48 protein-coding genes and 1 tRNA gene (1 of these 49 cut by a window edge) are annotated in these 57,671 nt (G+C 29.6%); 31 read left to right on the top strand and 18 right to left on the bottom strand.

The annotated features are described in order from the left end of the window. Together LPB03_RS11325 and brnQ are read left to right on the top strand one after the other, a co-directional pair. Positions 1-261 carry the 3' end of a serine hydrolase gene (locus tag LPB03_RS11325; RefSeq protein ID WP_065319721.1) on the top strand. The gene continues 1,290 nt to the left of window position 1, outside the view, so the window shows 261 of its 1,551 coding nt (coding positions 1,291-1,551); the start codon falls outside the window, past its left edge; the stop codon is at positions 259-261. A gap of 2 nt (positions 262-263) precedes the next feature. Beyond that, positions 264-1,541, top strand: coding sequence for a branched-chain amino acid transport system II carrier protein (gene brnQ / locus LPB03_RS11320; protein WP_065319720.1), 1,278 nt, complete (start codon positions 264-266; stop codon positions 1,539-1,541). Positions 1,542-1,654: 113 nt separating this feature from the next. Here brnQ and LPB03_RS11315 read toward each other — a convergent pair whose 3' ends face one another. After that, a complete protein-coding gene (locus LPB03_RS11315; RefSeq protein WP_065319719.1) occupies positions 1,655-2,242 on the bottom strand; it encodes a hypothetical protein in 588 nt (195 codons plus the stop codon). A 5-nt stretch (positions 2,243-2,247) separates the two neighbouring features. Beyond that, positions 2,248-2,811, bottom strand: a complete 564-nt coding sequence (locus tag LPB03_RS11310) for a YceI family protein (RefSeq protein WP_065319718.1) — start codon at positions 2,809-2,811, stop codon at positions 2,248-2,250. Positions 2,812-2,930: 119 nt separating this feature from the next. On the opposite strand from LPB03_RS11310, the gene LPB03_RS11305 reads away from it, so the two are divergent. Continuing rightward, positions 2,931-3,788 (top strand): winged helix-turn-helix domain-containing protein, encoded by an 858-nt coding sequence (locus LPB03_RS11305; RefSeq protein ID WP_065319717.1) that lies wholly within the window; start codon positions 2,931-2,933, stop codon positions 3,786-3,788. Positions 3,789-3,851: 63 nt separating this feature from the next. Here the strand turns inward: LPB03_RS11305 and LPB03_RS11300 are convergent, their stop codons facing one another. The 5 genes from LPB03_RS11300 to LPB03_RS11280 form a co-directional block, all read right to left on the bottom strand. Beyond that, positions 3,852-4,865 carry a transporter family protein gene (locus LPB03_RS11300; RefSeq protein WP_065319716.1) on the bottom strand — a complete coding sequence of 338 codons (1,014 nt, stop codon included), beginning with the start codon at positions 4,863-4,865 and terminating at the stop codon, positions 3,852-3,854. Then, positions 4,840-5,892: a cytochrome-c peroxidase gene (locus LPB03_RS11295; RefSeq protein ID WP_065319715.1), complete on the bottom strand. Its 1,053-nt coding sequence runs from the start codon at positions 5,890-5,892 to the stop codon at positions 4,840-4,842. The genes LPB03_RS11300 and LPB03_RS11295 overlap by 26 nt, the downstream gene beginning before the upstream one ends. A 50-nt stretch (positions 5,893-5,942) precedes the next feature. Then, entirely contained in the window at positions 5,943-6,722 is a 780-nt protein-coding gene (locus LPB03_RS11290) for an MbnP family protein (protein WP_065320122.1), read from the bottom strand. A gap of 159 nt (positions 6,723-6,881) precedes the next feature. Next, positions 6,882-7,205: a hypothetical protein gene (locus tag LPB03_RS11285; protein ID WP_065319714.1), complete on the bottom strand. Its 324-nt coding sequence runs from the start codon at positions 7,203-7,205 to the stop codon at positions 6,882-6,884. Between the two features lie 149 nt (positions 7,206-7,354). After that, positions 7,355-8,017: a hypothetical protein gene (locus tag LPB03_RS11280; RefSeq protein ID WP_065319713.1), complete on the bottom strand. Its 663-nt coding sequence runs from the start codon at positions 8,015-8,017 to the stop codon at positions 7,355-7,357. A 177-nt stretch (positions 8,018-8,194) separates the two neighbouring features. On the opposite strand from LPB03_RS11280, the gene LPB03_RS11275 reads away from it, so the two are divergent. Further along, positions 8,195-8,977 carry an alpha/beta fold hydrolase gene (locus LPB03_RS11275; protein ID WP_065319712.1) on the top strand — a complete coding sequence of 261 codons (783 nt, stop codon included), beginning with the start codon at positions 8,195-8,197 and terminating at the stop codon, positions 8,975-8,977. A 70-nt stretch (positions 8,978-9,047) separates the two neighbouring features. Then, positions 9,048-10,052 (top strand): sugar kinase, encoded by a 1,005-nt coding sequence (locus tag LPB03_RS11270; protein ID WP_065319711.1) that lies wholly within the window; start codon positions 9,048-9,050, stop codon positions 10,050-10,052. A gap of 51 nt (positions 10,053-10,103) precedes the next feature. Here the strand turns inward: LPB03_RS11270 and LPB03_RS11265 are convergent, their stop codons facing one another. Then, on the bottom strand, positions 10,104-11,396 hold the full coding sequence (locus LPB03_RS11265) for an aminopeptidase P family protein (protein WP_065319710.1): 1,293 nt from the start codon (positions 11,394-11,396) through the stop codon (positions 10,104-10,106). Between the two features lie 207 nt (positions 11,397-11,603). Between LPB03_RS11265 and LPB03_RS11260 the strand changes: the two genes are divergently transcribed. The 8 genes from LPB03_RS11260 to LPB03_RS11225 all read left to right on the top strand — a co-directional run bounded on the left by LPB03_RS11260 (position 11,604) and on the right by LPB03_RS11225 (position 18,460). Then, on the top strand, positions 11,604-12,662 hold the full coding sequence (locus LPB03_RS11260; protein ID WP_170324220.1) for a cytochrome-c peroxidase: 1,059 nt from the start codon (positions 11,604-11,606) through the stop codon (positions 12,660-12,662). Between the two features lie 105 nt (positions 12,663-12,767). Continuing rightward, positions 12,768-13,097 carry a HesB/IscA family protein gene (locus LPB03_RS11255; protein ID WP_065319708.1) on the top strand — a complete coding sequence of 110 codons (330 nt, stop codon included), beginning with the start codon at positions 12,768-12,770 and terminating at the stop codon, positions 13,095-13,097. Between the two features lie 37 nt (positions 13,098-13,134). After that, on the top strand, positions 13,135-13,527 hold the full coding sequence (locus LPB03_RS11250) for a four helix bundle protein (RefSeq protein WP_065319707.1): 393 nt from the start codon (positions 13,135-13,137) through the stop codon (positions 13,525-13,527). A 109-nt stretch (positions 13,528-13,636) separates the two neighbouring features. Beyond that, positions 13,637-15,082: a Fe-S cluster assembly protein SufB gene (sufB, locus tag LPB03_RS11245; RefSeq protein ID WP_065319706.1), complete on the top strand. Its 1,446-nt coding sequence runs from the start codon at positions 13,637-13,639 to the stop codon at positions 15,080-15,082. Between the two features lie 68 nt (positions 15,083-15,150). Further along, positions 15,151-15,990 (top strand): N-acyl homoserine lactonase family protein, encoded by an 840-nt coding sequence (locus LPB03_RS11240; RefSeq protein WP_065319705.1) that lies wholly within the window; start codon positions 15,151-15,153, stop codon positions 15,988-15,990. 32 nt (positions 15,991-16,022) lie between these two features. Further along, positions 16,023-16,772 carry a Fe-S cluster assembly ATPase SufC gene (gene sufC / locus LPB03_RS11235; protein ID WP_065319704.1) on the top strand — a complete coding sequence of 250 codons (750 nt, stop codon included), beginning with the start codon at positions 16,023-16,025 and terminating at the stop codon, positions 16,770-16,772. An 84-nt stretch (positions 16,773-16,856) separates the two neighbouring features. Continuing rightward, a complete protein-coding gene (gene sufD, locus LPB03_RS11230; protein WP_065319703.1) occupies positions 16,857-18,170 on the top strand; it encodes a Fe-S cluster assembly protein SufD in 1,314 nt (437 codons plus the stop codon). A gap of 86 nt (positions 18,171-18,256) precedes the next feature. Then, positions 18,257-18,460, top strand: a complete 204-nt coding sequence (locus tag LPB03_RS11225; protein WP_065319702.1) for a hypothetical protein — start codon at positions 18,257-18,259, stop codon at positions 18,458-18,460. A 49-nt stretch (positions 18,461-18,509) separates the two neighbouring features. On the opposite strand, the gene LPB03_RS11220 is transcribed toward LPB03_RS11225, so the two are convergent. Continuing rightward, entirely contained in the window at positions 18,510-19,748 is a 1,239-nt protein-coding gene (locus tag LPB03_RS11220; RefSeq protein ID WP_139058977.1) for a hypothetical protein, read from the bottom strand. Between the two features lie 185 nt (positions 19,749-19,933). Beyond that, complete coding sequence (locus LPB03_RS11215) at positions 19,934-21,259, bottom strand: serine hydrolase domain-containing protein (RefSeq protein ID WP_065319700.1); 1,326 nt, start codon at positions 21,257-21,259, stop codon at positions 19,934-19,936. Between the two features lie 98 nt (positions 21,260-21,357). Here LPB03_RS11215 and LPB03_RS11210 point away from each other — a divergent pair, with 98 nt between their 5' ends. Then, complete coding sequence (locus tag LPB03_RS11210; RefSeq protein WP_065319699.1) at positions 21,358-22,572, top strand: aminotransferase class V-fold PLP-dependent enzyme; 1,215 nt, start codon at positions 21,358-21,360, stop codon at positions 22,570-22,572. Positions 22,573-22,648: 76 nt separating this feature from the next. Here the strand turns inward: LPB03_RS11210 and LPB03_RS11205 are convergent, their stop codons facing one another. Further along, positions 22,649-24,187: an SGNH/GDSL hydrolase family protein gene (locus LPB03_RS11205; RefSeq protein WP_065319698.1), complete on the bottom strand. Its 1,539-nt coding sequence runs from the start codon at positions 24,185-24,187 to the stop codon at positions 22,649-22,651. A gap of 18 nt (positions 24,188-24,205) precedes the next feature. After that, entirely contained in the window at positions 24,206-26,959 is a 2,754-nt protein-coding gene (locus LPB03_RS11200; protein ID WP_065319697.1) for a TonB-dependent receptor, read from the bottom strand. A gap of 210 nt (positions 26,960-27,169) precedes the next feature. Between LPB03_RS11200 and LPB03_RS11195 the strand changes: the two genes are divergently transcribed. Both LPB03_RS11195 and serS read left to right on the top strand, forming a co-directional pair. After that, entirely contained in the window at positions 27,170-28,108 is a 939-nt protein-coding gene (locus tag LPB03_RS11195; protein WP_065319696.1) for a bifunctional riboflavin kinase/FAD synthetase, read from the top strand. A 212-nt stretch (positions 28,109-28,320) separates the two neighbouring features. After that, positions 28,321-29,592 carry a serine--tRNA ligase gene (gene serS / locus LPB03_RS11190; protein WP_065319695.1) on the top strand — a complete coding sequence of 424 codons (1,272 nt, stop codon included), beginning with the start codon at positions 28,321-28,323 and terminating at the stop codon, positions 29,590-29,592. Positions 29,593-29,710: 118 nt separating this feature from the next. On the opposite strand, the gene LPB03_RS16770 is transcribed toward serS, so the two are convergent. Beyond that, on the bottom strand, positions 29,711-29,854 hold the full coding sequence (locus LPB03_RS16770) for a hypothetical protein (protein ID WP_170324219.1): 144 nt from the start codon (positions 29,852-29,854) through the stop codon (positions 29,711-29,713). Between the two features lie 127 nt (positions 29,855-29,981). Here LPB03_RS16770 and LPB03_RS11185 point away from each other — a divergent pair, with 127 nt between their 5' ends. The 7 genes from LPB03_RS11185 (at position 29,982) to mgtE (ending at position 35,852) form a co-directional block, all read left to right on the top strand. Next, on the top strand, positions 29,982-31,799 hold the full coding sequence (locus tag LPB03_RS11185) for a tetratricopeptide repeat protein (RefSeq protein ID WP_065319694.1): 1,818 nt from the start codon (positions 29,982-29,984) through the stop codon (positions 31,797-31,799). A gap of 81 nt (positions 31,800-31,880) precedes the next feature. After that, positions 31,881-32,210 carry a DUF4286 family protein gene (locus tag LPB03_RS11180; RefSeq protein ID WP_065319693.1) on the top strand — a complete coding sequence of 110 codons (330 nt, stop codon included), beginning with the start codon at positions 31,881-31,883 and terminating at the stop codon, positions 32,208-32,210. 1 nt (position 32,211) lies between these two features. Beyond that, on the top strand, positions 32,212-32,391 hold the full coding sequence (locus LPB03_RS11175; RefSeq protein WP_065319692.1) for a hypothetical protein: 180 nt from the start codon (positions 32,212-32,214) through the stop codon (positions 32,389-32,391). Between the two features lie 2 nt (positions 32,392-32,393). Then, positions 32,394-32,993, top strand: coding sequence for a M23 family metallopeptidase (locus LPB03_RS11170; protein WP_065319691.1), 600 nt, complete (start codon positions 32,394-32,396; stop codon positions 32,991-32,993). A gap of 81 nt (positions 32,994-33,074) precedes the next feature. Then, on the top strand, positions 33,075-33,536 hold the full coding sequence (locus LPB03_RS11165) for a lipocalin family protein (RefSeq protein ID WP_065319690.1): 462 nt from the start codon (positions 33,075-33,077) through the stop codon (positions 33,534-33,536). Positions 33,537-33,706: 170 nt separating this feature from the next. Continuing rightward, positions 33,707-34,510 (top strand): 16S rRNA (adenine(1518)-N(6)/adenine(1519)-N(6))-dimethyltransferase RsmA, encoded by an 804-nt coding sequence (rsmA, locus tag LPB03_RS11160; RefSeq protein WP_065319689.1) that lies wholly within the window; start codon positions 33,707-33,709, stop codon positions 34,508-34,510. Beyond that, positions 34,500-35,852 (top strand): magnesium transporter, encoded by a 1,353-nt coding sequence (gene mgtE, locus LPB03_RS11155; protein ID WP_065319688.1) that lies wholly within the window; start codon positions 34,500-34,502, stop codon positions 35,850-35,852. The genes rsmA and mgtE overlap by 11 nt, the downstream gene beginning before the upstream one ends. Before the next feature lie 293 nt (positions 35,853-36,145). On the opposite strand, the gene LPB03_RS11150 is transcribed toward mgtE, so the two are convergent. Next, complete coding sequence (locus tag LPB03_RS11150) at positions 36,146-36,679, bottom strand: TrmH family RNA methyltransferase (protein WP_065319687.1); 534 nt, start codon at positions 36,677-36,679, stop codon at positions 36,146-36,148. Positions 36,680-36,802: 123 nt separating this feature from the next. On the opposite strand from LPB03_RS11150, the gene mutS reads away from it, so the two are divergent. Together mutS and LPB03_RS11140 are read left to right on the top strand one after the other, a co-directional pair. Further along, positions 36,803-39,382 carry a DNA mismatch repair protein MutS gene (gene mutS, locus LPB03_RS11145; RefSeq protein WP_170324232.1) on the top strand — a complete coding sequence of 860 codons (2,580 nt, stop codon included), beginning with the start codon at positions 36,803-36,805 and terminating at the stop codon, positions 39,380-39,382. Continuing rightward, positions 39,375-39,836, top strand: coding sequence for an RNA methyltransferase (locus tag LPB03_RS11140; protein ID WP_065319685.1), 462 nt, complete (start codon positions 39,375-39,377; stop codon positions 39,834-39,836). The genes mutS and LPB03_RS11140 overlap by 8 nt, the downstream gene beginning before the upstream one ends. A 159-nt stretch (positions 39,837-39,995) precedes the next feature. Here LPB03_RS11140 and LPB03_RS11135 read toward each other — a convergent pair. Both LPB03_RS11135 and LPB03_RS11130 read right to left on the bottom strand, forming a co-directional pair. Continuing rightward, positions 39,996-40,069, bottom strand: a tRNA-Ile gene (locus tag LPB03_RS11135). A gap of 62 nt (positions 40,070-40,131) precedes the next feature. After that, positions 40,132-41,103 carry a polyprenyl synthetase family protein gene (locus LPB03_RS11130; RefSeq protein WP_065319684.1) on the bottom strand — a complete coding sequence of 324 codons (972 nt, stop codon included), beginning with the start codon at positions 41,101-41,103 and terminating at the stop codon, positions 40,132-40,134. Between the two features lie 128 nt (positions 41,104-41,231). Between LPB03_RS11130 and LPB03_RS11125 the strand changes: the two genes are divergently transcribed. The 4 genes from LPB03_RS11125 to LPB03_RS11110 are packed head-to-tail and all read left to right on the top strand — an operon-like array spanning position 41,232 to position 47,983. Continuing rightward, positions 41,232-41,834: a TetR/AcrR family transcriptional regulator gene (locus LPB03_RS11125; protein WP_065319683.1), complete on the top strand. Its 603-nt coding sequence runs from the start codon at positions 41,232-41,234 to the stop codon at positions 41,832-41,834. A 3-nt stretch (positions 41,835-41,837) separates the two neighbouring features. Continuing rightward, positions 41,838-43,253: a TolC family protein gene (locus LPB03_RS11120; RefSeq protein WP_065319682.1), complete on the top strand. Its 1,416-nt coding sequence runs from the start codon at positions 41,838-41,840 to the stop codon at positions 43,251-43,253. A 9-nt stretch (positions 43,254-43,262) separates the two neighbouring features. Further along, positions 43,263-44,438, top strand: a complete 1,176-nt coding sequence (locus LPB03_RS11115) for an efflux RND transporter periplasmic adaptor subunit (protein ID WP_065319681.1) — start codon at positions 43,263-43,265, stop codon at positions 44,436-44,438. A 2-nt stretch (positions 44,439-44,440) separates the two neighbouring features. Further along, the gene (locus tag LPB03_RS11110; protein ID WP_065319680.1) at positions 44,441-47,983 is read left to right on the top strand and encodes an efflux RND transporter permease subunit; all 3,543 of its coding nucleotides are present in this window, start codon (positions 44,441-44,443) and stop codon (positions 47,981-47,983) included. 201 nt (positions 47,984-48,184) lie between these two features. Here the strand turns inward: LPB03_RS11110 and LPB03_RS11105 are convergent, their stop codons facing one another. Then, positions 48,185-48,586 (bottom strand): hypothetical protein, encoded by a 402-nt coding sequence (locus LPB03_RS11105; RefSeq protein ID WP_065319679.1) that lies wholly within the window; start codon positions 48,584-48,586, stop codon positions 48,185-48,187. 113 nt (positions 48,587-48,699) lie between these two features. Here LPB03_RS11105 and LPB03_RS11100 point away from each other — a divergent pair, with 113 nt between their 5' ends. Together LPB03_RS11100 and LPB03_RS11095 are read left to right on the top strand one after the other, a co-directional pair. Then, positions 48,700-51,732 carry a tetratricopeptide repeat protein gene (locus tag LPB03_RS11100; protein ID WP_065319678.1) on the top strand — a complete coding sequence of 1,011 codons (3,033 nt, stop codon included), beginning with the start codon at positions 48,700-48,702 and terminating at the stop codon, positions 51,730-51,732. Continuing rightward, a complete protein-coding gene (locus LPB03_RS11095) occupies positions 51,729-53,438 on the top strand; it encodes a DUF6531 domain-containing protein (RefSeq protein ID WP_139058976.1) in 1,710 nt (569 codons plus the stop codon). The genes LPB03_RS11100 and LPB03_RS11095 overlap by 4 nt, the downstream gene beginning before the upstream one ends. 10 nt (positions 53,439-53,448) lie before the next feature. Here the strand turns inward: LPB03_RS11095 and LPB03_RS11090 are convergent, their stop codons facing one another. Next, entirely contained in the window at positions 53,449-57,543 is a 4,095-nt protein-coding gene (locus LPB03_RS11090; RefSeq protein WP_139058975.1) for a caspase family protein, read from the bottom strand. Positions 57,544-57,671 lie beyond the last annotated feature (128 nt).

Here is a 57,671-nt window from a genome sequence, read left to right as displayed (position 1 = left end):
GGAGATATTGTAATTTCCTTTGATGAAAATAAGTACACTATAAAAAGCAAAAGATCTGCTGATATTATAGGCGAATTAGTACCTTATAACCAAACAACATTTGTTGCAAAATGGAACAACAGAAGTTTTGATGCAGACGTTTTTGTGAATTTTACCTTTGATGAAAAAGGAAATGCTACTGGCGCAGAAATGAAGTTTATTGCACCAATTACCGATTTCAGTTTCGATTTTGAACATTTAAACCTTAAAAAAATCAATTAATTTTGAATAAAACAAAAGAAATTTGGATTGCTGGTTTTGCACTATTTTCACTCTTTTTTGGAGCAGGAAATTTAATTCTACCTCCAACTTTGGGCTTAAAATCTGGGGAAGATTGGTGGATTGTTGTGTTGGGTTTTATCATTACAGCCATTGCAATTCCTATTTTGGCAATTTTTGCACATGCAAAATTACAAGGTACTTTGTATGATTTTGGTAAAAAAGTATCACCAATTTTTAGTACTACTTTTTGTTTTTTGATTTACATTATTGCAGTTGCAATTCCATCTCCAAGAACAGCTGCAGTTACTCATGAAATGGCAGTGCAACCTTTTTTCGATTCGCCACCAATTATAACAAGCATCATTTACTTTGTTTTGGTGTTTGTTTTTGCTGTAAATCGTTCTAGAATTATTGGGTTAATTGGTAAGTTTTTAACGCCAATTATTGTTGTTATTTTACTCATTATTATCGGAATTGCATTTTTTACATCACCAGGAAATGTACAACCATCAACCTTTAAAAACCCTTTTATTGATGGTATTTTAGAAGGTTATCAAACCTTTGATGCCATTGCAGGCGTTGTTGTTGGAGCCGTAATTATTATTTCTTTAGATTATAGTAGCCACACAACTTTTACGGCTAGGAGAGCTTTAATTAGAAAAGCTGGTTTTATTGCTGGTTTTGGTTTGCTGTTAATTTACGGAGGTTTAATTTTAAGCGGTTCCTTATTTTCATCAACATTTGTAGAAAATGCTTCAAGAATTGAAGTTTTATCAGGTTTAAGCACTCAAACATTAGGCAATTTAGGCACAACTTTTTTAAGTGTTTTAGTAGCTTTAGCATGTTTTACAACTGCTGTAGGTATTGTAACAGGAACTGCAGATTATATAAAAGGTATTTTTAACAATTCAAAACAAGCCTATTTAATTACTGCTGCAATTTGTGCTGTAATTGGCATTATTGTAGGTAGTTATAATGTTGGTTTTATTATTGATGTTGCTGTGCCTGCTTTAATGTTTGTGTATCCAATAACCATCGTTTTAATTTTACTGAATGTTGTGCCAGAAAAATTTACATCAAAATTAATTTTTAGAGGCGTTATTTTAGTAACATTTATATTTAGCATTCCAGACTTTTTGGTGTTTATACCTGGATTTAATAGTATGGCAACAACTTTAAAAGGTTTTATTCCTTTGGGAGAGTTTAGCTTAGGTTGGGTAATTCCTTCTTTTTTGGTTTTTGTTTTATTGAATTTATTTCCAAAACAAGCAAATACCTAAAAACTCTATTGAAAACTGGATTGATATAAAGACCGAATATTATCGATAAGAAAAAAAACCTCAGTTGCATTATCTTAAAATGTTGTTCGTTTGAAAAAAAATAAGTTATGATTTTATTTCTCACAAAAATCATCATTTAACTCAATTTCATCCAAAGTTTTCCAAACTTCGTGATTAAATTTTTTTGGCGAAAATTTGAAAAGAATTACAGTTTTTTGAGCTTCTTTACAAAAATTACTTTCAATTTTTACGTTTAAAACAAACCTTTTATTGGTAGCAAAATGATCGAAAGTAAAAACTTTTCCCTCAAAAAAAGTAGTGTGTTTATTCTTTTTTATTTTGGTAATTATCGCTGATGCTTTTTGATCTAAATTATGATTTTCTGTTACGTTGTTTAACCCATCAAAATATTTTTCCAAGTCAGATTTTAATTGCTTAGCAGTAATTTTTTTATCAAAATAAATGCTCCAAACATAGGTGTAAGACCAAAAAAATGTGTGTTCTGGAGTTCGCCAACCTTTTGGAGGAAAACGAACTTCTGCAACTCCCATATACTCTATGTTTTGTGCAAAACCAATAGGAAAAGGAAACACTTCTTTTCCCCAAGTGCTGTCTAATTTTATGAGGTTTTCTTTTTCTGTATTTTGCCCGAAAACAAAAACTGAACAAAATAATATGATCCTAAAAAGTAAGTTTTTCATCTACATTATAATTTTATCGAAACTTCAAAACCAATGGCATCAGAAATAGCACCGTCTTTAAATTTGCTTTCATAGTTTACATTCCATCTTTTTCTGTCAATTTTAAAACGAGTTTGTAGTTCTTTTTCTTGATAATTAAATTCAGCTCGAAAGTTAATCGGTTTTGTAATTCCTTTTAGCGTTAAATTAGCTTCTAATCTTGCATTTGTTTTATCAACATATTCTACTTTTGTAATTACTAATTTTCCCAAAGGATACTTTTTTACATCAAAAAAATCTTCGTTTTTTAAGTGATCTACTAAACCATCTTTTCCTTTTTGTTCTTCAATATCAGTATTTGTTATGGAATTCATGTCAATAATAAATTCACCACCAGTAATTACAGTATTTTGTTTGATGAAATACCCTTCTTTAAAATTGATAAAACCATTATGTCCTCCAAAATAAAACGTGTATTCGCCAATCCATTTTATGGTGCTTTTTTGAATGTTGATGTTTAGTTTTTCTTGTGATAAGGAAGTTAAACTCCATAAAATTGATACTGTAATTAGTAGAAATAATTTTTTCATAAATGTTATTTTAAAATTCGATGTAAATCTATTTCCATATCAAAAAAAAAGTGTCAAAAAAATGTAAAAGAAGTGTAAACAGTTGTAAAATTTGATGGATTTGTTGGTTATTTGCAACAATGACTACAAAGAATATTTTATTAATAACAATTGGTTTTATTTTTTTCTTCGGATGTAATTCGTCTGATACTGAAAACGATATTTTCGAAAAACGCGTAAAAATTGCTTTACGTGAAGTTGGGAATCAATTATTGCTCTCTCAAAAAGATTCGACTTCTTTAATTTTACCTGTTTTAAAAATTGATGAAAGTGAATATCAACTGTCGTTTGAAAAAGCGCTCTCTTTTGAGCCTACTAATTTGGTAACAACTGTTAAAAGTAGTTTTGAAAAGAGTAATTTTAACCAAAATTATTTGGTGGAAGTTTTAAATTGTAAAACGAAAGAAGTTGCTTACAGCTATGAAATAAAAAACGAAACTGAAAAAGATATTATTCCATGTGCAGGAAGATTTTTGCCAGAAAATTGTTATCAAATTCGTTTTAAATTTTTATCAAAAGCGACAAAATTATCTTTTATAAATTGGTTATTTTACCTAATAGTTCCGATTTTTTTAGTGTTTCTTTTTAGAATATTATCAACCAAAAAGAAAAAAGAAATTATTGAGGAACAAAGCACAGCAGAGCATACTAAATTTGGCAGTTTTCAGTTTTATCCAAATCAAAATAAATTAATAAAAGAAGCGCAAGAAATAAGTTTGTCTAAAAAAGAATGTGAGATTTTACAAATTTTTGTGGCGAATCCAAATCAAATTATCAAAAGAGAAGAATTGACCAAAAAAGTTTGGGAAGATCATGGTGTTTTTGTGGGTAGAAGTTTAGACACCTACATTTCTAAACTCCGTAAAAAACTAAAAGATGATGATTCTATAAAACTAACGAATATTCATGGTGTTGGTTATCGATTAGATTTAAAATAGAAAAACGAACAAAATTAATCGTTCGTTTTTCAGTTTAATAACTATCACTTTTAAAAAAAACTATTAATGCAAAGAAAAATTTAAATACAAACTAAAAGATTCCTGAGAAGTCACATCGCCACCAAACAAATTATGTGAAATTGGCAAGGTATAATTTGCTCCAATAATAAAATTCTTGGTGGAAATTTCAGTCCCTAAAGTTCCATTAAAAACAGTACCATCTGTATCTGAGATGGTTTCACCAAATTGCTTAATCTTTTCATATATATTTCCAGAAAGCCCTATAAAAGGCATTAAATTATAATTTTCTTTTGTTATAGAATAAAATAAATTTGATCCATAACTAAACTGATTTCCAAAACGATATTCGTTTTTATTTTCACCCTTTAAATAATAGGTTAAAGAGTTATTTAAACCGAATTTGTTTATGTTGTAAACATGAGAAATGCCCACTATAAAATCGGTACTTCCTGTACCAACTTGAAAACCTGGATTTACTCTGTCTGTTAAAACTTCTTCAAACTTTCCTGTTGGTAATTTTAAACCCAAACCAAACTCTAAAGTATGATTAGACTTTTCTTTTAAAGTTACATATTCAGCTTTCGTTTTATCTACTTTTTTAAATAATTTTAATTTATACCAACCCATAATTGTGGCATCTCCAAAACCGTTTGTGGTTTCTAATCTGTCTTCAAATTTTCGAGTTAAATCTTGATAAGGTAAAATGGCACTCACATAAAAACGTTCATTAATTGGTACTCTTCCCCAAAGTTGATACGTATTAAAACTCTCTTTTGTTGTTGGTGAATTTGCAAAAATACCATCTTTAGATTCAAAAGATGAGAACACATATCTTACTCCAACAAAACTTGCGTTATTTAAAGTTCCCAAACCGAAACTACCTCCACCAGTTGTACTGCTACAAACATCACAAAAAAAGAATTCGAAAGATGTTTCGTGATTATGATTTAGGCAAATATCTTCTTTCTCTTTAGAAAAGGTATTTAAAGAAACTACTATAAATGCGACTAAAAAAACTCTTTTTATAAGGCTAAAATTCTGCAAAACGTTTATCATTTAAAAATGTATTATCTGTTAATGTTTTTAAAAAGGCAATTAAATTTGTTTTTTCTTCTGCTGATAAATCAATGCCTAAACTTCCATCAGCTTTTCGTAAAGAAGCATCTACTACTCCTCCATTTTCAGTCATTCCATCTGTGTAAAAATCTAAAACCGCTTCTAAAGTTTTAAATCGTCCATCATGCATATAAGGAAAAGACATTTCTATATTTCGCAAACTTGGTACTCTAAATTTGTAAAAATCATCAGCAAAACCAGAAACACGTTTTCTACCTTCTTCTTCAGGAAATTTTGAGTTGTAAGGAATTCCGTTATTTCTATAGCTTTTATCTGTAAATAAAGCCCCTGAATGACAAGATGCACATTTGTTTTCAAAGGTTTTTAAACCCGCATTTTCTGATGCTGTAAATGTGATATTTTCTTCATTTCTAGTAACTTTATCATAGTTAGAATTGGCAGAAATCATAGTAACCATAAATTGAGAAAGTGCTTTTAGCATACGCTCAGAAGTTATTTCTTGATCTCCAAAAGCCTCTTCAAAAAGTTTGGCATATTTTACATCTGCATTTAACTTTGCTAACACTGATGGAATGGTTTCATTCATTTCAAAATCGCTAGTAATAGGAATTATGGGTTGCAAATCCAAATGAATTGCAGCCCCATCCCAAGTAAATTCTGTAAAATAGGCTAAATTTTGAATTGGTTGTGCGTTTCTAAAACCAACAGCACTATTTACACCATGACTAACTGTATGTCCATGATGTGTAAATGCCGATTTTTGTTCGTGACAAAATCCACAAGAAACAATATTACTAGAAGACAATTTTCCTTCATAAAATAGTTCTTTACCTAATGCAACACCTTCTTCTGTTAAAGGATTTTTAGATAAATCGTAAGCAATATCAGGAAAATTACTTGGGTTTATAAAGTTAATATTCGTGGGAATTTTCACGTATTCATCATCATTATTTGAACAACCAAATAATGCAAGCGTTCCTAAAAAAATGAAAAATATTTTTTTCATCATTTATAAAATAAAGCGTTGTTTATTGCTAAACAACGCTCAATTAAATGTTAGTTATGAACGTGATCTATGCTAAACATTCCGTTTACGTTCTCTGCAATTTGGGGCGATTTTACAGCATCAACATGAATCTGAGGAGCATCATCTAACATAAAATTTGTTGTTCCTGTTAAAATGTTTGCAACATTAGCAACCACATGAACTTCTGGTGTTAGCATCGTTCTAATACGTGCAGAATTCGTGAAATTTACAGTAACTTCTTTATAATTATCTAAAGCTGTTCCATGACTTCCCATATGAAAAGCGAATGCTGTAGGAGTTGCTGTATTATCTGAAGTATAATCGCCTTCAAAAACCACGAATTTGTAGCCAGCTTGCCAGCTCCACATCATTCCTGCATCTTGTGCTAATGTTAAAAAATCTCCTTGACCAGTGGCTCCAGTTAGGTATTTTTCTTGATCAACACCAATTCCAAAAGTCATTTTTGTATAATTTCCAGCAGGAATATTTTTAAGGTTTATAAATTGAGAACTTATAGTGCTTTCATCAACAATAAAATAAGATTCTTCTTTTGGATAGGTAAAAACGGCACCCTCTTCAGTCTCTAATTTAAAGTTGCTTACAATATATTTTACTGAAGAAATATTTATTTTTTCTGATAAATTTGAGGTGTAAGAAGTACTATTCAATATCAAATCTGAATCACCAAAAGCATTATCGAATTCAATTGATAAATTTCCTTCTCCAGAAATAATTTCTTCCTCTTCTGCAGAACAAGCAGTTAGTGTTGCTGCAATAAAAAAAGCAGCGATATATTTTGTTATTTTCATTTTGCCAAACATTTTGTTCACTTACTTTTTAAGTGAACTTATTTAAATAATAAGATGTGTTTTTTTGTTGATAAAAGCCATTCATCATTAAAAATGAAGGTCCATCAACAGTTATAAAACTGAAAGAATTTTTCAATTTTATACAATAATTACAAGTATTTAAATAATAAAATCTGGTGGTTGTTCTAAACGAGAAGTTATATTTCTTGGATGTAAAGAAGTTAGCATCCAATTATTTTCTTTAGCTATTTTAAATGCTAAAGTTTTTTCTATATCGTTATTTTTATATTGATGAAAAACAGGAAAAAAAGCTTCAGTAATGTGTAGAACTCCTTGCGTATCTTCTGTAGGAGTTTCTGATGGTGTAATCATTTTTGATAAATGACATTTACCATTACAAGCCATTTCTGGTTCGTCTTTATTAATACAATAGGTATCAATAATATAATCTATATTTAGTTGAAAATAGGCTAAATAACCCACAGAATATACTGGCCTTAAAGCAAAGACGAGTAAAAATAATATGGTTACTGTTTTTTTCAGCGTAAAAAATTTTCACAAAGATAAAATAGAAAAATCTTTTAACATTACTTTTTAACAGTTAAATAAAGGTGTTTAGCAAATACTTTAAACTACTTTTCAATGCTAATTTTTTTAATTTTTGATGATGAATTAATATTATCATTATCAAAAATAAATTTATAATTATGAACTATAACTGAATTTAAATTTTCAACTAATTTTAAATTTGGATATGCTTTTCTTACCTCTTCAAAATTATTACCAATTCCAATTCCCTCATTTGTTTTGTAATTAGGTGTTGTAATCTCAATTTTATCAATTTTAGATTTATCAGAAGAATTTGCGAACGCAAAACCAATAACTTTTGCATTTGCATCCATTATTTGATATCCTTTAAAAGTACTTTCATCTTTTTCTTGATTTTCTCTTTTAAATTTATCTGAATGATCCATAAAAGTATCACCAACTTTTATACCTTCAAAATGAACCGTTTTTGTGTCAGTTAATTTTATAGAGTTTTCAAGTTTATTATCAGTATTTGCAACATTTTTTATAGCAGATATTTCAACAGATTCTACAGGTTGTTTATTTTCCTTTTCTGTTTGATTATTAAGTTGATTGTCCTGTTTTATTTGCTTTGTAGAACTTTCTACTTTATCACTATTTTGCTCTTTTTCTTCTGTAGATGATTTTGTTTGACCTTGCGTTTTATTTTTACAAGAAATAAAAGAAATAAAACTAAATACAGCGATTGTTAAGATTAATTTTTTCATGGTTGATGATTTTTATGTATCAAAAGTAGCACAAAATACTCCTTAAAATTTTACATAATTTTTAAGATTTGTTATAAACTGATTCTAAATAATGCTAAGAATTACTCAAAATTATACCCACTAATTAAAAAGTAGTATTTTTACATCTGATTTTTAGAATTTTAAACACAACCATATTTGTTAAATTACTACTCTTATCCGCATAAAACTTCTGAAGAATGGGTAACTTTTGTACATGGTGCAGGAGGTAGTAGTTCTATTTGGTATAAGCAAATTAGAGATTTTAAGAAGCAATTTAACGTGCTAATTTTAGATTTGCGAGGTCATGGAAATAGCAAACCTAGTTTAAAAGACACCTTTAATTCTAAATACACATTCGATTCTATTACTGCAGATATTGTTGAGGTTATTGATTTTTTAAAAATTGAAAAATCTCATTTTATTGGTATTTCTTTAGGTACAATTTTAATAAGAAATTTAGCCGAAAAAAGACCAGAATTAGTACAAAGTATGATTATGGGTGGTGCCATTATTAAGATGAATTTTCGCTCTCAAGTTTTAATGAAAGTTGGCAATATTTTTAAATCTGTGGTGCCTTATATGCTCCTTTACAAATTATTTGCATTTATTATTATGCCAAATAAAAATCATAAGAAATCTAGATTGTTATTTGTAAACGAAGCTAAAAAATTATACCAAAAAGAGTTTATTCGTTGGTTTAAATTAACCTCGGAAATCAATCCACTTTTGCGTTTTTTTAGAACAAAAGATATTAAAATCCCAACATTGTATATTATGGGTGCAGAAGATCATTTGTTTTTGCCATCTATAAAAAATATCGTTTCTAAACACAAAACTTCCTCTTTAGTTGTGGTTGATAAATGTGGTCATGTTGTAAATGTCGAGCAACCAGCAGTTTTCAACAATCAAACAATTCAGTTTATTTCTGCGCTTGCTTAAAATTATTGGAATCATTTCATTGGTTTACCAGATTTTATCTTTTATATTTACCTTTTTTAAACGTTGATAAATGAATCAAATTATAACATTTGGCGAAGTTTTAATGAGAATTTCTCCTCAAGGAAACAGAAAGTTTGTACAATCGAATGCTGTTGAATTTTATTTTGGTGGCACAGAATTAAACGTAGGAATTTCTATTGCAAATTTTGGCGGAAATGTAAAGCATATTTCTTGTATTTCTGATGATTTTATTGGGGATACTGCAATTTCCTATTTAAATAAATTTGATTTAGATACTTCTGCAATTGTGCGTTCTCCAAGACCTTTGGGTGTTTATTTTTTAGAAGTTGGTGCTGTTATGAGAGCAAGTTCTATTTCTTATAATCGATCTCATTCTTCTTTTTCCGAAATTAAACCAGCAATGGTAAATTGGGAAAAATCTTTAGAAAATGGCAAATGGTTTCATTGGACAGGAATTACGCCAGCTTTAAATAAAGGAAGTCAAGAAACACTTTTAGAAGGTTTAAAATTAGCTAGAAAAAAAGGAATGCAAGTTTCTGCAGACCCAACATACAGAAGTGGATTGTGGAAATATGGTGAAAACGCAAAAGATGTTTTATCGGAATTGGTACATCATTCCACTATTTTTATTGGCGGAATTAATGAAATTAACGAACTTTTAGAAACGAACTTTTCGTATTCAAATGACGATTTTATTAAAGCAAGTAAACAATTAATAGAAAAATATCCATCCATAGAAAAAGTGTTCGATAAAATAAGAACTTCCATAAATTCTTCTTGGCATAAAATCAGAGCAAGAATGTGGAATGGTAAAGAATTTAAAGAAACCGAAGATTTAGATATTACACATATAATCGATAGAATTGGAACTGGAGATGCTTTTGCAGCTGGTTTAATTCATGGTTTGCAAAAGTTTGAAGATTTTAAAGCCATGCAATTTGCGTCTGCAGCTTGCGCTATAAAACATACGTATTTAGGTGATGTAAATTACGCCAACGAAAAAGATGTAATTACTATTTTAAATGGCGAAATTACTGGTAGATTAAATCGATAAAAACAAAAAAGCGAGCATAGAGCTCGCTTTTAAAATACTTTTTTTAAAGGATTAAGAATTCATCAAATCCTCAATTTCATCAGCTTCAATTGGTATATTTCCCATTAAATTAAAAGGTTCTCCTTGTTGTTGAATTACAACATCATCTTCTAAACGTATTCCAAAACCTTCCTCTGGAATATAAATACCAGGCTCTACAGTAAACACCATATTTGCTTGCATTGGTTCGTGTAAAAGACCATAATCATGTGTATCTAAACCAATATTATGCGAAGTTCCGTGCATAAAATATTTTTTATAAGCAGGCCAATTTTTATCTTCATTCTGCACATCAGCTTTGTCTAACAAACCTAATTTTAATAATTCAGAAGTCATCAAATCACCGACTTCTTTATGATATTCTTTCCAAATAGTTCCTGGAACTAATAATTTTGTTGCTTCTTTTTTTACGTGATTTACAGCATTATACACTTCTTTTTGTCTATCAGAATAACGACCAGAAACAGGAATTGTTCTGCTTAAATCACTTTTGTAATTTGCATATTCTGCAGCAATATCAAACAAAATTAAATCGCCATTTTTACACTGCTGATTATTCTCTACATAATGCAAAACGTTAGCGTTATTTCCACTTGCAATAATTGGTGTGTATGCAAAACCTTTAGATCTATTTCTTACAAATTCGTGTAGCAATTCAGCCTCAATTTCATATTCCCAAACATCTGGTTTTACAAAGTTTAAAATTCGTCTGAAACCTTTTTCTGTAATGTTGCAAGCCTGTTGCATTAAATCCAATTCAATTGGGTCTTTTACAGAACGTAAACGCTGTAAAATAGGATTGCTTTTTGCTACAGAATGTGCTGGAAATTTTGCCAATAACCATTTTGTAAAACGATCTTCGCGAGTTTCTGTTGCTACATTTGCTCTATAATGTTCGTTTGTGTTGATGTAAAAAGTATCTGCATATGTGCTCATTTCGAACAATACTTTTTCTAAGTCTTGTAGCCAATACACAGTTTTAATTCCACTTGTTTTAAAAGCAGCTTCTTTGGTTAATTTTTCACCTTCCCAAACAGCAATATGCTCATTTGTTTCCGTTAAAAATAAAACTTCTCTTAAAGCTGAATTTGGGCAATCAGGAAATAGCATCAAAATACTTTCTTCTTGATCTACACCAGATAAATAAAAAATATCTCTATGTTGTTCAAAAGGCATTGTACTATCTGCAGATATTGGATAAATATCGTTAGAATTAAAAATAGCGATACTTTTTGGCTGCATTGCTGCTGCAAAGTTTTTACGATTTTTTATGAATAAATTGGAGTCTATTTGATGATATTTCATTGGTAGTATTTTTAATGAAATACAAAGGTAGGAATAATAAAAGAGGATTTTTTGTCTTTTAAAAAGGTTTCTATTTATATCTACTGATAATGGATTTTATACAATTTCTTTTTAATTGAAAAACAACAACTATAAATTTAAAAACTTAAATTTGATGTGAAATTATGTACTTTTAAAAAACTTTATTAAGTTTCAAAAAGCTTAAAAATGACAAAAACATATATTTTTCTTCTCTCCTTTTTTCTGTTGATGAATTGCGCATCAAAAGAAGAAGAAATTTATACACCAATTCCATATCGTTTAGAAATTCCACAAATATTTGCAGACAAATTAATTGCGCCTATAATTCCTACAAATAACCCTTTAACTGAAGAAGGTGTGGCATTGGGTAAGAAACTTTTTTTTGATAAAATTCTTTCTGCTGATGAAACAAAATCTTGTGCAAGTTGCCACAATCCAAAAAGTGCTTTTTCAGACAACCAACAATTTAGTTTAGGAATTGATGGAGAGTTTGGTTTTAGAAACGCAATGCCCTTATTTAATTTAGCTTGGAATTTTGATGATCGTTTTAATTGGGATGGAAGTGCTTTTGGTTTAGAAAATCAAGCTTTTGAACCCGTTTCAAATCCTATTGAATTGCATGCAAATTGGAAAAATATTGCCAAAAAAATGCAGAATCATCCAGAATATCCAAATTTATTTTTACGAGCATTTGGCACAGCAACTATAGATTCCACTTTAATTACCAAAGCAATTACGCAGTTTGAAAGAACACTTATTTCTGGCAACTCAAAATTCGATCAATTTTTACTTGGAAACGAAACTTTAACACCTGAAGAAGAAAATGGTTTTAATGTTTTTATGGATGAAGCAAAAGGCGATTGCTTTCATTGTCATGGAAGTAACAACAATCCTCTTTGGACAGATAATCAATTTCATAACAATGGTTTGGATAGCAATTTTACAGATGTAGGATTGAGCAAAATTACTGGAGATCCTGCAGATAATGGAAAATTTAAATCGCCTTCTCTTAGAAATTTAGCATTTACAGCTCCTTACATGCATGATGGACGGTTTGCAACCTTAGAAGAAGTTATCAATCATTATTCAGAAGGCTTAAAACCATCTGCGACTATAGATCCTTTAATGAAAAAAATTGATAAAGGAGGCGTACATTTATCAACCAAAGATAAAACCGATTTAAAAGCTTTTTTATTATCACTAACCGACTTAGAATTTGTTAATAACACTGCCTTTCAAGAATAATCGATAAAACCAATAGTTACATTAATCTTGGTAATCAATTTAACAAAGTTTGTTCAAGTTATATCGTATCTTTGCAGACAATTTAGATTAAATCTATTTAAAATTATGATAAAAGTTTCAGACACAGCAAAGAAAAAAGTCATTGAATTAATGACTGACGATGGCTTTGACGCAGCTAAAGATTATGTTAGAGTGGGTGTAAAAAGTGGTGGTTGTTCAGGTTTATCTTACGATTTAACTTTTGATAAAGAAAGACAAGAAACCGATAAGATTTTTGAAGAAAATAACGTAAAACTTATTGTTGACAAAAAAAGCTTTTTATATTTAGTAGGTACCACTTTAGAATATTCTGGAGGTTTAAACGGAAAAGGTTTTGTTTTTAACAATCCAAACGCAAATAGAACTTGTGGTTGTGGAGAAAGCTTCTCTTTATAAAGAAGGGTTCAAGATTTAAAGTTTAAAATTCAAAGTTATGGCAACCGTTAAAATTTTTGAAGATTTAGAAATTTGGAAACTTTCTAGAATTCTTTGTAATGATATAAACATAGTTGCAAATAATACAGAATTAAAAAAAGATTATAGATTATACAATCAAATAGATGGTTCTTCTGGTTCAGTTATGGATAATATTGCAGAAGGATTTGAAAGAAATGGAAATAAAGAATTTATCCAATTTCTATCAATAGCAAAAGCATCTTGTGGAGAAACAAGATCTCAATTATACCGAGTTTTTGATAGAAATTATATAAATGAAAAAGATTTTAATAAATTAAAAAATCAAGCAATTGCTTTAAGTAAAATGATTGGTGGTTTTATTAGCTATTTACAAAAAAGCGATTTTAAAGGAAGTAAGTACAAAGATTAAATTTACATCTTTATATTATAAAAAAAATAAAAGATTCAAAAAACTCGAAAATTTTAAAGGTTTGAGTAAGAAATTTTGAATTTTAAACATTAAATTTTGAACCTGAAGTATGAAATACACAGAAGACGATTTAGAATTAGAATTAAAAACCAAAGAATATGCGTATGGTTTTTATACAGATATAGAAAGTGATACGTTTCCAATAGGTTTAAGTGAAGATGTTGTGAGAGCAATTTCTAAAAAGAAAAACGAGCCAGAATGGATGACAAACTGGCGTTTAGAAGCTTATAGAGTTTGGGAACAAATGGAAGAACCAGAATGGGCTAATGTACATTATGAAAAACCAAAATTTCAAGACATTGCCTATTATTCTGCTCCAAAAAAGAAACCAAAATTAAATTCTTTAGATGAAGTAGATCCTGAATTATTAGACACTTTTAAACGTTTAGGAATTTCTTTAGATGAACAAAAAAAATTAGCGAATGTTGCTGTAGATATTGTAATGGATTCTGTTTCTGTTGCAACTACTTTCAAAAAAACATTAGGTGAAAAGGGTATTATTTTTATGCCAATTTCAGAAGCTATTCAAGAGCATCCAGAATTGGTTAGAAAATATTTAGGAACTGTTGTACCAACAACAGACAATTTTTATGCGGCTTTAAATTCAGCTGTTTTTTCTGACGGATCTTTCTGTTACATTCCAAAAGGAGTTAAATGTCCAATGGAATTATCAACCTATTTTAGAATTAATGAAGGTGGAACAGGACAGTTTGAAAGAACTTTAGTTGTTGCAGATAAAGGAAGTTATGTTTCTTATTTAGAAGGTTGTACAGCTCCAAGTAGAGATGAAAATCAACTACATGCAGCAGTTGTAGAATTAATTGCCATGGATGATGCAGAAATTAAATATTCTACTGTACAAAACTGGTATCCAGGAAACAAAGAAGGAAAAGGTGGGGTTTACAATTTTGTAACCAAAAGAGGTTTGTGTGAAACCAATGCAAAAATTTCTTGGACTCAAGTAGAAACAGGTTCTGCTGTAACTTGGAAATATCCTTCTTGTATTTTAAAAGGAAATAATTCTGTAGGTGAGTTTTACTCAATTGCAGTTACTAATAATTTTCAGCAAGCTGATACAGGAACAAAAATGATTCATTTGGGAAAAAACACCAAATCAACCATTATTTCTAAAGGTATTTCTGCTGGTAATTCTCAAAACTCATATAGAGGTTTAGTGCAGATAAATAGCAGAGCAGAAAATGCGCGTAATTTCTCTCAATGTGATTCTTTGTTGATGGGTAATGCTTGTGGAGCACACACATTCCCTTACATCGAAGTTAAAAATAAAACGGCTCAAATAGAACATGAAGCAACCACTAGTAAAATTGGTGAAGAGCAATTGTTTTATTGTAACCAAAGAGGTATTGATACAGAAAAAGCAATCGCTTTAATTGTAAACGGATTTAGTAAAGAAGTTTTAAATAAATTACCAATGGAATTTGCTGTGGAAGCACAAAAATTATTGGAAATTTCTTTAGAGGGTTCTGTTGGATAGTAAAATTTGTATCCTTCAAGGTTAAAAAAAACCTTGCAAGTTGTAATCAAACACAAATTATTAAAATTATGAAAAAAATATTATTCATGTTTCTTGCAATTAGCATTGTTAGTTGTAAAAATGCCGAGAAAAAGGCTGAAGAAACTAAAAAACCAGAAGTAAAACTATATCAATTAGTTGGGGGTTCAATTTTGGTTAAAAAGTTAGAAGTTTTTTCTCAGGACACAACGTATACAGGTCAGCAAAAACAATTTACAGATGCTTATTATATTATTTCGCATCCAAAGGGAAATTTAATGTGGGATGCAGGTTTGCCAGAACAATTGGTAATGCCAGATCCTTTTGATGAGCCAAGTGGAGTGTATAGAATTCAAAGACCAGATTCTTTGGAAAATCAACTAAAATCGAAAGGTTTTCAAATTGAAGATTTTGAATATTTTGCAATGTCTCATTCGCATTTCGATCATACAGGACACGCAAATTATATGCAAGAAGCAACTTGGATTGTTCAAGAAAACGAATATAATTCTGTTGTTGGTGATTCTGCAGTAGCAAGAAATCCTGTTTTGGAAACGCTTAAAGAAGTAAAAAAACTAAATGGAGATCATGATGTTTTTGGAGATGGAACAGTGGTTATAAAATACATGCCTGGTCATACAGTTGGGCATCAAGCTTTGTATGTTGAGGTTTCAGGTTTAGAAAAACCAGTTTTATTAACTGGAGATTTATATCACTTTGAAGAAAACAGAACTAATAAAAGAGTGCCTTCTTTTAATTACGATGTAGAAGCAACTTTAAAAAGTATGGAGCAATTTGAAGCTTTTGCAAAAGAGAAAAATGCAGATGTTATTATACAGCATTCTCCAAAAGATTTTGAAAAATTAGAAAAATTATTAAACAGCTTATAGTTAAAAACTACAAGCAAATAGCTTAAAACACAATGTTAAAAATCAATAATTTATACGCCTCAATTGATGAAAAATCAATTTTAAAAGGATTAAATTTAGAAGTAAACGCTGGTGAAGTTCACGCAATTATGGGCCCAAATGGTGCTGGTAAAAGTACATTAGCAAATATTATTGCTGGTAAAGAAGATTACGAAGTTACTGATGGAGTTATCGAATTAAATGGAGAAGATATTAGCGAACTTGCTCCAGAAGAAAGAGCTCATAATGGTGTTTTCTTATCTTTTCAATATCCTGTAGAAATTCCTGGAGTTTCTGTTACAAACTTTATCAAAACAGCGATTAACGAAACTAGAAAAGCAAAAGGTTTAGAAGACATGCCTGCAAAAGATATGTTAAAAATGATTCGTGAAAAATCTGAATTGTTAGAAATAGATCGTAAATTTTTATCTCGTTCTTTAAACGAAGGTTTTTCTGGAGGAGAAAAGAAACGTAACGAAATTTTTCAAATGGCAATGTTAGAGCCAAAATTAGCGATTTTAGACGAAACTGATTCTGGTTTAGATATTGATGCTTTGCGTATTGTTGCAAATGGCGTTAACAAATTAAAATCTAAAGACAATGCTGTAATTGTAATTACACACTACCAACGTTTGTTAGATTATATTCTTCCAGATTTTGTACACGTTTTATACGATGGTAAAATTGTAAAAACTGGTGATGCTTCTTTAGCTTTAGAATTAGAGGCAAAAGGATATGATTGGATTAAGCAAGAATTGGTATAACCAATTCCTGTTCAAAATTCAAAATTTTTAGTTCAAGGTTAAAAAACTTTGAATTCAAAATTTTGAACTTTAAACTTAAAGAAAATGGAATTAAAAGATAAAATAGTAACCTCTTACGTAGCTTTTGAAGATAAAGTAGATACTAATTCTGCTATTCATGAAATTAGAACAGAAGCATTAGAGAATTTTGAAAAACTTGGTTTTCCTACAAAAAAATTAGAAGCTTGGAAATATACGAGCCTAAATAATGTATTGAAAAACGATTTCAGCCTTTTCCCAAACAGAGATGTTGCTGTAGAATTAGCGGATGTAAAAAAGTATTTTATTCATGATATAGACACCTACAATGTTGTTTTTATTGATGGTAAATACAGTTCTTTTTTATCAGAAACTACACACGATACTATTGATGTTTGCTTAATGTCTTCTGCATTATCGAAGCCAAAATACAAAGCTGTTATTGATAAATATTTCAATAAAATTGCCAAACAAGATAATTTAACTTCTTTAAATACGGCTTTTGCAAGTGAAGGTGCTTACATTCATATTCCAAAAAATGTGGAAGTTAAAAAACCAATTCAAATTATCAATTTTACAACAGGTTCTGAAGTTGCAGTAATGACTCAACCTCGTAATTTAATTGTGGTTGATGAAAATGCACATGTTCAAATTATAGAACGTCATCAAAGTTTAACTTCGAATGCAGTTTTATCGAATGTAGTTACAGAAATATTTTCTGCAAAAAGCTCTACTGTAGATGTTTATAAAATTCAGAATGATGATTTAAACGCTTCTATTGTTGATAATACCTATGTAGATCAAAAATCAAATAGTGTTGTTTCTGTGCATACTTTTTCTTTTGGAGGAAACATCACAAGAAATAATTTGAACTTTTATCAAAATGGAGAACATATAGATTCTATTTTAAAAGGGATTACAATTATTGAAGGAAAACAACATGTAGATCACCACACTTTAGTGCATCATATAGAGCCAAATTGTGAATCTCACCAAGATTACAAAGGTATTTTTGATGAGCGTTCTACAGGAGTTTTTAACGGAAAAGTAATTGTAAATAAAGAAGCTCAAAAAACAAATGCATATCAGCAAAACAACAATGTTTTAATTAGCGATAAAGCAACTATAAACGCAAAACCTCAGCTAGAAATTTTTGCAGATGATGTAAAATGTTCTCATGGTTGTACCATTGGTCAGTTAGATGATGATGCTTTGTTTTACATGCAACAACGTGGAATTCCTAAAAAAGAAGGAAAAGCTTTATTAATGTTTGCTTTTGCAAATACAGTATTAGAAAGTGTAAAAATTCCTGAAGTAAAAACAAGAATTACCAAGTTAATTGCCAATAAATTAGGTGTAAAAATTGGGTTCGATTTATAATTGATTGAGTTAACTTTTATTTCAATAGGATTAACTGTAACTGTTTTTAAATCATACATTTGTAACTCACATTAAACAACCAAATTATGAACAAAACAATCAAAACAGTATTACTAATTGTAGGTGTTATTTTATTAGCATATGGAGTTTATGTAATGGTAGTGCCAGAAACGCAAGTTTCTATTGGAGATTTAGATTTAATAGAAGCTCAAGATAACACAAACGCTTATATTACAATTGGTTTAGGAATTGCAGCAATTGCTTTAAGTTTAATTAAAGGAAAAAGCTAAAAATAGAAAATATTATAATTTTAAAAACCACTCTTTTTGAGTGGTTTTTTTAGTTTACTTCACCTACAAAAACCCAATAAAATTTTTCTTTTATTTGTTTTTGAAGTTCTTTTGATAAAGTATTATAATTTTGATGATATCCTTTTTCTGCATAATCATCTCTAAATTCATTGACAATATTCTTTGTCAGAGATAAAACTTCGAAGTATTCTTCAAATTTAGTAGAATCGTTATAAGAGAATATAAAAGGGGAAAAACCATCTTTTTTAAACTTCTTTATAATTGATGTTTTTAAATCTTCTTTTGAAAGTAAATTGTTTTGAAAGAAATATTTACCTTTTTTTGAAATTGAAATTTTTATCGCTTTTGATTTTAAATCTTCTGGTTTAAAATCATTTATAGTAAAGCCAAAAGTCTTGTTTCCTCTTATAAAAAAAGGATGTTCTTTATCTTTTACTGAATAATGAGTTCTGTAAGCTCCTTTATCCTTTAAATACTGCTGTATCTTCTTAACATTACTCATGCACAAATCTTTATCAATATAAAGAACATAAGTTATAAAAGGTTCAAGCCTTTTTGGAAATCTTTTTTTGAAAATATTAATTTTATCAGACAAAGACACTAATTCTGTAAATTGATTTTTATTATCTGTTTCTAGGATTAAACCATTTTTACCTTCTTTTAAATATAAATTAAAAAGCAAATATCTATCTTCAGTTAAATCTTGAGATTCCCCTGAAGTAACTCTGTCTATTTTATGCTTGTATAATATATTTTGTGACAATACAGATTTATTGATTGTAACATTATTTATAAATTCAATTTTTGAAATAATAAAAGTGATTAATAAAATAACAGATATAAATATTAAAAAAAACTTTGCTTTATTATCCATAGTAAACCATCTAATAGATAACCACATTTGTCCAATAAATACGATTATAATCAAATAGATTATATAATTCATTTCAGTAAATAAATCATCGTTTTTAAAACTTAAAGATAAAGTCCCAAACACAAAAGCAACTCTACAAAACGTATTTAATAAAAACCAATTGGTAACTCTTTGTGAGTTCAATATGTTTTTTCGCTTGTAATTATAGGGTTCTAAAAAGCCAATTGGAGTATTTACTAAAAATTCAAAAACGATAGAAAAAGAAAAATTAACAGCAATAAAAGCAATAAAAAAACTGTAAAGTTGATAATTAGCTTCTGTTAAAGTAACTAGTTCATATCCATTAAACATGGCATCAAATACCACTAAAGATTTACTAATTAATTTAAGCAAAGCATAGAAAATAACTGCAAAAAATAGTCCTAAAAAAAAACCAATAAATATTCTTCTTTTAGATATATCTAATGATAATTGCCTCTTTTGTATAAATATTTTCTTTAACAATTTGTTTTTAATTCAAGTAAATTATTTATCTATGAGATAAAGAAACAAATATTTTGTTACAATATCTTTAATAATTACCTTTTAATTGATGAAATAATTCCACTTAACAAAGCATCTACATCTGCATTTTTAGTTAACCCCATTCTAACCACAACCAAATCTTCATCTGGCAAAACAAAAACATTCTGACCTTGGTAACCACTAAAGAAATACATGTTTTCTGGCACATTTGGATACCTTTTCCCAGCATTTAACCAAATTTGTGCTCCATACCAACCATTAGAAGTTGGAGTGGGTTCTGTAGCGTAATTTATCCAATCTTTTGTAAACAGTTGTTCTCCATTCCAGTTTCCGTTATTTAAATACAACAACCCTAATTTTGCCCAATCTCTTGGAGTTGCCCATGCATAGGAAGAACCCACATAATTGCCAGCTAAATCTGTTTCTATGGTCATAGAATTCATCCCAATTTTATCGATTAAATCTGCGTACCAAAAATCTAAATATTCTTGATGCGTTTTAAATTGATTTCTTAAAATTCCTGATAATAAATTAGTCGTTCCAGAAGAATAATACCAGCTTTCATTCGGTTTTCCAGCTAAAGGTTTTCTAATTTGGCTTTTAGTCATATCTCTTTCTAAAAATAACATTTTTGTTACATCAGAAATTTCCTCATAATTTTCATCCCATTCCAAACCAGAATTCATTTGTAACAGATTATGAATGGTTATTTCGTTTCTCTCATCATTTTTCCATTCCTCAAAATTCGCTTTTTTAAAAACATCTATTTTCTGCTGATGTTCTAAAATCCCAAACAACGTACTTACAATACTTTTGGTCATAGACCAGCCTAAAATTTTAGAATTTTTATCAAAACCTTCAGCATATTTTTCTGCGATGATTTGGTTCTTATAAACAACAACTGCTGCCCTAGTTTGATTTACAGAATCAAATAAAATATCTAACGTTTCATTTATTTTTTGATAATCAATATTACTAAAAACAGTATCTTTTTGTGGGGCATTTCCATAAGGATAAGGGGTTTTATTATCAGCTAATACTCTTTTAGGAGTTAAGTAAGTTTTATTTAAATCTTCCTCGTCAATTGCCAAAACTGTTCCTAAACCTTCTCTATAAAATGCTTTTCTACTTAATAAACCAAACACGTTCGAAGATGCCCATTTTTCAGTTTCATCAACCTTACTTTCAACTAAATTTATGGGAGAAAAATTATTATCGGTTTTGGTAGTAAAATTTAAATCTCTATTTGCAACAAAAACAGATGAAGCAGCATTTTTAGCTGCATAACCTGCAATCATATTTAATTTTGGGTAATTATAAACAACAGTTATGGTAATTACTACCAATATTAAAAGTAAAATTCGTTTAAAAATCTTCATAAAAAGTAATTTTAATGATGTAAAAATAAGAAAATCATATTGAGAATTTAATAGGTTTCAACAATCAACCTTTATCTTTGTAACTTAAATTGATTTTTATGTTGAATATTGATAAAATTAGAGAAGACTTTCCCATTCTAAAAAGAACAGTTCACGGAAAACCTTTGGTATATTTTGATAATGCTGCCACTTCACAAACACCTCAAATTGTGATTGATACGATTGTTGATTATTACAGCAATTATAACTCAAATATTCACAGAGGAGTGCATACGTTAAGTCAAGAAGCAACTGATAAATATGAAGAAGCACGTATTAAAGTGCAAAAGCATATTAACGCAAAAGAAACGTACGAAATTATTTTAACTGCAGGAACTACACACAGTATTAACATTGTTGCTGCTGGTTTCGAATCACTTTTACATAAAGGTGATGAGTTAATTGTATCTGCTTTAGAACATCATTCAAACATTGTTCCTTGGCAAATGTTGTGCGAAAAAACAGGCGCTATTTTAAAGGTAATTCCTATGAACGATGAAGGTTCTTTAGATATGGAAACCTATCATCAACTTTTAAATGAGAATACAAAATTGGTTTTTTGCAACCACGTTTCTAATGCTTTAGGAACTGTAAACCCAATTGAAGAAATTATAGAAGCTGCTCATAAAGTTGGTGCTGCTGTTTTAATTGATGGTGCTCAAGCAACACCACACATTAAACCAGATGTACAACAATTAAATGCTGATTTTTATGTAGCTTCTGCTCATAAATTATGTGGTCCAACAGGTGTTGGCTTTTTATACGGAAAAAAAGAATGGTTAGAGAAATTACCTCCTTATCAAGGTGGAGGAGAAATGATTGCAACTGTGTCTTTCAAAAAAACAACCTATGCAGGTTTGCCTCACAAATTTGAAGCTGGAACTCCAAATATTTGTGGAGGAATTGCTTTTGGTGCTGCTTTAGATTATATGAACTCAGTAGGTTTTGATCATATAGCAGCGTATGAAGATGAACTTTTAAAATACGGAACAGAAGAACTATTAAAAATTGAGGGTTTAAAAATTTACGGAACATCAGCAAAAAAAACAGCTGTAATTTCTTTTAATATTGATGGGGTTCATCCTTATGATATGGGAGCAATATTAGATAAGTTAGGTATTGCTGTTAGAACTGGCCATCATTGTGCACAACCTATAATGGATTTTTATAAAATTCCAGGAACTGTTAGAGCTTCTTTTTCATTTTACAACACAAAAGAAGAAATAGATGTTCTAGTTGCTGGCGTTAAAAGAGCAAAAATGATGCTTTTATAAACTACCAAAATTTGGTCATAAAAAAAGGTTGAGAATTAATTCTCAACCTTTTTTGTTTTATTAAATTATAATTCTACTATCTTAAAGCAGGAGAATAATTTGTTGGATGGTCATCAGCTTTCGCTAAACCATTTGTAGCAGTTGTAAAGTTAGATCCAAATTTTGTATCCATAGCTGCCATAATTTTGTTAGCCATTAAAGCATAACCTCTACCTGTTAAATGCACACCATCTAAACTAATTAAACCCCCAGTTACTAAACTAGTTGTTAATGTATATTGATCAAATGCAATACCTGTTGCAGATTGCTCTAAAAGCCCTTTAAAATCTACCAAAGCAACATTTGGGTTTGCACTTGCAACAGCAGCAATAGTTGTGTTGTAAGCGTCAGTAGCTGTTTTAATAGCCAACTGCTCTTCAGGAGTAATTGCCCACTTATCTTCTAATGGATACGTAACACCTACAGTATTAAATGGTGCAGGTATACCAGGTTGTGCAGTTCCAATTGCACTAGATAATGGCAAAACAAACAAGTCTGCTGAAGTTGCATGTCTTGCTTGTCCATATAAACTTCCCATTAATTGTGCTTGAGCAGCAGGAACTCCAGCTTGCTGTAAAGCTCCTGAAATTTGTGCAGAAAAATCAACAAGATTTTCGTCTCTTAATAATAATTTATTAGAACTAGAAGCCTCTAATAAAGCAATTCTATCTGGCTGTCCTAAAGCTGTTAATATTTGAATTACTGGTCCTAATAATTGTGAATTTAGTTGAGCTGCAGTTCCTGAATCTAAAGGAACTGGATTGTAAGGAACAGTTATAAAGTGAGCTAAGTTAGTAATATAAGGTACATTTGCTATAACTCCTTTTGCTCCACCAGAAGTTAAAGCTGTAACCATATTACTAAAAACACTAGCAAATACATTTGGGTCTGTAATATCTGAAGAGCCATAAGTTGCTGGGTTAAGATTTCCAGTTTGATCTACTCCAGAACCACCAGAAAGTGCATATCCTAAAACATCATTTCCACCAATTTCTGATAAGGTAAAAAAGGTTGGGTTTTGAGCCATAGCATCTCCTAAAACTGTTGCAGTAGAACTTGAAGCCATTCTTGCAAAATAAGGATTAGCCAAACCTAAAGGAACTCCCTGCACATTACCATAACCTTCTGCAACAAAATGAAAACTTTTAGCTCCTGGTATACCAAAGTTATTCAAGTTTCCAGAAACAGAATTAGTTACTTCTGTTGTTGGAGTTGCTTGTAAAGAAGTTGGTCCAGCACCATTAAAATACAATCTTGGTCCTTGAATTACATTTCCTCCAAACAATAAACCTCCAATATTATCATTCATTAAAGGTTGAGAAAAATCTGTACCAAATTTTCCGGCTAAAATGTTTGGGAATGAATTTTCTTGTCCTTTTATAAACAAAGCATTATCTGTAAAACCTGCTGTAAAAGAAGCTCCAATAGAAACATAACTAGAAAAATCTAATCCGTTAGTGTTTAATTGTACTACTGGTGCTGCTTCTTCTAAAATTGGATCTAAATCGTTGTTAACATCACAAGAGATAACTCCTAGTGATAAAAGAAACAAACCTATATATTTATAATTTTTCATAAATTAATGTGTTTTATATTAGTTATTAATTGACCAAGAAAGGTAATATTGAGAACCTACAGCTCCAACTCCTGGTGCACTAAAGTATTCTTGCCCACCTAAATTTGCGCCACCTAATTTAAAAGTAGATTTCCAAGATGGTACAGTATAATTAATTTGTGCATCGAATACAGTTCTTGCATCTACAGTTGCATCTAAGAAAGTAGATTCCCATAAAAACTCATCTTGCCATCTTGCATTTATATTAAATCCAAAGTTTTCAAATAAGTCTGTTTTACCAAACTGAATTTTTACTTTATGTTCTGGTGTGTTAAAACCTGCCTCAAAGTCTGGATCTGATGCTTGGTCAAAATCAAACTTAGCATATGTATAATTTAAACCAATATCAAAACCATTAAAAATCTTTGTATTTAATCCTAACGAAGCTCCATAAGAATTTATATCTGCTGTAGTATTTGTATATACTTGAAAAGCTTTATAATCTCCATTTTGAAGCGCTATTAAAGCTAAAGGTACAGGAGATCCTCCTGGGCCAACAGGTACAGTTTCAGTTAATTCAACATCACCATAGAAAGGAACTAAAACATTTTTAGCAGAAATAAAGTCATTATATTGGTTATAATATGCACTAACATCTAAAGTAATTCTAGAATCTCCTGCATTAATTAATCCTCTATATCCTAATTCAAAAGCAGTTACCTCTTCTGGCTTTACTAAAGGAGCACTAGATGCTTCTGGAGCACCAGCTATAACAGAACTTGCTGCAAAAGAATTCTCATAAGCTAATCTACCAGACAACGTAGTTGTTGAGCTTCCTACAATTCCTTGACCAGCTGTACTTACATTTAATGGAGTACTTGTATATCTATCTAAGTTATCTGGAGCAGAACCTACTAAAATTGCAGAACCAGCATCTAAACCAATATATTGATCTTGTGTTGTTGGGTTTCTAAATCCTTTTTGAAAAGAGGCTCTAAAGTTATCATTCTTATTTTCTCCTCCTGCATACGCTAAAGAAACTCTTGGAGAAAAATTACCATCAAAATTTTGTGCTTTGTCATAACGTAAAGAAGCTGTTAATTTTAAACGATCATCTTCTAAAAATTTCTTTTGCATTTGAGTATAAACACCATATTCATCATAATCAATTGATCCATCATTATCAGTAAAAATACTTCCATTAGAATTTAAAGAATATCTTCTGTAAGAACCACCAACTTGAAATTCTGCCCACTCAATAACATCTTGAAAGTTATAATTTACATCTCCATGATATAGTTTTGTTTCATCTTGAAACCTTGAACCAGTTGCTAAGTTTGGATCAGCAGTAACTTCATTAAAAGCGGCTTTAAATTCAGGTGTTCCTGGAATTAAACGTCCTGTATCTGCAGCTGCTCTTGCTGCTTGATGAGAACCTGTTACTAAATAAGTTCCTGCATATTGTGTAAACCAGTCTTGGTCAGATTTCCATCTTCTGTTAATGTTGATAGCAGCAAAACGCGAATCATAAGAATTCCCAGCATCTTCAGTTGTTACATAACCTCTAACAAAAAAGTTTTTACCTCTAACTTCTAATTTTTGTTGTGCTAAATAGAAATCTCTAATATTGTATCTGTTTGCACCTTGATAAATAGTATTTCCTGTTCCAAATTTAGAATTAAAGATTACTTCTAATCGATCATCTCCAAAAGGTCTATAATGCAAAGCTGTATTTAATTTTACACTTTTTGCTTCATAATCTAACATTAAATCTTGCTCTTCATAACCAGTTCTACTAACTCTACCAACAGCACCACCTAAGTTTGTAGCAACCTCATCACCATAAATATTTAAACCATCAAAATCATTTAAAGATCTATCTCCAGGAGCATATTCTCCATTTCTAGTGTTTCTATGATCTGTAGCAAACCACTCAGTACCCTGTAAATAAGCCAATGTTGCTTTTGCTGCAAATTTTTCTGAAAAAGCATATGCCATTCTAATATTTACATCATACACATTATTTGTACCTGCTGCTTCTTGAGTAGTAACTCCTTGCTTGTAAGAAAAACTAATTCCTTGATCATTAAAAGGACTTCTACTGGTCATAAACATAATACCATTAAAAGCATTTGCACCATAAAGTGCAGAAGATGCTCCTGGTAATAATTCAACCGTGTTTACATCTAATTCAGACATTCCTAAAAGGTTACCAATTGCAAAGTTTAATGCTGGAGATGAATTGTCCATACCATCTACTAATTGCATAAAACGTGTGTTTGCAAATGTTGCAAAACCTCTAGTATTTACAGATTTAAATGTTAAACTGCTCGTATTTACATCTACACCTTTTAAGTTTTCTAAACCGTCATAAAATGAAGGAGAAGAAGTGTTTTTTATAGATCTAGCATCCATTCTTTCAATGGTTACTGGAGATTCCATAACACGTTCTGGTGTTCTAGATGCAGATACAACAATCTCATCTAAAGATGTTTCATTTTCTTCTAAAGTCACCTCTATTTTTTCATTTCTTTTAGTAATCTCAACTTCTTTCATTTGAAATCCTAACATAGATATTTCTAATGTAAAAGGTGGGTTGTCTGTAACTTTCAACTCAAAGTTTCCATCAAAATCTGTGGTTGTACCAACAGCTTTATTAGCAACTTTAATGTTTGCACCAGGAAGGGTTTCTCCTGTTTTAGCATCTTTAACAGTTCCTGTTATTGTAGTTTGCCCAACCATAGCAAGACTTCCGAAAGCTATAAATGCTACAAATAAAATCTTTTTTATCATAATGTGGATTGTTTGTTAATTGTTTGTTAACTATCGTGCAAAATACAAATTTTTTTGAGTTTCTGAATAAATCATTTAATTATTTATGATTTTAACAAATTATCCTACTAAAATTTATGATATACAGATATTAAAACATGTACTAGTTATCAATTTTGGCTTTGGTTTATTGTACATTTGTTGTTTAAAATCTATTAAATATTTAGTTTTTTGAAAATAGTAAAAGACATCACTAATTTCTCTTCAGAAACGCAAACATTTGTAACAATTGGCACTTTTGATGGTGTCCATTTTGGGCATCAACAAATTATTGAGAAATTGGTTTCTGAAGCAAAAAAAGCAGGTAAAAAATCAGTTGTGCTAACCTTTTTTCCTCACCCAAGAATGGTGTTGCAGAAAGATGCTTTTTTAGAGTTGATAAATACCATTGATGAACGAGCTGCCTTACTAGAAAAAACAGGGTTAGATTATTTGATTATTCATCCTTTTAGTAAAGAGTTTTCTAGAACAACAGCCTTGGAGTTTGTAAGAGAAATCTTAGTAAATCAACTAAATATATCAAAATTAATTATTGGTTACGACCATCATTTTGGTAAAAATAGAGAAGGAAATATTACACAACTTACAGAATATAGCCATTTGTACGATTTTAAAGTTGAAGAAATCCCTGCACAAGATATAGACAGTGTTTCTGTAAGTTCTACAAAAATTAGGCGTGCTTTACATGCTGGTAATCTAAAAACTGCCAATAATTATTTAGGATATAATTTTATGCTGAATGGCACTGTTGTAAATGGCAAAAAATTAGGGGGTAAAATTGGTTATCCAACAGCAAATATCGATGTTAAGGAAACATATAAGTTAATTCCAAAAACGGGCGTTTATGTTGTAAAAGCTACCGTTGATAAAAAAACGGTTTTTGGAATGATGAATATTGGCAACAGACCCACTGTTAATGGAAATCATCAAACAATTGAAGTGCATTTTTTTGATTTTAATGAGGATTTATACAATCAACATTTAACGATTGAATTGCTTTATTTTTTACGTGATGAGCATAAATTCGATTCTGTAGAGTTGTTAATTCATCAACTTAAAAAAGATGAAGAAACTGCTAGAGATTATATTGAAAATAATAAACCTTTATAATTCAAAATAACTTGCGTTTTGAATTAGCAATATGCGTTAAGGATTGAGCAATTGTTTGAGCTCTTTTTTGTTTTTCACAAAAAAAGCGAGTGTGAAAGCCTGACCTTTTGGGAACGCCCAACATTAAAAAATTTTACTTTTTTTTAATTCGTGAATTCGTGGCATTTAAAAACCACAAATTATATATTTGCATTCTTAAATTTTGATAAAAAATGTTACAAGTAAATTTTATTAGAGAAAATAAAGCAACTGTTTTAGAAGGTTTGGCAAAACGTAATTTTGCGAATGCTGAAACAATTATTGACCAAGTTTTAACTGCGGATGAAAATAGAAGAGCAACGCAACTTGAGTTAGATACTATTTTGGCTGAATCTAATAAAATATCCAAAGAAATTGGTGCTCTTTACAAAAGTGGACAAGCGCAAAAAGCGAACATTTTAAAAGAAAAAACTGGACAATTAAAAGAGAGTTCTAAAGAATTGTCAGAAAAATTAAATGTTTTTTCTGAGGAGTTAGATGCACTTTTATATCAAATACCAAATGTACCTCATCCTTCTGTAAAAGCAGGAAAATCTGAAGAAGATAATGAGAACATTTTTAGTGAAGGTACAATTCCTGATTTAGGCGAAAATGCGCTTCCTCACTGGGAATTAGCAAAAAAATACGATATTATAGATTTTGAGTTGGGAACTAAAATTGCTGGTGCTGGTTTTCCTGTTTATAAAGGAAAAGGTGCAAGATTACAACGTGCTTTAATCAATTATTTTTTAGATAAAAATATTGAAGCTGGTTATACAGAAGTGCAAGTGCCACATTTGGTAAACACAGAATCTGCAACTGCAACTGGGCAATTACCAGATAAAGATGGACAAATGTATCATGCTACTGTTGATGATTTATATTTGATTCCAACTGCAGAAGTACCAATTACCAATATGTTTCGTGGAAATTTAATGCAGGAAACTGAATTCCCAATTTGCGTAACAGGTTACACACCTTGTTTTAGACGTGAAGCAGGTAGTTATGGAGCTCACGTTCGTGGTTTAAACAGATTGCATCAATTTGATAAAGTAGAAATTGTAAGAATTGAGCATCCAGAAAATTCTTACCAAGCTTTAGATGGCATGGTTGAACATATTAAAAATATTTTAAGAGAATTAAAATTACCTTATAGAATTTTACGTTTGTGTGGTGGAGATACTGGTTTTACATCAGCATTAACATTTGATTTTGAATTGTTTTCTACAGCTCAAGATCGATGGTTGGAAATAAGTTCTGCATCTAATTTTGAAACGTTTCAAGCAAATAGGTTGAAACTTCGTTTTAAAAATAGTGAAGGAAAAAGCGAATTAGCGCACACACTTAATGGAAGTTCTTTAGCTTTGCCAAGGGTTTTGGCTGGTATTTTAGAAAACTATCAAACAGCAGATGGAATTAAAATTCCAGATGTTTTAGTGCCTTATTGTGGGTTTGATATGATTTAGTGGCTTTTTAGTGTGCAGTCGTCAGTTGGCAGTAATTTAGTCAGCGAATTTATGAAGAAAGTTTCTTACTCAAAAAATATTGATTGCTTAGTGAAGACTGAAATACTGCAAACTATTTCTAATTTGCAATTACAGCCACCATTAATCTTTTGTATTTATTCATTTCTAGAAGTGCATTTAAATACGCACTAATTTGGCCTTTTCTCATACACTCAATTGAACGTTGCTTTGCACTTTCGTATTTGTTAGTTAAATCGATCATAATAGTAGTTTTTGATTAGTTATTTTACAGTAAAGACAATTTCCATGCCAAAATGTTACAAGGAAATCATTTAAATAACATTGGTTTAATAAAATTTTAACATATTTCTTAATTATCTTTGATTCTTATGAAGAATCTTTTTTTAATAATTTTTCTGATCATCAGCAACTTTTCCTTTGGACAAGAGTTACAAATGGAAGATGACCAGAACACTTTTTTCTTGGCAGAAACTTATTACAGGCAAGGAGAATATGAAAAAGCTACTCAAATTTATAAAAAATTATACGATAAAAGTTCTTTTAACACTACTTATTTAACTCGCTTAATTTCTTGTTATCAAGAAACCGATAAATTTTCAATTGCAGAAAATTTGTTAAAAGAGCGCATTGAAAAAAATCCTACTCAAACATTTTTATATGTGTATCTAGGGTATAATTTCGAAAAACAGCAACGAAACGAACTTGCTAAAACCAACTACGAAAAAGCAATAAATTCTTTGAATGAAAATGCTAGTTATGCTGGTATAATTGGGCGCCTTTTTAAAAACTACAACTTATTAAACTATGCTATTTTAGCTTATGAAAAAGCGATGGAAACCAATGAAAATGCGGACTATAATTTCCAAATAGCACAGATTTATGGTGAGCAAGGTGAATACAAACAAATGTTTGAATCGTATATCAATTTGGTTGATAAAAACGAAAGTTACCTCAACTTAGTTCAAAGATTTGCAAGCAAATATATTACTGATGATCCAGAAAGTGACACCAATATTTTATTCAGAAAAACACTCTTAAGAAAAGCTGCAAGCAATCCAAAAAACGAGTGGAATATCCTTTTAAGTTGGTTGTTTGCGCAACAAAAAGATTATGGAAAAGCCTTAATTCAAGAAAAAGCTTTATATCAAAGAAATTCAGGTGATTTAGAAGAAATTTATGATTTGGGTAAAATTGCTTTCCAAAATAAAGATTACCAAGCTGCAAAAGACTGTTTTACTTTTATTGATGAAAAATCAGCATTAAAAGAAGAAAAAATTGATGCAAATTTATACTTAGCAAAAATAGCTATTGCCACTAAAAACCCAGAAACAGAAATCCTCTTTCAAAATTTATTTACGGAATTTGGCAAAAGTCAACAAACTATAGAACTGCAAGTTGAATATGCAGATTTTTTAACGTTTACCAAAAACGAACCTTTACAAGCCAGTAGTGTTTTAGAAGAAGCTTTAACCTTTGCACAATCTAAATTTGATGAAGGAAGAATTAAATTAAAATTAGGCGAAGTTTTAGTTTTTAGAGGACTATTTAACAAAGCATTAATTTATTTTTCGCAAATTCAAACGCAATTAAAAGGCTCAGAAATAGCACAACAAGCACGTTTCAAAGTAGCACAAACTAGTTATTTTAAAGGCGATTTTGAGTGGGCAAAAGCACAATTAAAAGTTTTAAAAGGCTCAACTACACAATTAATTGCCAATGATGCAGTCGATTTATTTTTAAGAATAACCGATAATGAACCTGTAGATTCCATTCCTTCTGGTTTAAAACAATTGGCAAAAGCAGAGTTGTTTGCGTATCAAAATAAAAACGAGGATGCTTTAGAGGAACTTTCTACACTGTTTTCATCCAAAGAAATTTTACCAAATGGCTTAGTTCCTGGAGAAGTTATTTATGATGATGTATTATTTTTACAGGCAAAGTTATACATAAAACAAGAAAAATACGATGAAGCGATTTTATGCTACGCAAAAATTGTTGCTGCAGATAATCAAGGTTTTTTAACAGATGATGTGTATTATGCAATGGCAGAGTTATATCATTATAACTTAAATGATTTTGAAAAAGCGAAAGAGTATTACCAAAAAATAATTTTTGAACATCCATCAAGTATTTATTTAGTGGATGCCAGAAAAAAGTATAGAAAATTAAGAGGAGATACTATTTAGTAAACAATTTTTTAGTATCAGTTTGCTGTAAAAACTGAAACAATTACACTTTTAAAAAAAATAAAAGATTAAACAGATTTTATGTACATATACAACGTAACAATTAATATCGATAATGCTGTTCATGATGAATGGTTAACTTGGATGGAAACTCATATTATAGAAGTTTTAAATACAGGAAAATTCATTTCTGCTAAATTCACACAAGTGTTGGTGGAAGAAGAAATGGGAGGTAAAACATATTCTGTGCAATACACAGCAAATACACAAGCAGATTTGCACGATTATTACAAAGAAGATGCTGATGATTTAAGAATAAAAAGCTTACAAAAATTCGGAGATAAAATGCTTGCTTTTAGAACTGAGTTAAAATTGGTGAAAGAGTTTTACCCAACTGAAAATAAAAATTAAAATGAAGAAATTTTTATATAGAAATAGAAATTTAGTGTTGGCCTTAGCACTCTTATTAATTATTTCTGGAGCATATACTGGGTATCTTTTTTACGGAACAGAACCACATGAAACAATTGGTGGTTTTCTTTGTGGAATAGGTTTTGGAATCCTGCTTATTTATTTTTCTATAAAGAATTAAAAATGATAAAAAAATATTGTTTTATCATTTTAATAACATTTGGTTGTGTAAAGAAAAATGAACGAGTTTCTATTGATAGAAATAGTAAAATAAAAAAAGTAATAACAAAAGATTCTCTTTTCATAAAACCAAAATATATTTCTTATAAATTTGATTTTCCTGTTGGAAAACCTAATGCAAAAGGATATTATAATGCTCAAAAATTTCAGAAAAATTATCATTTAGGTGATGATTGGAATTCTGTAAAAGGAGGTAATTCAGATTTAGGAGATACAATTTATGCTATTTCTAATGGCTATATTTCTTCCGCTAAAAATTATAATGGTGGTTGGGGAAATATCATCAGAATTATTCATTTTTTACCAAATGATAAAAAAGTAGAATCTTTATATGCACATTGTGATACTATTTTAGTAAAACCGAGAACTTGGGTAAAGAAAGGAGATCCAATTGGTACAATTGGTAATGTAAATGGAATATATTTTGCTCATTTACATTTAGAAATAAGAAATAAAATACACATGCCTATTGGAGCTGGTTATTCAAAAGATACAGTTGGTTATCTAGATCCAACAAAGTTTATCAATAATAATAGAAATTAAAATTCGCTTATCAATCATCTTTTATAGCATTTGAGGTATTAAAAATTTTCACATAATCGTTACTTTGTAAAAACGAAAAACATGAGAAATTTAATACTACTAATACTTACAGCAACATTTTTAAGCTGTGGAGCAAAAAAACTTGTTACATCCAAAGAAAAAAGATTTGAAGGAAACTGGTATCTAGAAAAAATAACCTACAATACAGACGCTAATTACAATGTAACGTTGTTTAATGATGCATCAAAATATTGTTTTGAAGGCAGTAGTTGGAAATTTTTAAGAGATAATAAATCAGGCAATTATGTAGTGAATAAAACCAATTGTGAAACCAAGGTTAGAGATTTTAAATACGAAATTGGTAATGAAGATACAGCAACTGGTTTTTACAATCTTGTTTTAACTCCAATTAATGGCAATATAAGCAAATCTTATAATTTATTCTTAAAAGATTTAGACATGTCTTCTATGAAATGGCAAGAAAGCAGAACCATAGATGGCATACAATTTACAATTGAAATGAGATTCAACAAGTTCGATTAATGTAAAGTTAAACAAGCTCGAAATTTGCAACAATTTTCAATTTAATGACATCGTATTTTAAGCCTTAAAAAAAAGTACTAACTAATCTTGTTTTTTTAATCTTGATGTCATTAGAAATGTAGCCATTTTTAACTGTACATTTGTGTAAAATGTAACAAAAAGTAAATTCTATGTCTGTAAAAGCAAAAAAACATTTAGGTCAACATTTTTTAACAGATGAAACTATTGCAAAAGATATTGCAGATGCTTTAACAGAAGTTGGTTATGATCAGGTGTTGGAAATTGGTCCTGGAATGGGTGTTTTAACAAAATACTTATTGCAGAAAAAACCAAAAATTACCGTTTTTGAATTAGACAGAGAATCTGTGGCGTATTTAAAAGACGTTTTTCCAATTGAAAACATCAACCTAAATACCACCAAAGAAAAATTTGAAATTATTGAAGGTGATTTTTTAAAGAAAGATATTCAAGAAATTTTTAATAAAGAACAAGTAGCTATTATTGGTAATTTCCCTTATAATATTTCTACGCAAATTGTTTTTAAAGCGATAGAAAACAGGGAATTCGTACCTGAATTTGCAGGCATGTTTCAAAAAGAAGTTGCTATGCGAATTGCAGAAAAAGAAGGTTCTAAAGTTTATGGAATTTTATCTGTTTTAACACAAGCTTTTTTTGATGTTGAGTATCTTTTTACAGTACCACCAACTGTTTTTAATCCACCACCAAAAGTAGATTCTGGAGTTATTAGATTCATCAGAAAAAAAGATTATTCACTTCCTGTAGATGAAAAACTATTTTTTAGAGTTGTAAAAACAGCTTTTAATCAACGTAGAAAAATGTTGCGTTCTAGTTTAAAATCTTTCAATCTTTCGGATTCTTTAAAAGAAGAACCTATCTTTGCGAAACGACCAGAACAATTATCAGTTCAGCAGTTTATTTCACTCACGCAAAAACTAGCAAATAATGCCATTTGAAATCACAGACGACTTTCTAGATAACCTTTCCGAACTTATTGCAAAAGACCATTCAAAAGAGATTACAGCTTTATTTGAAGACGTCCATTTTGCAGATATTGCAGAGGTTTTAGACGAGTTAGATTTCGATGAAGCTATTTATATCATTAAACTTTTAGATAGCGAAAAAACATCCGAAATTCTAACAGAATTAGAAGATGATATTCGTGAAAAAATTCTCGACAATTTATCCGCAAAAGAAATTGCAGACGAAATTGGTGAAATGGATTCTGATGATGCTGCAGATATTATTGGAGAACTTTCTATTGAACGCCAAAGACGTGTAATCAATGAATTAGAAGATGATGAATTAGCAGCAGACATTAAAGAATTATTATCTTATGATGATAATACTGCAGGTGCTTTAATGGCAAAAGAACTGGTAAAAGTGTATGAAACTTGGACAGTTGCAGGTTGCATGCGTAGAATTCGTGGGCAAGCAAAAGAAGTAACCAGAGTTCACTCAATTTACGTGGTAGATAAAGATGATAAACTGGTTGGACGTTTGTCTTTAAAAGATTTAATAATAGCAAAATCCGACCAAAAGATTGCAGATATTTCCAAAGATTCTGTAGATTCTGTAAATGTAAATGAAGATGATGAAGAAATTGCCAAAATTATGGCAAAATACGATTTGGAAGCCATTCCTGTTGTAGATGATAACAATGTTTTAGTAGGTAGAATTACTATTGATGATATTGTAGATGTTATTAGAGATGAGGCTGATAAAGATTACCAAATGGCAGCAGGTTTCTCTCAAGATGTAGAAGCAAATGATACCATTTGGGAATTGACAAAAGCACGTTTGCCTTGGTTAATTTTAGCTCTTTTTGGTGGTTTTGTTTCGGTTTCTGTATTGGGTAGTTTCGATGAAGCCATGTTGAAATACCCAGAACTTTTCTTTTTTACACCATTAATTGCAGCAATGGCTGGTAATGTTGGTGTACAGTCTTCTGCAATTATTGTACAAGGTTTGGCAAACGATAGTTTGCGAGGCTCACTTTTTAGAAGACTTTTAAAAGAAATTTTACAAGGTTTATTAAACGGATTTGTTTTAGCAGCTTTACTAATGTCTGCAGGCATGTTATTTCTTGGTTTTCCTTTAGATTTAGGAATTACAGTAGCTGCTTCTTTAGTTTCTGTAATTGTAATCGCGTCAATTATTGGTACTTTTATTCCAATTATTTTAGCAAAAAGAGGTGTAGATCCTGCATTGGCAACTGGCCCTTTTATAACCACAAGCAACGATATTTTAGGAATTTTAATCTACTTTTCTATAGCAAAATTAGTGTTAGGTTTTTAGTTTTTTTTGGAGCTATTTCCAGCTTTCAGCACTCGCTTTTTTTGCCTTTTTAAGGCAAAAAAGAGCTCAAACAAATGCTTCAATCTGGGCTAAACGTGCTTACTAACTTTGGTTTTTTTGTAAAGTTTTAGAATTTTAATTTAGAAATAGAAATACCCCTCAAAGGGTTTGAAACCCTTTGAGGGGTAAAATAATTTTTACATATAAATTTTCACAAATTTGATTTTTTTTTTAATAAGCACAAGCTTCAATCCTTGTTATATAGATGTTTTATTTTCTTGTAATTAAGAGATTTATAACCCTTTCAACTTCACAAACAAATCCCAAATAACAACACCAGTCGTTACAGAAATATTCAAAGAATGTTTGGTTCCCAATTGCGGAATTTCAATACAAAAATCGCTTGCATTTACCACATCTTGCTGTACACCTTTTACCTCATTTCCCATCACAATTGCATATTTTGTGTCTTTTTCTGGATAAAAAGTATCTAATTTGGTCGAATTTTCAGCTTGTTCAATAGCCAAAACCTTGACTTTTGAATTTTTTAAACTTTCAACTACTGAAAGCGTGCTTTCAGCATATTCCCATTCCACAGATTCAGTTGCACCCAAAGCAGTTTTATGAATGTCCTTATTTGGTGGAGTTGCACAAATGCCACACAAATAAATTTTCTCAATCAAAAAAGCATCCGAAGTTCTGAACACAGAACCAATATTATTTAAACTTCTAACATTATCTAAAACGATTATTAAAGGTGTTTTTTTTGTCGATTTAAATTCATCAACCGAAATTCTACCTAATTCGTTATTTTTTAATTTTCTCATATCTTGTGAATAAGTTCACTGCAAACTGCAACTGAATACTGCTTACTAATTTTTATCTTCGCAAAACTAATCGAAAAAATCCTAAACTTGGCAAAATCAAAAGTAAAAAAGGTAACTCCTTTAATGAAACAATACAATGCTATCAAGAAAAAATATCCTGATGCTATGTTACTTTTTCGTGTTGGAGATTTCTACGAAACTTTTGGAGAAGATGCCAAAAAAGCAGCTGGAGTTTTAGGAATTACATTAACGAAAAGAGGTGCAGGTTCTGATTCTGAAACTGCTTTGGCTGGTTTTCCTCATCATTCTTTAAACACCTATTTACCAAAGTTGGTAAAAGCTGGAATGCGTGTGGCAATTTGCGATCAGTTAGAAGATCCAAAAATGACCAAAACCATTGTAAAACGTGGTGTTACAGAATTAGTTACTCCTGGAGTTTCTTTGAACGACGAAGTTTTACAAAGCAAAACCAACAATTTTTTAGCAGCCGTTCATTTTGATAAAAAACAACTCGGAATTTCATTTCTAGATGTTTCCACAGGCGAATATTTAGTAGCGCAAGGAAATGCAGAATACATAGATAAATTGTTGCAAAATTTTTCGCCAAGCGAAGTTTTAGTTCAAAAACAACACAAACAACAATTTTTAGAGCTTTTTGAAAACAGATATTACACCTTTTATTTAGATGATTGGGTTTTTCAAAAGGAATATGCCAATGAAACTTTACACAATCATTTTGAAGTAAAAAGCTTAAAAGGTTTTGGAATTCACGAAGTAAAAAACGGAATTATTGCAGCTGGTGCAGTGTTGTATTATTTATCAGAAACACAACACAATCAGTTAAAACACATTCAATCGATTAGCAGAATCGCTGAAGATAATTATGTTTGGATGGACAGGTTTACGGTTAGAAATTTAGAGCTTTACAATCCTAATTCTGTAAATGCTGTAACACTCTTAGACATCATTGATAAAACCATTTCACCTATGGGTGGCCGTTTATTAAAACGTTGGTTGGCTTTGCCTTTAAAAAATATTGATGAAATAAAAAATCGACACGAATTGGTCAAATTTTTCATCAATTCAAATGATTTTTCGAAGACTGTAACCTATCAACTAAAACAAATATCCGACTTAGAAAGATTAATTTCTAAAGTTGCCACAGGCAAAGCCTCTCCAAGAGAAATTGTGTTGTTAAAAGATTCGTTAAAAGCAATTTTACCGATAAAAAGTGCCTCAGAAAAAAGCAACAATACAACAGTTCAAGAACTTGGGAAACAACTACATACTTGTGAGGTTTTAATTCAAAAAATTACAGAAACATTATTTGATGAAGCTCCTGTAAACATCAATAAAGGAAATGCAATTGCCAATAATGTGCATCAAGAATTAGATGATTTACGTGCAATTTCATCCTCAGGAAAACAGTATTTAGATGCTATGTTGGCTCGAGAAACTGAAGCTACAGGAATTACGAGTTTAAAAATTGCCTTTAATAACGTATTTGGCTATTATATTGAGGTTAGAAACACGCATAAAGACAAGGTTCCTCAAGAATGGATTCGAAAACAAACGTTGGTTTCTGCAGAAAGATATATTACTGAGGAGCTCAAAGAATACGAAACAAAAATTCTTGGAGCAGAAGAAAAAATAGCAAAAATAGAACAAGAAATTTTTTCTAAATTACTGCAATACATCATTCAATTTGTGGATGTTGTGCAAGAAAATGCACAAATTATTGCAAAAATTGACTGTCTTTTAGCATTTTCTGTGCTAGCGATTGATAACAATTATGTACGTCCAATTATGGATGAAGGCACTGATTTAGAAATTAAAAATGGACGACATCCAGTAATTGAAAAACAACTTCCAATAGATCAAACCTATATTGCAAACGATGTTGTTTTAAACAGAAATCAGCAACAAATTATTATGATTACTGGACCCAATATGTCTGGTAAATCAGCTATTTTAAGACAAACTGCACTCATTGTTTTATTAGCACAAATGGGCAGTTATGTGCCTGCTCAGAATGCAAAAATTGGGATTGTCGATAAGATTTTTACAAGAGTTGGTGCCAGTGATAATATTTCTATGGGCGAATCTACTTTTATGGTAGAAATGAATGAAACTGCATCTATCTTAAATAACGTTTCTGAGCGTAGTTTAATTTTATTAGATGAAATTGGTAGAGGAACCAGTACTTATGATGGAATTTCGATTGCTTGGGCAATTTCAGAGTTTCTGCACGAACATCCAACCAAAGCAAAAACATTATTTGCAACCCATTATCACGAATTGAATGAAATGACCTCAACTTTTGAACGTATTAAAAACTTTAATGTGTCTGTAAAAGAGTTGGAAGACAACATTATTTTTCTACGTAAGCTCGTTTCTGGTGGCTCAAATCATAGTTTTGGTATTCACGTAGCAAAATTAGCTGGAATGCCAAATATGGTGATTCATAGAGCTAATAAAATTCTAAAACAGTTAGAGAAAAACAACAAAAACGCAGAAGTTAAAGATGTTTTAAAACAATCGCAACATGAAGATATGCAACTCAGCTTTTTTCAATTAGATGACCCAATTTTAGAAAATATTCGTGAAGAAATATTAACGATTAATATTGATACATTAACTCCAATTGAAGCCTTGATGAAGCTGAATGAAATTAAAAGAATGTTGGTGAAAAAAAATGGTTAATAACTTAGAACAAGGTTTTTTTGGAATAGGAATTCAGAATGGAAAAACGCCTGAAAATTTAGGTGTTCTTTGGAGGTCTGCACAAAATATGGGTGCAAGTTTTATATTTACTATAGGTAATAGATATGCAAAACAAGCTTGTGATACACATAAAGCAACAGGAGCAATGCCTTATTTTCACTATGAAAACTTCGATGATTTCTTTAATAATTTACCAAAAGGTGCAATGTTAGTAGGTGTAGAGTTAGATGAAAAATCGGTTCAATTAGAAACTTTTAATCACCCAAAACGTTGTGTGTATTTACTAGGAGCAGAAGATCATGGTTTATCTAAATTAGCAATTGAAAAATCGCATCATTTAGTAAAATTCAAATCTGAATTAAGCTTAAATGTTTCTGTAGCTGGTAGTATTGTAATGTATGATAGACAATCAAAAATAAATTTTAACCTTTAATAAAGAGTTTTGTCTTTTTTAAAATCAAGTCTAAAAGTTGTGGAATAAAGATAAAAAGCAGAACTTTTCGAATTGGTTCAAAATAACATTAGAGTGAAGATAACAAAAAAGAAAAAAACCTTAAATATTTGAAAATCAAATATTTAAGGTTTTTAATTGTGGTCCCACATGGACTCGAACCATGGACCACCTGATTATGAGTCAGGTGCTCTAACCAACTGAGCTATAGGACCAATAAATTAGGGTGCAAATGTACTATTAATTTTAAATAATTTGCAAATAATTTTAAAGAATATTATACATCTCTTTTCATCAACCATAAACCAAAAGCTTTTAAATTTTCCTTGCTATCACTACTAATACTCATTTTAGAAAGTGTATCAAAAGCTTTTTGTGTATAGTTTTCTATTTCTTGTGTTACTAAATAAGGTATATCGTTCATCTTAAAAATCCTTGTAACTTCAGGAACTTTAAAAGAATTGTCTTTTAATTTCTGTCTGTAATAAAATGCAAGTTTTTGTTGATGTTCCTCACTAGCAACCTCTAAACATTTTAAATATAAATAGGTTTTTTTATTTTCCATAATATCGCCCCCAATTTGTTTCCCAAATGTTTCTGCGTTTCCAAAAGTATCTAAATAATCATCTTGTAATTGAAAAGCCAAACCAAGATTTAAACCAAAATCGTAAATTAAATCTGCATTTTCATCATCTGTTTCTGCAACAATTGCTCCCATTTTAAGGGCAGCAGCTACTAAAACTGATGTTTTTAAACGAATCATATTTATGTATGCATCAATAGTAACATCATTTCTGGTTTCAAAATCTACGTCTAATTGTTGTCCATCACAAACCTCTAAAGCTGTTTTGCTGAATAATTTTGCTAGTTTCTGAAAAACAATAGGTTCATAATTTTCAAAATATTTATAGGCTAAAATCAACATAGCATCTCCAGAAAGAATTCCTGTGCTAATATCCCATTTTTCATGCACAGTTGGTTTACCTCTTCTAATTGGTGCATCATCCATAATATCATCATGAACTAGGGTGAAATTATGAAAAACTTCAACGGCTAAAGCAGCTGGCAAAGCTTTTTTAGAATCAGCTCCAAAAATATCTGCAGCCATTAATGTTAAAATAGGGCGAATTCTTTTACCTCCTAATTTTAGGATATAATCTATAGGTTCGTACAAATTCTTTGGCTCTTGCACCCATTCTTTAGATTCTAAATACTGTAAAAATTCTTTTTGATAATGTAAAATGTCCAAATCTTTAATTTTTATGTAAAAATAATGTAAAGAAATTTGTCTTTTAATATGAAATGTTAAAAAATGATTAAAACTTTGGAAACTTTTTTTGTTTCTAAAGTTTCCTGTTGTACATTTGCAAAATAATTATGAAAGAAAAAATAGTAGAAAAATCAACTGAATTATTCTTAAACCTAGGTTTTAAGAGTGTAACCATGGATGAAATTGCTAGTGCTTTAGGAGTTTCAAAAAAAACTATTTATAAATATTTTAAAAATAAAACAGAACTTGTTGCTGCTGTAACAGATTATATGTTTTCTAATATTTGTAATGGTATAAATATGATTTGCGATTTAAATAAAAATCCTATTGACGAAATTTTTGACATCAAAAGATTTGTAATGTCTAATTTAAAAGACGAAAAATCTTCTCCTCAATATCAATTACAAAAATATTATCCTAAAATATATGCATCTATAAAAGGCAAACAATTTGATGTTATGCAAGATTGTGTAATAGAAAATCTAAACCATGGAATTGATCAAGGTTTTTATAGAAAAAATATTGAAGTTACTTTTATTTCTCGCATTTATTTTTCTGGAATGATGTCTATAAAAGACAAGGATCTTTTCCCTTTAAATGACTATTCTATGAATACTTTAATGAATCATTTTTTAGAATATCATTTAAGAGGTATTTGTACAGAAAAAGGAATCAAACAATTAGAAAATCAACTAGAAAACAACCAATAATAAATGAATAAGTATATTTACATAATTTGTTTTTTTGTGTTTACATTCTCTGTAAAAGCACAAGAAAAAACACTGCAACTTTCTTTAGATGAAGCTATAGCTTTCGCTTTAGAAAATAGTTATAATGCTAAAGCAGCAAAAAACGACATTAAATCTGCGAACGAAAAAGTTTGGGAAACAACCGCTATTGGTTTACCACAAATTAATGCAGCTGTAGATTATCAAAACTTTTTAAAACAACCTGTTTCCTTATTACCAGCTGCAGCTTTCGATAATACAAGCAGTACAGTATCTACTGTAGAAGATTATTTTGATTTGCAAGCAAATAGAGAACCAACTGCTCCAGGTGGTTTTATTCCTGTAGTTTTTGGAACACCTCAAAACATGAATGCTACTGTAACATTAACACAATTGCTTTTTGATGGTTCTTATCTTGTAGGTTTACAAGCTTCGAAAACTTTCTTAAAAATTACAACACAAGCTGAGGAAAAAACAGAATTATTAACAAGAGAGGCTGTTGTAAACGCTTATGGGAATGTATTGGTTACTCAAAGTAGTATTTCCATTTTAGAAAGTAACATTAAAATTCTTCAAAAAAATTATGATGATGCTAAAAAAATCTACGAAAATGGTTTGAATGAAGAAGAAGATGTAGAACAACTAGAAATTACTTTAGGGAATCTTAAAAACCAATTAAAGAGTGTGCAAAGAATGGAAGAAATAGCCTATCAAATGCTAAATCTTGCTTTGGGAAGCTCTATAAATACAACGCTAATTTTAACGGATAATTTAGAGAGTTTAGCTACTGAGAATATTCAGTTGGGATTAATTTCTGAACCTTTTAATGTAAATAATCATATCGATTTTAGAATCGCAGAAAATAACAGAGAAGGCAGTCTTTTAAATGTAAAGTTAGAAAAAAGCAAATATTTACCAACTTTAAGTGCTTTTGTAAATTATGGCACACAAGCTTTTTCTGATTCGTTTAGCTTTTTTGATGGCGATCAACGTTGGTTTGAATCTTCTCTTTTAGGCGTAAGTTTAAACGTACCTATTTTTAGTAGTTTTAGTAGAAAATCGAAAGTATCTCAAGCAAAATTAGAATTAGAAACTGCTGATATACGTTTGGAAGAAACCAAACAACGTTTAAGTTTACAGGCTCAAAAAGCACAAAATGATTATCAATTTAGTATCGAAAATTATCAAACTGCAAAAAAGAATGTTGGTTTGGCAGAAAGAATCGAAAAGAAACAGCGTATAAAATTCTTTGAAGGTATTTCTTCTAGTTTCGATTTATTACAAGCACAAAACCAACTATACAGTCAACAACAAAGCTATATACAATCTATGTTAGATGTAATTTCTACCAAAGCAGCTTTAGAAAACGCATTAAATTTACCAATTAACCCAACTAAATAAAAAACACCGATGAAAAATATATATTTAATCTTATTAGCAACAATTCTATTTGCTTCTTGCGCAGATAAAAAAGAAGTTTCTGTAGATGATGTTTTAGCAACTAATGATATTGCTCAACTAAAAACTAAGAAATCAGAAATTACTGCTAAACAACAAGAATTAGCTGCAGATTTAAAGCAAATTAATGATAAAATTGATGCTTTAGATGATAATAAAAACATGCCTTTAATTACAACCTACAAAGTAAAAGAGGAAGTTTTTACACATTATATAGAATTACAAGGAAGTGTACAAACCAAACAAAACGTTTTAATCTACCCAGAAATGCCAGGTATTTTACAAAGCGTTTATGTAAAAGAAGGTCAAAGAGTTTCTAAAGGGCAAATTTTAGCGAAAATTGATGATGGTGGACTGTCTCAACAATTAGCACAATTAGAAGCTAATGCTGCATTTGCAAAAACTACTTTTGAGCGTCAAAAAAGATTATGGGATCAAAAAATTGGTTCAGAAATTCAGTTTTTACAAACTAAAACAGCTTACGAATCTCAACAAAGTGCTGTAAATCAAATAAAAAGTCAGTTAGGGAAAGCTACAATAAGAGCACCTTTTTCTGGAATTATAGATGATGTTTTTAAAGAAAGAGGAACTGTAGTAGCTCCAGGACAAGGTTCAGAAATATTTAGAATTGTAAACCTATCTAATATGTATATTGAAACTGAAGTTCCAGAAACCTATATTGGAAGCATCACTAAAGATAAAAAAGTAGAAGTTAATTTCCCTGTTTTAGGAGAAACTGTAACATCAAAAGTAAGACAGGTTGGCAATTTTATCAACCCAAATAATAGATCTTTTAAGATTGAAATTGATGTACCAAATTTAAGCGGAAATGTAAAACCAAACTTAACTGCAAGATTAAGATTAAACGATTATACAAGCGAAAATGCAGTATTAATTCCACAAAGTATTATTTCTGAAAATGCAAATGGTGAGCAATTTATTTACATTATTAAAGATAAAAATGCAAATGATGAAGCTGTTGCAGAACGTTTAATTATTGAAACAGGAAAAACACAAGGAGATATGATTGAGGTTATAAAACATCTTCCTGCAGATTCAGAAATTATTATGGAAGGTGCAAGAAGTGTTAACAATGGTCAGGCTGTAAAAGTGATTAATAAAAAGTAAACATGGAGAAAAAAAACAAACAAGTAGACAAAGAATTTAAACTTTCTTCATGGGCAATAAATAATAAAACTACTATTTATGTCCTAATGTTTTTAATTCTCTATTTAGGAATTTCGGCATATTTTACGATGCCTAGAGAGAATTTTCCAGAGATAAATGAAACTAAGATTTACATTAGTTCTGTATATCCAGGAAACACTGCAGAAGATATTGAAAAGCTAATTACAAACCCTTTAGAAGATAAATTAAAGTCGGTTAGTAATGTGGTTGAAATTACCTCTACATCTCAAGAAGATTACTCAATTATTACTGTTGAGTTTGATGAAAAGATTGATGTAGACAAAGCAAAACAGAAGGTAAAAGACGAAATAGATCAAGAAACTGCTGGCGAAGATTGGCCAACTTTTAATGGTGCAAAAGTTACGCCTAATGTTTTTGAGTTGAGTATGTCTGAAGAAATTCCGATTTTAAATATCAACATTTCTGGAAATTATCCTGTTGCAAAACTGAAAGAATATGGAGAGTATTTGCAAGATGAAATTGAAGATTTAACAGAAATCAAAAAAGTAGATATTCGTGGAGCACAAGACAAAGAAGTAGAAGTTGCTGTAGATATTTACAAAATGATGGCTGCAAAAGTCAGTTTTGATGATATTACAAACGCTATAAATCGTGGAAACGTAACCATGTCTGCTGGTAATTTTATTACAAGTCAGCAAAGAAGAACCATTAGAATTATTGGTGAAATTGATGAACCATCAGATTTAGGAGATTTTGTAGTAAAATCTGAAAACGGAAATATTACCTATTTAACAGATGTTGCTCAAATTTCTTTTAAAGATAAGGACAAAACTACCTACGCAAGAGAAGATGGTCATGCAGTTGTAATGCTAGATGTTAAGAAAAGATCTGGTGAAAATATGGTGGCTGCTGCAGATAAAATTGGCGAAATTGTTAAAGAAGCAAAAGCAAATAATTTTCCTCAAGATTTAAAAGTTACCATTGCAAATGATCAATCTCCAAAAACAATTGGGCAAGTAGATGATTTGGTGAATAACATCATTTTTGGAGTAATTTTAGTAGTAATTGTGTTGATGTTTTTCTTAGGATTTAAAAACGCAATTTTCGTTGGTTTTGCAATACCAATGTCTATGTTTATGTCTTTAATGATTCTAGGAGCCATGGGTTATACCTTAAATACCATGGTGCTATTTGGGTTGATTATGGGACTTGGAATGTTGGTAGATAATGGAATTGTGGTTGTAGAAAACGTATACCGTTTAATGGATGAAGAAGGAATGACCAGAATTGAAGCTGCCAAAAAAGGGATTGGAGAAATTGCTTTTCCAATTATCATATCTACAGCTACAACAGTTGCAGCCTTTATTCCTTTAGGTCTTTGGCCAGGAATTATGGGGCAATTTATGGTTATTTTACCAATTACATTGTCTATTGTTTTAGGTTCATCTTTATTCGTTGCCATTTTCTTTAACTCGGTTTTGGTTTCTCAATTTATGAGTACAGAAGATAAAGATATGCCACTAAAAAGCATCATTAGATTAACATCTATTATGGCTGTTGTTGGTTTGTTAATTTTCTTTTTCGGAGGCGAATATAATGGTTTAGGAACCTTAATTTTATTCACAGCAATTATGTTGTGGGTATATAGATTATTTTTAAGAAAAGCAGCAAATTATTTCCAAAAAAACAGTTTAGTTTCTTTAGAAAATTGGTATGAAAGACAATTAAAAAGATCACTTTCTGGTTGGATGCCTTATATTTTAGTGGCAGGAACTTTTATTTTATTAATTTTTTCTTTTATAGGTTTTGGTGCATCAGTTGCATCACAAAGAACAAAAATTGAGTTTTTTCCTGATAACAAACCAAATCAAATTATTGTTTATATAGAATATCCTGAAGGAACAGATATTGAGAAAACGAATCAAATTACCAAAGAAATTGAGCAGAAAGTATTTGGCGTTTTAAATCAAGATCAATACACAGATGGAGATTATAATTATATGGTAGAAAGTACAGTTTCGCAAGTTGGTGAAGGTGCTGGAAACCCACAAACAGATGGAGGTTCCTCTGCAGAAATGCCACATAAAGGAAAAATTACAGCTTCCATGCGTGAGTATAAATTTAGACGTGGAGAAGACAGTGAATTGCTTCGTCAAAAAGTACAAGCTGCTTTGGTTGGTATTTATCCTGGAGTTTTAATTTCGGTTGAAAAAGATGCAAATGGACCACCTGCAGGAGCGCCTGTAAACATCGAATTAAATGGTGAGGATTATGAAGAATTAATTTTTACAGCAGAAAGAATGCGTGATTATTTGAATACGCAAAGTATCTCTGGTGTTGATGAATTAAAAATTGATGTAAACAAATCGAAACCAGGAATGCAGGTTTTGGTAGATCGTAAAAAAGCGGGTGAATTAGGAGTTTCAACTGGGCAAGTTGGTTCTCAATTAAGAGCATCAATCTTTGGAAATAAAGCAGGTATTTATAAAAAAGATGGCGAAGATTATGATATTTACGTTCGTTTTAATAAAGAGGATAGATATGATAAAAGTGCCGTTTTTAATCAAAAAATAACCTTTAGAGATCAAGCTTCTGGTAAAATTAAGGAAATACCAGTTTCTGCTGTGGCTTCACAAAGTAACAGTTCTGGTTTTAGTGCCATAAAACACAAAGATGTAAAACGTGTGGTAACTGTATATTCTGCACTTTCTCCTGGAGAAACAGATGCTGGTGCAGTTGTGGCTAGAATCCAAAATTCTATGAAGAGTTTTAAGGATTTACCAAAAGGAATTAAAATTGATTATACAGGTCAAATTGAAGAGCAAAACAAACAAATGGCGTTTTTAATGGGCGCATTTTTTACAGGTTTAATGCTAATTTTCTTTATTTTGATTTTCCAATTTAACTCGGTTTCTAAACCAGGAATTATTATGTTGGCAATCTTTTTAAGTTTCATTGGTGTATTTGGTGGTTTGGTAATTTCTGGAGCTCCATTTGTTATTATGATGACGATGGTTGGTATTATTTCACTTGCAGGAATTGTAGTAAATAATGGTGTGGTTCTTCTAGATTATGCACAACTTTTAATTGATAGAAGAAAAATAGAAGATGATGTTGCAGACGAAGATTACTTGCCTTTAGATCGTTTATTTGAAACTGTTGTAAAAGCTGGAAAAGCACGTTTACGTCCTGTTTTATTAACAGCAATTACCACAATTTTAGGATTAATTCCTTTAGCAATTGGTTTAAATATTAACTTCTTTACTCTTTTTAGTGAGTTTGATGCTAATATTTATATGGGTGGAGATAACGTTGTTTTCTGGGGTCCATTAGCAAAAACTGTAATTTATGGTTTGTTAATCGCAACGTTTTTAACGTTGATAGTTGTTCCTATTTTATTCTTTTTAATTACAAAGTTTAAAATGAGAATTAAAGGAGTTTTACCTCATCAATTAGAAAAAAAGGAAAATGAAAATCTTGCTTTTAGTGAAGATGTAAGAATTGACAATAAAAATCAAATTTAAATTAAGATGATATTATTTATCCAGCAAGGTTTCTTTTGAACCTTGTAGGTATAATTTACTATTTGGAATAATGTTTAGAATTTGAAATAAATAGTTGATTATTTAAATACCTACAAGGTTTTGAAAACCTTGCAGGAAATTTAGAAATAGATAAAGGGTTAAAATCATATTGATTTTAACCCTTTATTTTTGTCAAGATTATTATTTATCAGTAATAATCCTGTTTTTATGCATCTTAATGTTTATTTTTTGATTTTTTAAATCGATAAAAGTGTACTCTGTAAAACACATTTCATTTTGATGTTCATCCAAAATATTTACAGATCTAAAGCCTAATTCTTTTTCTGGATTTGTATATTTTTCATTTAAAAATAACTGTAATGCAAAGAAAATTTCATCATGATTTTCTTCAAAATAGTGAATAGCATTTATTTGAAAAGTATTCATAGAATGCAAGTAACTTACACTTATGTTATTTGCATAAAGATTGCAGTATCCATCTGTTTCTTTGCTTGCATCTATTTCTAAACCACTATCATCTACTTTTCTAAAACCCAAAGTAGATGCTATGTAAATGTAATCATCATAATCTCTTGTTTGCATAATTTATATCTTTATCTAGTTGATAATCGTGTACTTAATAGTAGGTATATTATCATGGAAATTTTCCACTTAAAATAATATTCACTAAATTTAATTATTCTTTTGTCCATTTTATGAAAAAACTTGTTTTTTTAATGTTCTTTTTTGCTGTAATTCCACTTTTATCTCAAGAAAATGGAGCAAGAGGAACACTTACAGATTCTGATAAAAACGATACTATAAAAGGCACTAAAAGAGCTTTGATTATTGGTATTTCAGACTATAGTTCATCTGATTTAACGCTAAAATATGCTGATGATGATGCAACACTTTTCAAAAATTATTTAACGAAAATTGAAAAAGTTAAGGAAGAAAATATAGCGCTTCTAATCAATGAAGAAGCTACCTCTTTCAACATTTTAAACGGACTACAAGATTTAATAGCATCAACAAAAAAAAATGATCTTGTATACTTGTTTTTTGCAGGTCATGGAGATGTTGTAGACAAGGAGAATGTGAAAGAACAGTTAGGATTTTTGTTGGCTTATGATGTAAATCAAAATAGAGAGTTTTATGGTACACAAGGTGTAATTCCGTTTAAAGATATAAGTTTAACTGTCAATACAATTGCGAGTAAAGATGCAAAAATAACCTTGGTTTTAGATGCTTGTAGATCTGGCTATTTGTCTGCAGATGGTGCTCAAAATAATTTAAAAACATTTAATGAATACTTGCAAAACTCTACGAAGTTATTAAGTTGTAATCCTAATGAATTATCTTATGAAGGAGATAACTTAAAACTGAGCGAAGACAATACTGGCCATGGTTATTTCACCTATTATTTGGTGTTGGGTTTAATGGGTGCTGCAGATAATTTAGTGCAAGATAACAAATTACAATACTTTGAACTTCAAGGTTTTTTAGACACCAATGTAAATTTAGCAACCAACAATAAACAAACGCCTGTTGTTAAATCTAAAACTTCTACAGGTGTTTTTAAAGAAGTACTTTCTTTGGATAAAAAAGAAGCTTTAGAGCAGATACAAAACCCAACAGGCCTTAAAAATATTTTGGCCTCCAGAAGCAATTCTAATACAAATGAAAAAGGTTTAGAGCTAAATTCGGATCTTATCAAAAAATTTAATGACGCTTTAGAAAAGAAAAATTATTATGGTACTTCTTTAAGTGCTTTTGAGATTATTAAGCAGGCAATCAAAGAAGCAAAAACAGATAGTAACATCATCAATTTAATGAAAAACAAACTGGTGGTTGCACTATCTACCAAAGCCCAACTTTTAATAAACGATTATATTGGGAATGTTGAAAACTTACCTAATGGAAACGTCTTTCAGCAAAATGCGAAACATCTAGAAATTTGTTTAGAACTTATAGAAAAAGAGAATTTTAGTTACAACAGAATTTTAACAAGCAAGTTATTTTTAGAGGCTTACGCAATCATTAAAAATAGACAGTTTAACAAATATCCTTTGGCTAAAAAGAAGCTGTACCAAGCTTTAGAAATAGAGAAAAAAGCCGCATATATTTACAATGCTTTGGGGATTGTTTTAAATTATGAAGAAGATTATGAAGCATCTGGAGAAAACTATATCAAAGCAAGCAAACTGATCCCTACTTGGACGTTTCCAATTACTAATTTTGGAAATAATTATTTAGATAAATCTGAGTATGAGAAAGCCAACGAATATTTTAAAAAGGTATTAACCATCAAAAAGAACGATATAAATAGTTATAATAATTTAGGAGCTGTTAGTGAAAACGTAGGTAGATATCAAGAAGCAGAAAACTATTATCATAAAGTAAAAGAATTTGGAGGCGAATATTTATCTATCACTTTAAGAAATTTAGCAATATTGTATAAAAACAAAGGCAATATTAAAGGTGCAGAAAGTTATTATCTACAAGCTATCCAAAAAGATTCCACAGATGTTGATGCATTATTTGGCTACGCAGAATTGTTAATTGATGAAAATATAAACTCACAAAAAGCTGTAGGTTTATTAAAAAAAGCAATTAAATTAGAGCCATTTATTGCAAAAGGTTATTCTAAATATGGCTCTTTTTTAAGACGCTATCCTAAAAACGATAACGATTTGATAAAAGCAGACAGTCTTTTTAAAATCGCCATCAAAAAGAATCCATTTTATACGTGGACTTATGCAAGTAGAGGTTGGTTATTTCACAAGCAAAAAGAAGATGAAAAAGCACTAACTTCTTTTAAAGAAGGCATAAAAATAAATCCTAAAAAGGCAAGTGCTTATTATTATCTAGCTAATTTTTATGAAAATGGTTTGCAAGAAAAAGCATTGGCAAAAGAGCTATTTGAAAAATCGTTACAAATAGACTCTTTCTATATGCCTTCTTATAAAGGTTTAGTTAGTTTGTTAAATTCAGAAAATAATCAAGACACTTCTATAGAAATGTTGCAAAAAGTAATTGCTAGAAATAGCCAAGCACCAGATTTATATGCACTTTTAGGAGATACTTATTATAGTAAAAAAGAATACGAAGCTGCTATTAACAATTATCAAAAAGCCATTGAAGTAGATAGTACCTATGCAAAAGGCTACACAAATTTAGCTTACAGTAAATTGATTACGAAAGAATATGTAGATGCATCAAAATACTTCAAGTTAGCTGCCAAATACAATCCATATAAAAATAAAGTGGCAGATTTTTCTAAACTTTTTTTACTCCAAGCCAGAAGAGAAATAAGGGCAAATAATGTTGAAACAGCAGCTACTATTTTAGAACAAGCTTACAAACTAGATATAAATATAGAAACCGTTTTTGCGCTTACAGAATTGTATTATTTCACAAATGAAACAGGTAAAAAGAAAGCCTTAATTGAAGAATTGAAGAATTTTTCTGCTGGTAAAAGTTGGCAAATAAAAAAATATGAGTTGCTTTCTAAAATTTATATCGATTTAAATGATGCAAAAAATGCACGCTTTTATTTTGATGAAATGCAAAAAATTAACCCAATAGCAAATGTTATTTTAGAGGCTTTAGTTTTATCAATAAATGATAAAAACAACGTAGCAAAAGAAAAATTAAAAACGGTTAATCCTTTACTGTTAAGAGAGCAGTATTTAAAGAGAAAATATAACAGCAACACAATTAACATCATTAAAAAATTACAAGAATGAAAAATAAAATAATCATCAATATATTTATTTTTAGCTTTTTGAGCTTTGGTTTAAAAGCGGGTGTTAACATTAAAAATGGCAACTTTTATATTTCTTACACAGATGTTTTGTTAAAAAAATATAAATCTGCCTTTAAGGAATTAACAAGAACCTACAATTCTAAATCTACAGAAATTGGTTTGTTTGGTTATGGTTGGGGAACAAAATTTGAAACCTCAATTACGGTTTATCCTGATGGAACTTTGCAAGTAAAAGAATATGGTGCTGGAGGAAAAACTATTTATTCTTCCAATTTTATTTCTAGTGATTTGACACAATTAATGATTGATGATTTAATTGAAGTAATGCAAACTGAAGGCGATTTAGAATTAGACCCTACAAGTATTACCAATCAAATTAAAAAGCTAAAAAATAATATTGAGTATCGTTTAAAAACTTGGGACAAGTATGTTGAAAAAGGATTGTTAGAAAATCCCACAGATTTTCCTTTAGGTTCTGAATGGGAAAGTTTTACAAGAGGAAATCAGAAAATAACTTTAACAGCAGAAGGTTTTGTTAGAAATCAAAAAAATAAAAATGAAAAAGAAATTTTTAATTTAGATGGCAAATTAATTCATTACGAATTTGGAAATGGAGAGTTTACCACTTTAGAATATACCAATAAAGTACTTTCTAAAATGATTACTGGTGATGGAACTAACCTAATTTTTGAGAGCAATAAAGATGGTTTTATCACAAAGATTTATTTTGATGGAGAAAAAAAGAATAGATATGCAGAATTCAAATATACTGAAAACAGCTTAATTTATAGTGAAGATATCGCTGGTAATCAATATGCATTTGATTATGATGAAAAGAAAAATCTTACAAAAATTCTATACAATCCTGTACGACTTGAAGGTATTGAAGAAGATGCTTTGTTGGTTACTTATCACCCAAAAACATCTTACACTAAAAGTGTTACGAGTAGAGATGGTAGTATCGTTTCTTATGAATACCCAACTTTTTTTAAAGAAGATGGCACAAAAGATGATCATCATTATGCAACAAAAGTTACCAAAAAAGGCTATAATGGAAAATTAATCACCAATACGTACGAATATTTTATTGGTACCAAAGAAAATGGAGGAACGTATTCTAAAAAGATTATTACAACCATAAATGGCATTAAAACTTCTACTGAATATGATGAAATTTGTAGCAATCCAATTCAGATTTCTAGAGGAAGACATACCACAAATTTTAAATATAACAACAGGTGTTTACTCATCGAAAAAACCTCTACAAAAGGCGATTCTATTTATATGAAATATCACCCAACATCAGAAAAGATAACCTATGTTAAAAATGATGTTGGTACATACGAATTTACCTATGATGATAACTTGAATTTAACGTATGTAGAAAAAGACAAGGAAGATTGGGTACAATTAGTATATAATGAAAAAGGAAAAATTATTTCTATGACAGATGGAAGTACAATATCAGAAAAAGGAAGAACACTTACTTTTGAATACAACAAACTTGGAAAACCGATTAAAATAGTACTAAAAGATGTTGGAGAGATAAATGTAGTGTATAATAATTCTGGCGAAATTGAAAGAGTAGAAAGTGAATCTGGACATAAAATGGCATTGCAAGTAACACAGGCTTTTCAAAGTCTTTTAGCTTTAGTAAAACCTTCTGGTGTTAATTTAGGGATGTAAAATTAACTTTTTACCAAGCCTTAATAATTACATTTTTATTAACTTCCCTAATATCTGGCACTTGTTTTCCATTAGTTAAAAGCATTACTTCTTTTAAAACTTCTGCTATAAAATCTTCTGTTAAGGGTATCGTTTTTTGAACATCTTCTTTACTTAATGAAAATGCAGGAAATTTACTTTTTAAAACCTTTAAATATGCAGATGTAAATGCTCCATTACTTAATTCTTTGTTCTCGTAAGCAACATCTGCACCAGAAGAAGCAGACAAAATAGTAACGCCAGATTTCGATAAAAAATCATCAAACAACGTAGAAACAATTTCTGATACTTTAAATTTTGGCGCCTTTTTGTTAGATTCTGTTATAGTTCCTCTTTTCCCTTTTTCAATAACTGTTGTTTTCTGTTGATTTGTTTCATCAATATCTAAAGTATTTCCTGCATGGCAAGTATCCATCAATAATAATTTTTGTGATGCTTTTGTTATTGCTAAACCATTGATAATGGTGTTAAATGCGACACCTTTTTTTTTAACATTATCAAAATCCATATCATAAGGAGCAAAATAATAATCCTTATTATTATCTAAAGTACCATGTCCTGCAATAAAAATAATTACTTGATCTTCCTTTTTAGTATTCTTTAAAAAACCAGCAATTTCAGTTTCTATATTTTCTTTTGTAGCTTCTTTATTTGTTATTTTTTTTACAAATGTTTTATCGAAAGAATAAGGTGTAGATTTTGACAAAACTTCGTTAGTACTAAAAGTTCCATAATTAAAGGAATTTACTAAAGAAGAAGTTGCTTCAATCCATTTTGGTGCAGCATTTATTATAGATATTCCTTTAATATTGTACCCTTCATCAAAAAAAGTTTTACTTTCTAAAATTTCGCCCTTTAAATTATAGGTAATTGTTTTGTATCTAAATTCATCTAGCTCGCTACTTAATACTGTAATTTTTAATCCGTCTTCAGAAATGGAAGCGTCATCACCATATTTTATAGTAACAGGAATTTTTATCGGAGTTTTATCATTTTTTAGATTCAACACAAAAGATTCATCATTTCCACCTCTAAATAATAAAAACGTTCCATTTTTACATATATCTTTGAATTGCGGATTATAAATTGAACCTTCTAAAATTTCTTGATTACCAAATTCTGTATATTTATTGATATCAAAAGTTTTTGTTATAATTTCTTTTGATGAAACAGCACCAATTGAAACTTTAATTTCATTTTTTAAACCATCAGAAAAACTATTAAAATGAAACCATTTATTGTTTAAAAGTGGTTGTAAATTATCTGTTTCTTGATCGTAATTAATAGTAAAAGGTAGTTTAATTTTGAAGAATTTTTTTGATGAGAAATCATATTTATAAAAAACATTTTCATTGGTTCTTAGGTAAAATTCTTTATCTGATTTAGCAGTGTAAATTTGTTTTTTAAGTGAATAGCTTTCTTTTTTAAAATCTTCAGGAAAAATAATTTTATTAGTTGTGTTTGAGTTAAAATCCCAAATATAGTTTTTTTCATAATCAATTTCTAACCAAATATTTCCGTTAATATCTATTGGATACAATTCTCCTACAGAACTATATTCACCCGAATATTTACTTAAATTTTTTGACTCTTTATTGTTTGAAGATTGTAAATTATAGTTAATTCCTAAAAACTCCTTTTGAAAATTTTTGATGGTAATACTATCTAATTTTCCATAAATATTAGCAATATCAAAAGCATCTTTATCTGCAAAAGTTAAATTATAAGCTGCTTGTTGATATTTAGAAACACCAATGCTTAATACGTATAAATCGCCTTTTTTATCATCAATAGTAGTTTCCGTAAGTTTTTTGATTGTTTTTATTTCACTAAATTCTTTTTTGTTTTTTCTTAAAGAAATGGCTTTATTTAAAAGTGTAAGATATTCTTGATTTGGTGTACCAAAAACGTTTAAAACTTCTTGAGGCTTAAAAATAATTTCGTCTGCGTTTTGTAGGGATTCTTTGTTATTATTTTTGGTAACATATAAAAAATCAGCTGCATTTGAATTGCTGAAATAATGGTTGTTAGCATCATAAAAAATATGTTCTTTTTCTGATGGATGAAACATACCTCCTATTTCTTGCTGAGTTTTAGTATCTACAATACTAATTTTTCCATTTGCATAACTAATCATTAATTTGCTTGCATCACTATTAAAAGAAATTGATTTAACGTTTGCTAAAAAGCTTTCTGGCATTATTTTATCAATAAGAAAAATACCTGCATTTTCCATAAACATTGCAACTTTTTCTTTTTGATATGTTAAATCATTTAAAAAAATACAAGGTTTTTTATCTGATGTAAATACTCCATTTTCATTAGGTATAAAAAAAATACTTTCTTTATTACATTTACCATATTCAAGTTGTTGAAAAGAATTACTTACCACAAAACCATTATCTGCTGTATGCAAAAGGTAACTTCCGTCAGTTAATTGTTCTTCAAAAACAATTGTTTTAAAATCAGATTTAATTTGAAAAAGATTTTTATCATTAATGGTTGCAATGTGTTTTGCATCTTTAGAAAATTTGGCAAATTTATATGTTCCATCAAACTTTTTACCTTCGTTATTTTCAACAACAATTATGGGTTGTGGTTCTGTATAGCCTCTGTTATAATATCTTTTTGGACTTAATAATAATTTATTTGAAGTGGCATCATAATCAACGACATTAAAGAATTGATCTTTTATCTTATATAGTTTTATTATTTTATCATCTATAAAATTATATATAAAAATATAGTACTCTTTATCTATAAGATCCTTACCATTAAAAACAAGAAATCCTGATTTTCTTTCAAAAAGATAATCCTTAGAATAGAAGTCAACTTTATGATTAATTTCTAAATAATCTTTAAAACTTAGTGTATTAAAACGATTATAAAAAGTGCCTTTACTAAAATATTTTACTTGTAATTCATCTGCATTATAATTGTTTTTTTCTTTCGTTTCTATACCTTCAACTAAAAAACTGTCATCAGATAAAAACATTCCTTCATAAAATTTTTGATTAAAATTAGGATGAATACTTAATGCGTTTTTCTTTTTTGTACCAGAAACTGTAAAATTTGCAATGGCAATAAAGTTGTTAAAAACATTCGATGTTACAACGCTCTCATTTTTAAGAAAAGTTCCTGAATATGCTCCTTGTTTGAGCTCTAGTTGACTAGCTATAAATTTATTGTTTGCAAATTCTATAATGATGGGGTTTGTTGGAAAATTGCTTTTGGATGTAACTAAAATTCTATTATTTTCTAAAGTATCGTCTGTAATGGAAGTTGAATGATCTAATGAAAACCAATCTGTTTTTAATTCTGCTTCTTTACTTTTAACACCATTTTTATACCTATAAATTGATAATAAATTTTCTTCGGAAGAAAGCAGTACTGCATATAAAGTGTTTTCAGTTCCCTTAAAAAAAGTATGGAGTATTTTGTCTTTTTTTTCATTTTCTGTTTCCCATAAAATATTTTTACTTTTTAAATCTCTACAAATAATTTTTTGCCCTTCTTTATAATGCTCTTCAACATAGGCTACTAAAGTTGTGTCTTTACTTACACTTGCAGTTTTAACTTTGTTTTCTGTTAAAAAAATAGTTACTGGTTGAAAATTATTATCTAAAACTATTAACTCTGACCTTAAAATATTAATTTGATTTGTAGTTATAATAAAATTACTATTCTTGTGATTTATAAACTTAAATGCAAATTTCTTTTTAAGTACTATTTTATTAGAATTTACGTCAACAATAAATAGCGAATCATTTTTTTTATAAGCAATTCCTTTTCCATTTATAACCAATTTCAGATTTTCTAAAATAAACCCATCAGATTTTCTAATGGTTTTCTCGTAACTAAAATCTTCTGTAAAATAACTTATTATTTTACCTGAGTTATCTACAGTAAATATTCTTTTTCCATCCTTAGAGGCAATTATATCTTGAATTTGCGTAGAGTGATAATCTTTTAAATGGAGTTTGTAATCTTCTTGAGAAAAGACTTTAGATATAACTCCTAATACAGCAAAAAGGAGAATTATTTTTACTTTGATAATCTTTTTCATAATTTTTCTTTTTCTATCATCTTTTGCTAAAATAATCAATATTTATAATAGATAACCCACATGATTATCAAAACTTTAACAAAAACCTTACCATTAATCAAAATGACGTTTAAAAGATTCTCTTATAT

Origin of the sequence: Polaribacter vadi (assembly GCF_001761365.1) — a bacterium.
GTDB lineage: Bacteria > Bacteroidota > Bacteroidia > Flavobacteriales > Flavobacteriaceae > Polaribacter > Polaribacter vadi.
The sequence above is the reverse complement of the archived record's forward strand: the minus strand, read 5'-3'. Positions and strand labels throughout refer to the sequence as shown.

Coding starts and splice junctions, on each gene's coding strand:
- LPB03_RS11165 (WP_065319690.1), top strand. CDS start 33,075: ATGAGAAATTTAATACTACTAATACTTACAGCAACATTTTTAAGCTGT.
- LPB03_RS16770 (WP_170324219.1), bottom strand. CDS start 29,854: ATGATCGATTTAACTAACAAATACGAAAGTGCAAAGCAACGTTCAATT.
- LPB03_RS11125 (WP_065319683.1), top strand. CDS start 41,232: ATGAAAGAAAAAATAGTAGAAAAATCAACTGAATTATTCTTAAACCTA.
- LPB03_RS11090 (WP_139058975.1), bottom strand. CDS start 57,543: ATGAAAAAGATTATCAAAGTAAAAATAATTCTCCTTTTTGCTGTATTA.
- LPB03_RS11100 (WP_065319678.1), top strand. CDS start 48,700: ATGAAAAAACTTGTTTTTTTAATGTTCTTTTTTGCTGTAATTCCACTT.
- mutS (WP_170324232.1), top strand. CDS start 36,803: ATGAAACAATACAATGCTATCAAGAAAAAATATCCTGATGCTATGTTA.
- LPB03_RS11140 (WP_065319685.1), top strand. CDS start 39,375: ATGGTTAATAACTTAGAACAAGGTTTTTTTGGAATAGGAATTCAGAAT.
- LPB03_RS11095 (WP_139058976.1), top strand. CDS start 51,729: ATGAAAAATAAAATAATCATCAATATATTTATTTTTAGCTTTTTGAGC.
- LPB03_RS11310 (WP_065319718.1), bottom strand. CDS start 2,811: ATGAAAAAATTATTTCTACTAATTACAGTATCAATTTTATGGAGTTTA.
- LPB03_RS11210 (WP_065319699.1), top strand. CDS start 21,358: ATGTTGAATATTGATAAAATTAGAGAAGACTTTCCCATTCTAAAAAGA.
- LPB03_RS11305 (WP_065319717.1), top strand. CDS start 2,931: ATGACTACAAAGAATATTTTATTAATAACAATTGGTTTTATTTTTTTC.
- LPB03_RS11250 (WP_065319707.1), top strand. CDS start 13,135: ATGGCAACCGTTAAAATTTTTGAAGATTTAGAAATTTGGAAACTTTCT.
- sufB (WP_065319706.1), top strand. CDS start 13,637: ATGAAATACACAGAAGACGATTTAGAATTAGAATTAAAAACCAAAGAA.
- LPB03_RS11185 (WP_065319694.1), top strand. CDS start 29,982: ATGAAGAATCTTTTTTTAATAATTTTTCTGATCATCAGCAACTTTTCC.
- LPB03_RS11315 (WP_065319719.1), bottom strand. CDS start 2,242: ATGAAAAACTTACTTTTTAGGATCATATTATTTTGTTCAGTTTTTGTT.
- LPB03_RS11265 (WP_065319710.1), bottom strand. CDS start 11,396: ATGAAATATCATCAAATAGACTCCAATTTATTCATAAAAAATCGTAAA.
- sufD (WP_065319703.1), top strand. CDS start 16,857: ATGGAATTAAAAGATAAAATAGTAACCTCTTACGTAGCTTTTGAAGAT.
- LPB03_RS11105 (WP_065319679.1), bottom strand. CDS start 48,586: ATGCAAACAAGAGATTATGATGATTACATTTACATAGCATCTACTTTG.
- sufC (WP_065319704.1), top strand. CDS start 16,023: ATGTTAAAAATCAATAATTTATACGCCTCAATTGATGAAAAATCAATT.
- LPB03_RS11110 (WP_065319680.1), top strand. CDS start 44,441: ATGGAGAAAAAAAACAAACAAGTAGACAAAGAATTTAAACTTTCTTCA.
- LPB03_RS11295 (WP_065319715.1), bottom strand. CDS start 5,892: ATGAAAAAAATATTTTTCATTTTTTTAGGAACGCTTGCATTATTTGGT.
- LPB03_RS11215 (WP_065319700.1), bottom strand. CDS start 21,259: ATGAAGATTTTTAAACGAATTTTACTTTTAATATTGGTAGTAATTACC.
- LPB03_RS11225 (WP_065319702.1), top strand. CDS start 18,257: ATGAACAAAACAATCAAAACAGTATTACTAATTGTAGGTGTTATTTTA.
- serS (WP_065319695.1), top strand. CDS start 28,321: ATGTTACAAGTAAATTTTATTAGAGAAAATAAAGCAACTGTTTTAGAA.
- LPB03_RS11200 (WP_065319697.1), bottom strand. CDS start 26,959: ATGATAAAAAAGATTTTATTTGTAGCATTTATAGCTTTCGGAAGTCTT.
- LPB03_RS11205 (WP_065319698.1), bottom strand. CDS start 24,187: ATGAAAAATTATAAATATATAGGTTTGTTTCTTTTATCACTAGGAGTT.
- LPB03_RS11255 (WP_065319708.1), top strand. CDS start 12,768: ATGATAAAAGTTTCAGACACAGCAAAGAAAAAAGTCATTGAATTAATG.
- LPB03_RS11240 (WP_065319705.1), top strand. CDS start 15,151: ATGAAAAAAATATTATTCATGTTTCTTGCAATTAGCATTGTTAGTTGT.
- LPB03_RS11260 (WP_170324220.1), top strand. CDS start 11,604: ATGACAAAAACATATATTTTTCTTCTCTCCTTTTTTCTGTTGATGAAT.
- LPB03_RS11290 (WP_065320122.1), bottom strand. CDS start 6,722: ATGAAAATAACAAAATATATCGCTGCTTTTTTTATTGCAGCAACACTA.
- LPB03_RS11170 (WP_065319691.1), top strand. CDS start 32,394: ATGATAAAAAAATATTGTTTTATCATTTTAATAACATTTGGTTGTGTA.
- LPB03_RS11175 (WP_065319692.1), top strand. CDS start 32,212: ATGAAGAAATTTTTATATAGAAATAGAAATTTAGTGTTGGCCTTAGCA.
- LPB03_RS11180 (WP_065319693.1), top strand. CDS start 31,881: ATGTACATATACAACGTAACAATTAATATCGATAATGCTGTTCATGAT.
- rsmA (WP_065319689.1), top strand. CDS start 33,707: ATGTCTGTAAAAGCAAAAAAACATTTAGGTCAACATTTTTTAACAGAT.
- LPB03_RS11120 (WP_065319682.1), top strand. CDS start 41,838: ATGAATAAGTATATTTACATAATTTGTTTTTTTGTGTTTACATTCTCT.
- LPB03_RS11300 (WP_065319716.1), bottom strand. CDS start 4,865: ATGATAAACGTTTTGCAGAATTTTAGCCTTATAAAAAGAGTTTTTTTA.
- LPB03_RS11280 (WP_065319713.1), bottom strand. CDS start 8,017: ATGAAAAAATTAATCTTAACAATCGCTGTATTTAGTTTTATTTCTTTT.
- LPB03_RS11115 (WP_065319681.1), top strand. CDS start 43,263: ATGAAAAATATATATTTAATCTTATTAGCAACAATTCTATTTGCTTCT.
- LPB03_RS11150 (WP_065319687.1), bottom strand. CDS start 36,679: ATGAGAAAATTAAAAAATAACGAATTAGGTAGAATTTCGGTTGATGAA.
- mgtE (WP_065319688.1), top strand. CDS start 34,500: ATGCCATTTGAAATCACAGACGACTTTCTAGATAACCTTTCCGAACTT.
- LPB03_RS11270 (WP_065319711.1), top strand. CDS start 9,048: ATGAATCAAATTATAACATTTGGCGAAGTTTTAATGAGAATTTCTCCT.